Origin of the sequence: Pseudomonas sp. SWRI68, from assembly GCF_014269165.1 — a bacterium.
Lineage (GTDB): Bacteria > Pseudomonadota > Gammaproteobacteria > Pseudomonadales > Pseudomonadaceae > Aquipseudomonas > Aquipseudomonas capeferrum.
The window spans coordinates 114,553-170,132 of sequence record NZ_JABWRU010000004.1; the positions used below are offsets into that span (position 1 = coordinate 114,553).

Annotated in this window: 55 protein-coding genes and 1 riboswitch (2 of these 56 only partly in view); of the genes, 19 read left to right on the plus strand and 36 right to left on the minus strand. The window is 64.1% G+C overall.

What is annotated here, in order from left to right; all coding sequences use genetic code 11:
* Both HU770_RS08625 and HU770_RS08630 read left to right on the plus strand, forming a co-directional pair.
* Positions 1–620: the 3' portion of an amino acid ABC transporter permease gene (locus tag HU770_RS08625; RefSeq protein WP_186652883.1), read on the plus strand. It extends 343 nt beyond the left edge of the window; only the last 620 of its 963 coding nucleotides appear in the window; its start codon lies off the left edge, out of view; the stop codon is at positions 618–620.
* A complete protein-coding gene (locus HU770_RS08630) occupies positions 613–1,347 on the plus strand; it encodes an amino acid ABC transporter ATP-binding protein (RefSeq protein ID WP_033702582.1) in 735 nt (244 codons plus the stop codon). The genes HU770_RS08625 and HU770_RS08630 overlap by 8 nt, the downstream gene beginning before the upstream one ends.
* Positions 1,348–1,379: 32 nt before the next feature.
* Here the strand turns inward: HU770_RS08630 and HU770_RS08635 are convergent, their stop codons facing one another.
* From HU770_RS08635 to ubiE, 11 genes are all read right to left on the minus strand, one after another.
* On the minus strand, positions 1,380–3,323 hold the full coding sequence (locus HU770_RS08635) for a methyl-accepting chemotaxis protein (protein WP_186663488.1): 1,944 nt from the start codon (positions 3,321–3,323) through the stop codon (positions 1,380–1,382).
* A gap of 292 nt (positions 3,324–3,615) precedes the next feature.
* A complete protein-coding gene (locus HU770_RS08640; RefSeq protein ID WP_186663489.1) occupies positions 3,616–5,532 on the minus strand; it encodes a methyl-accepting chemotaxis protein in 1,917 nt (638 codons plus the stop codon).
* Between the two features lie 101 nt (positions 5,533–5,633).
* Positions 5,634–6,341 (minus strand): 16S rRNA (uracil(1498)-N(3))-methyltransferase, encoded by a 708-nt coding sequence (locus HU770_RS08645; protein ID WP_033701939.1) that lies wholly within the window; start codon positions 6,339–6,341, stop codon positions 5,634–5,636.
* Positions 6,338–7,126, minus strand: coding sequence for a twin-arginine translocase subunit TatC (tatC, locus tag HU770_RS08650; protein WP_186663490.1), 789 nt, complete (start codon positions 7,124–7,126; stop codon positions 6,338–6,340). Before tatC ends, HU770_RS08645 begins: the two co-directional genes overlap by 4 nt.
* Complete coding sequence (gene tatB / locus HU770_RS08655) at positions 7,123–7,500, minus strand: Sec-independent protein translocase protein TatB (protein WP_186663491.1); 378 nt, start codon at positions 7,498–7,500, stop codon at positions 7,123–7,125. The genes tatC and tatB overlap by 4 nt, the downstream gene beginning before the upstream one ends.
* 3 nt (positions 7,501–7,503) lie before the next feature.
* Positions 7,504–7,776, minus strand: a complete 273-nt coding sequence (locus HU770_RS08660; protein ID WP_033701936.1) for a twin-arginine translocase TatA/TatE family subunit — start codon at positions 7,774–7,776, stop codon at positions 7,504–7,506.
* Between the two features lie 25 nt (positions 7,777–7,801).
* Entirely contained in the window at positions 7,802–8,137 is a 336-nt protein-coding gene (locus HU770_RS08665) for a phosphoribosyl-ATP diphosphatase (protein ID WP_033701935.1), read from the minus strand.
* A gap of 1 nt (position 8,138) precedes the next feature.
* Positions 8,139–8,531 carry a phosphoribosyl-AMP cyclohydrolase gene (hisI, locus tag HU770_RS08670; RefSeq protein WP_033701934.1) on the minus strand — a complete coding sequence of 131 codons (393 nt, stop codon included), beginning with the start codon at positions 8,529–8,531 and terminating at the stop codon, positions 8,139–8,141.
* A 72-nt stretch (positions 8,532–8,603) separates the two neighbouring features.
* The gene (gene ubiB / locus HU770_RS08675) at positions 8,604–10,223 is read right to left on the minus strand and encodes a ubiquinone biosynthesis regulatory protein kinase UbiB (RefSeq protein WP_033701933.1); all 1,620 of its coding nucleotides are present in this window, start codon (positions 10,221–10,223) and stop codon (positions 8,604–8,606) included.
* Positions 10,220–10,843, minus strand: coding sequence for an SCP2 sterol-binding domain-containing protein (locus HU770_RS08680; protein ID WP_186663492.1), 624 nt, complete (start codon positions 10,841–10,843; stop codon positions 10,220–10,222). Before HU770_RS08680 ends, ubiB begins: the two co-directional genes overlap by 4 nt.
* On the minus strand, positions 10,843–11,613 hold the full coding sequence (gene ubiE, locus HU770_RS08685; protein ID WP_033701931.1) for a bifunctional demethylmenaquinone methyltransferase/2-methoxy-6-polyprenyl-1,4-benzoquinol methylase UbiE: 771 nt from the start codon (positions 11,611–11,613) through the stop codon (positions 10,843–10,845). The genes HU770_RS08680 and ubiE overlap by 1 nt, the downstream gene beginning before the upstream one ends.
* A gap of 124 nt (positions 11,614–11,737) precedes the next feature.
* Here ubiE and HU770_RS08690 point away from each other — a divergent pair, with 124 nt between their 5' ends.
* The 3 genes from HU770_RS08690 to HU770_RS08700 all read left to right on the plus strand — a co-directional run bounded on the left by HU770_RS08690 (position 11,738) and on the right by HU770_RS08700 (position 13,331).
* The gene (locus HU770_RS08690; RefSeq protein WP_033701930.1) at positions 11,738–12,013 is read left to right on the plus strand and encodes a polyhydroxyalkanoic acid system family protein; all 276 of its coding nucleotides are present in this window, start codon (positions 11,738–11,740) and stop codon (positions 12,011–12,013) included.
* Positions 12,014–12,118: 105 nt separating this feature from the next.
* Positions 12,119–12,538, plus strand: a complete 420-nt coding sequence (locus HU770_RS08695; protein WP_033701928.1) for a phasin family protein — start codon at positions 12,119–12,121, stop codon at positions 12,536–12,538.
* Between the two features lie 10 nt (positions 12,539–12,548).
* Positions 12,549–13,331 carry a phasin family protein gene (locus HU770_RS08700; protein ID WP_186663493.1) on the plus strand — a complete coding sequence of 261 codons (783 nt, stop codon included), beginning with the start codon at positions 12,549–12,551 and terminating at the stop codon, positions 13,329–13,331.
* A 59-nt stretch (positions 13,332–13,390) separates the two neighbouring features.
* On the opposite strand, the gene HU770_RS08705 is transcribed toward HU770_RS08700, so the two are convergent.
* The 14 genes from HU770_RS08705 to gshB form a co-directional block, all read right to left on the minus strand.
* Complete coding sequence (locus tag HU770_RS08705; RefSeq protein WP_033701926.1) at positions 13,391–14,005, minus strand: TetR/AcrR family transcriptional regulator; 615 nt, start codon at positions 14,003–14,005, stop codon at positions 13,391–13,393.
* 13 nt (positions 14,006–14,018) lie between these two features.
* Complete coding sequence (gene phaC, locus HU770_RS08710; RefSeq protein ID WP_186652865.1) at positions 14,019–15,701, minus strand: class II poly(R)-hydroxyalkanoic acid synthase; 1,683 nt, start codon at positions 15,699–15,701, stop codon at positions 14,019–14,021.
* Positions 15,702–15,759: 58 nt separating this feature from the next.
* On the minus strand, positions 15,760–16,611 hold the full coding sequence (gene phaZ, locus HU770_RS08715) for a poly(3-hydroxyalkanoate) depolymerase (protein ID WP_033701923.1): 852 nt from the start codon (positions 16,609–16,611) through the stop codon (positions 15,760–15,762).
* A 62-nt stretch (positions 16,612–16,673) separates the two neighbouring features.
* Positions 16,674–18,353, minus strand: coding sequence for a class II poly(R)-hydroxyalkanoic acid synthase (gene phaC, locus HU770_RS08720; RefSeq protein WP_186652862.1), 1,680 nt, complete (start codon positions 18,351–18,353; stop codon positions 16,674–16,676).
* 353 nt (positions 18,354–18,706) lie between these two features.
* Positions 18,707–19,084, minus strand: a complete 378-nt coding sequence (locus HU770_RS08725; protein WP_033701921.1) for a DUF971 domain-containing protein — start codon at positions 19,082–19,084, stop codon at positions 18,707–18,709.
* Positions 19,085–19,223: 139 nt separating this feature from the next.
* Entirely contained in the window at positions 19,224–20,567 is a 1,344-nt protein-coding gene (gene hslU / locus HU770_RS08730) for an ATP-dependent protease ATPase subunit HslU (RefSeq protein WP_033701920.1), read from the minus strand.
* Positions 20,568–20,640: 73 nt separating this feature from the next.
* Positions 20,641–21,171 (minus strand): ATP-dependent protease subunit HslV, encoded by a 531-nt coding sequence (gene hslV / locus HU770_RS08735; RefSeq protein WP_003249309.1) that lies wholly within the window; start codon positions 21,169–21,171, stop codon positions 20,641–20,643.
* A 174-nt stretch (positions 21,172–21,345) separates the two neighbouring features.
* Positions 21,346–22,617 carry a dihydroorotase gene (locus tag HU770_RS08740; protein WP_162525079.1) on the minus strand — a complete coding sequence of 424 codons (1,272 nt, stop codon included), beginning with the start codon at positions 22,615–22,617 and terminating at the stop codon, positions 21,346–21,348.
* Positions 22,614–23,618, minus strand: coding sequence for an aspartate carbamoyltransferase catalytic subunit (locus HU770_RS08745; RefSeq protein ID WP_033701918.1), 1,005 nt, complete (start codon positions 23,616–23,618; stop codon positions 22,614–22,616). Before HU770_RS08745 ends, HU770_RS08740 begins: the two co-directional genes overlap by 4 nt.
* 12 nt (positions 23,619–23,630) lie before the next feature.
* Complete coding sequence (pyrR, locus tag HU770_RS08750; RefSeq protein ID WP_033701917.1) at positions 23,631–24,149, minus strand: bifunctional pyr operon transcriptional regulator/uracil phosphoribosyltransferase PyrR; 519 nt, start codon at positions 24,147–24,149, stop codon at positions 23,631–23,633.
* Positions 24,150–24,195: 46 nt separating this feature from the next.
* A complete protein-coding gene (gene ruvX / locus HU770_RS08755) occupies positions 24,196–24,621 on the minus strand; it encodes a Holliday junction resolvase RuvX (RefSeq protein ID WP_033701916.1) in 426 nt (141 codons plus the stop codon).
* Positions 24,621–25,190, minus strand: a complete 570-nt coding sequence (locus HU770_RS08760) for a YqgE/AlgH family protein (protein ID WP_033701915.1) — start codon at positions 25,188–25,190, stop codon at positions 24,621–24,623. Before HU770_RS08760 ends, ruvX begins: the two co-directional genes overlap by 1 nt.
* Positions 25,191–25,279: 89 nt before the next feature.
* Positions 25,280–26,185 (minus strand): energy transducer TonB, encoded by a 906-nt coding sequence (locus HU770_RS08765; RefSeq protein WP_033701914.1) that lies wholly within the window; start codon positions 26,183–26,185, stop codon positions 25,280–25,282.
* A 91-nt stretch (positions 26,186–26,276) separates the two neighbouring features.
* Positions 26,277–27,230: a glutathione synthase gene (gshB, locus tag HU770_RS08770; protein ID WP_033701913.1), complete on the minus strand. Its 954-nt coding sequence runs from the start codon at positions 27,228–27,230 to the stop codon at positions 26,277–26,279.
* Positions 27,231–27,471: 241 nt separating this feature from the next.
* Here gshB and HU770_RS08775 point away from each other — a divergent pair, with 241 nt between their 5' ends.
* The 7 genes from HU770_RS08775 to HU770_RS08805 all read left to right on the plus strand — a co-directional run bounded on the left by HU770_RS08775 (position 27,472) and on the right by HU770_RS08805 (position 37,093).
* Complete coding sequence (locus HU770_RS08775) at positions 27,472–27,873, plus strand: response regulator (RefSeq protein ID WP_033701912.1); 402 nt, start codon at positions 27,472–27,474, stop codon at positions 27,871–27,873.
* A 46-nt stretch (positions 27,874–27,919) separates the two neighbouring features.
* On the plus strand, positions 27,920–28,285 hold the full coding sequence (gene pilH, locus HU770_RS08780) for a twitching motility response regulator PilH (RefSeq protein ID WP_186652859.1): 366 nt from the start codon (positions 27,920–27,922) through the stop codon (positions 28,283–28,285).
* Entirely contained in the window at positions 28,282–28,836 is a 555-nt protein-coding gene (locus HU770_RS08785) for a chemotaxis protein CheW (RefSeq protein WP_033701910.1), read from the plus strand. The genes pilH and HU770_RS08785 overlap by 4 nt, the downstream gene beginning before the upstream one ends.
* Positions 28,837–28,883: 47 nt before the next feature.
* The gene (locus tag HU770_RS08790; protein ID WP_189673100.1) at positions 28,884–30,908 is read left to right on the plus strand and encodes a methyl-accepting chemotaxis protein; all 2,025 of its coding nucleotides are present in this window, start codon (positions 28,884–28,886) and stop codon (positions 30,906–30,908) included.
* A gap of 9 nt (positions 30,909–30,917) precedes the next feature.
* Positions 30,918–35,861 (plus strand): Hpt domain-containing protein, encoded by a 4,944-nt coding sequence (locus HU770_RS08795; protein ID WP_186663494.1) that lies wholly within the window; start codon positions 30,918–30,920, stop codon positions 35,859–35,861.
* The gene (locus tag HU770_RS08800) at positions 35,854–36,327 is read left to right on the plus strand and encodes a chemotaxis protein CheW (RefSeq protein WP_033701907.1); all 474 of its coding nucleotides are present in this window, start codon (positions 35,854–35,856) and stop codon (positions 36,325–36,327) included. The genes HU770_RS08795 and HU770_RS08800 overlap by 8 nt, the downstream gene beginning before the upstream one ends.
* Positions 36,328–36,475: 148 nt before the next feature.
* Entirely contained in the window at positions 36,476–37,093 is a 618-nt protein-coding gene (locus HU770_RS08805; protein ID WP_033701906.1) for a hemolysin III family protein, read from the plus strand.
* Positions 37,094–37,101: 8 nt separating this feature from the next.
* Here HU770_RS08805 and HU770_RS08810 read toward each other — a convergent pair whose 3' ends face one another.
* The 3 genes from HU770_RS08810 to HU770_RS08820 all read right to left on the minus strand — a co-directional run bounded on the left by HU770_RS08810 (position 37,102) and on the right by HU770_RS08820 (position 39,969).
* Positions 37,102–37,821: a 16S rRNA (uracil(1498)-N(3))-methyltransferase gene (locus HU770_RS08810; RefSeq protein ID WP_033701905.1), complete on the minus strand. Its 720-nt coding sequence runs from the start codon at positions 37,819–37,821 to the stop codon at positions 37,102–37,104.
* Positions 37,822–37,991: 170 nt separating this feature from the next.
* Positions 37,992–39,398, minus strand: a complete 1,407-nt coding sequence (locus HU770_RS08815) for an adenosylmethionine--8-amino-7-oxononanoate transaminase (protein ID WP_033701904.1) — start codon at positions 39,396–39,398, stop codon at positions 37,992–37,994.
* A gap of 79 nt (positions 39,399–39,477) precedes the next feature.
* Positions 39,478–39,969 (minus strand): hypothetical protein, encoded by a 492-nt coding sequence (locus HU770_RS08820; RefSeq protein WP_186663495.1) that lies wholly within the window; start codon positions 39,967–39,969, stop codon positions 39,478–39,480.
* Between the two features lie 210 nt (positions 39,970–40,179).
* Here HU770_RS08820 and HU770_RS08825 point away from each other — a divergent pair, with 210 nt between their 5' ends.
* From HU770_RS08825 to HU770_RS08835, 3 genes are all read left to right on the plus strand, one after another.
* Positions 40,180–42,051: a flavin monoamine oxidase family protein gene (locus HU770_RS08825; protein WP_186663496.1), complete on the plus strand. Its 1,872-nt coding sequence runs from the start codon at positions 40,180–40,182 to the stop codon at positions 42,049–42,051.
* Positions 42,052–42,242: 191 nt separating this feature from the next.
* Entirely contained in the window at positions 42,243–42,794 is a 552-nt protein-coding gene (locus HU770_RS08830; protein ID WP_186652845.1) for a cytochrome b, read from the plus strand.
* A 31-nt stretch (positions 42,795–42,825) separates the two neighbouring features.
* A complete protein-coding gene (locus HU770_RS08835) occupies positions 42,826–43,401 on the plus strand; it encodes a YceI family protein (protein WP_033701900.1) in 576 nt (191 codons plus the stop codon).
* 118 nt (positions 43,402–43,519) lie between these two features.
* Here HU770_RS08835 and HU770_RS08840 read toward each other — a convergent pair whose 3' ends face one another.
* The 5 genes from HU770_RS08840 to ahcY form a co-directional block, all read right to left on the minus strand.
* Entirely contained in the window at positions 43,520–45,412 is a 1,893-nt protein-coding gene (locus HU770_RS08840) for a DEAD/DEAH box helicase (protein WP_047582245.1), read from the minus strand.
* A gap of 218 nt (positions 45,413–45,630) precedes the next feature.
* The gene (locus tag HU770_RS08845; protein WP_186652841.1) at positions 45,631–46,419 is read right to left on the minus strand and encodes a transporter substrate-binding domain-containing protein; all 789 of its coding nucleotides are present in this window, start codon (positions 46,417–46,419) and stop codon (positions 45,631–45,633) included.
* Between the two features lie 51 nt (positions 46,420–46,470).
* The gene (locus HU770_RS08850) at positions 46,471–47,547 is read right to left on the minus strand and encodes a hypothetical protein (protein WP_186663497.1); all 1,077 of its coding nucleotides are present in this window, start codon (positions 47,545–47,547) and stop codon (positions 46,471–46,473) included.
* A 92-nt stretch (positions 47,548–47,639) separates the two neighbouring features.
* Positions 47,640–48,485 (minus strand): methylenetetrahydrofolate reductase [NAD(P)H], encoded by an 846-nt coding sequence (gene metF, locus HU770_RS08855; RefSeq protein ID WP_186652837.1) that lies wholly within the window; start codon positions 48,483–48,485, stop codon positions 47,640–47,642.
* Positions 48,486–48,653: 168 nt separating this feature from the next.
* A complete protein-coding gene (ahcY, locus tag HU770_RS08860) occupies positions 48,654–50,063 on the minus strand; it encodes an adenosylhomocysteinase (RefSeq protein ID WP_033701894.1) in 1,410 nt (469 codons plus the stop codon).
* A 20-nt stretch (positions 50,064–50,083) separates the two neighbouring features.
* Positions 50,084–50,180: riboswitch (S-adenosyl-L-homocysteine riboswitch) on the minus strand.
* Between the two features lie 179 nt (positions 50,181–50,359).
* Here ahcY and HU770_RS08865 point away from each other — a divergent pair.
* Complete coding sequence (locus tag HU770_RS08865) at positions 50,360–50,761, plus strand: hotdog domain-containing protein (RefSeq protein ID WP_012312432.1); 402 nt, start codon at positions 50,360–50,362, stop codon at positions 50,759–50,761.
* A 34-nt stretch (positions 50,762–50,795) separates the two neighbouring features.
* Here the strand turns inward: HU770_RS08865 and HU770_RS08870 are convergent, their stop codons facing one another.
* Positions 50,796–52,031, minus strand: a complete 1,236-nt coding sequence (locus HU770_RS08870) for a sodium:proton antiporter (RefSeq protein ID WP_033701893.1) — start codon at positions 52,029–52,031, stop codon at positions 50,796–50,798.
* 310 nt (positions 52,032–52,341) lie between these two features.
* Between HU770_RS08870 and HU770_RS08875 the strand changes: the two genes are divergently transcribed.
* Together HU770_RS08875 and HU770_RS08880 are read left to right on the plus strand one after the other, a co-directional pair.
* The gene (locus tag HU770_RS08875; RefSeq protein ID WP_033701892.1) at positions 52,342–53,175 is read left to right on the plus strand and encodes an EamA family transporter; all 834 of its coding nucleotides are present in this window, start codon (positions 52,342–52,344) and stop codon (positions 53,173–53,175) included.
* A gap of 28 nt (positions 53,176–53,203) precedes the next feature.
* The gene (locus HU770_RS08880; protein WP_033701891.1) at positions 53,204–53,590 is read left to right on the plus strand and encodes an MAPEG family protein; all 387 of its coding nucleotides are present in this window, start codon (positions 53,204–53,206) and stop codon (positions 53,588–53,590) included.
* Positions 53,591–53,682: 92 nt separating this feature from the next.
* Here HU770_RS08880 and HU770_RS08885 read toward each other — a convergent pair whose 3' ends face one another.
* On the minus strand, positions 53,683–54,834 hold the full coding sequence (locus tag HU770_RS08885; protein ID WP_033701889.1) for a murein transglycosylase A: 1,152 nt from the start codon (positions 54,832–54,834) through the stop codon (positions 53,683–53,685).
* A gap of 119 nt (positions 54,835–54,953) precedes the next feature.
* Between HU770_RS08885 and HU770_RS08890 the strand changes: the two genes are divergently transcribed.
* Entirely contained in the window at positions 54,954–55,400 is a 447-nt protein-coding gene (locus HU770_RS08890) for a cytochrome c (protein WP_186652833.1), read from the plus strand.
* A 71-nt stretch (positions 55,401–55,471) separates the two neighbouring features.
* On the opposite strand, the gene HU770_RS08895 is transcribed toward HU770_RS08890, so the two are convergent.
* Positions 55,472–55,580, minus strand: partial view of a DUF1090 domain-containing protein gene (locus HU770_RS08895; protein ID WP_186652831.1) — the 3' end only. Its footprint extends 284 nt past the window's final position; only the last 109 of its 393 coding nucleotides appear in the window; the start codon falls outside the window, past its right edge; it ends in the stop codon at positions 55,472–55,474.

The window sequence follows — 55,580 nt, forward strand, 5'->3', positions numbered from 1 at the left end:
CTGGCCCGTTGGCGTGGGGCCTGTGGACCACGCTGTGGTTGTCGGTGGTGTCGGGCGCCCTGGGCCTGGTGATCGGCCTGTTCGCGGGCCTGTGCCGGTTATCGAACAACCCGACCCTGCGTGACTTGTCGACGGTGTACGTCGAACTGGTGCGGGGCACACCGCTGCTGGTACAGATCTTCATCTTCTACTTCTTCATTGGCACCGTGCTCAACCTGTCCCGCGAATTCGCCGGGGTTGCGGCGCTGGCGCTGTTCACCGGGGCCTATGTGGCCGAGATCGTCCGCGCCGGTGTGCAGTCGATCGCCCGCGGCCAGAACGAGGCGGCCCGCTCGCTGGGCTTGAACGCCAGCCAGTCGATGCGCCATGTGATCCTGCCTCAGGCCTTCAAACGCGTGCTGCCGCCGTTGGCCGGCCAGTTCATCAGCCTGGTCAAGGACACCTCGCTGGTCTCGGTGATCGCCATTACCGAACTGACCAAGAGCGGCCGCGAGGCCATCACCACCTCGTTCTCGACCTTCGAGATCTGGTTCTGCGTGGCAGGCCTGTACCTGCTGATCAACCTGCCGCTGTCGCACCTGGCCAGCCGGCTCGAGCGGAGGCTTGCGCAAAGTGATTGAAGTCCGTGACCTGGTAAAAGTCTTCGACACCCGCGGCCAAGTGGTTCGCGCGGTAGACAATGTCACCACGCGTGTGGCCAAGGCCGAAGTGGTGGTGGTGCTTGGCCCGTCGGGTTCGGGCAAGTCGACCTTCCTGCGCTGCCTCAACGGCCTGGAGCATTTCGACGAAGGCCATGTGGCCATCGACGGCCTGCAACTGGCCGACCCGAAGACCGACATCAACGCCTACCGCCGCGAAGTCGGCATGGTGTTCCAGCATTTCAACCTGTTCCCGCACATGACCGTGCTGGAGAACCTGTGCCTGGCGCAGAAGGTGGTGCGCAAGCGCGGCAAGGCCGAGCGTGAGGCCAAGGCCCGGGCGCTGCTGGAGAAGGTCGGTATCGCGCAGAAGGCCAACGAGTACCCGTCGCGGTTGTCCGGCGGCCAGCAGCAGCGCGTGGCGATTGCCCGTGCCTTGGCCATGGAGCCGAAGGTGATGCTGTTCGATGAGCCGACCTCGGCGCTCGACCCGGAAATGGTCGGCGAAGTGCTGGATGTGATGAAGACCCTGGCTCAGGAAGGCATGACCATGGTCTGCGTTACCCACGAGATGGGCTTTGCCCGGGAAGTGGCTGACCGGGTGCTGTTCTTCGACCATGGCAAGTTGCTGGAAGATGCCTCGCCGGCGCAGTTCTTCGATACGCCGAAGGACCCGCGGGCGCAGGCGTTCTTGCGCCAGGTGCTGTAACCGCTTGGGGGCGCATTGCGCCCCCGGCAATCTCAAAGGCTGAATCGCCCGACCATCCCCCGCAACTGCCGCCCCAGTTGCTCCAGCTCGCCACTCGAAGCCGCCGTCTGTTCACTGGCCGCACTGGTCTGGTCAGACACATCGCGCACATTCAGCACACTGCGGTTGATCTGCTCGGCCACCACGCTCTGTTCTTCGCTGGCCGTGGCAATCTGCTGGTTCATGCCCTGGATACTCGACACCGTATCGGTGATCTGCCCCAGCGCATGCCCTGCCTTGCGGCTCAGCTCGACACTCTGCTCGGTCAGGCGCTTGCTGTTGTCGAGCAGGTGCGTGACCTCGTCTGTGCCGCTGTGCAGGCTTTCGATCAGTTGTTCGATCTCCTCGGTCGACTGCTGGGTCCGTTGCGCCAGCCCGCGTACCTCATCGGCGACCACCGCAAAACCACGCCCGGCTTCACCGGCCCGGGCTGCTTCGATCGCTGCGTTCAAGGCCAGCAGGTTGGTTTGTTCGGACACCGACTTGATCACATCGAGGATGCTGCCGATGCGCTGGCTTTCGCCCGCCAGATGCTGCATGGCTGCCAGGCAATCGTCCATCTGCCCGGCCAGTTGCTCGATGCGGCTGATGGCTTCGGCCACCACCTGATCGCCCACCTGCGCCTGCTGGTCGGCATTGGTTGCGGCCAGCGATGCTTGTTCGGCGTTCTGCGCCACCTCTTGCACGGTCGCGCTCATCTGGTTCATGGCGGTGGCCACCTGGTCGGTTTCCTCGCGTTGCTGGTTGATGCGCAGCTTGGTGTCCTCACTGCTGGCGGCCAGTTGCGTGGCCGCCTGTGACAGGTGGCCGACACCTTGGTCGATGCCGCCGATCAGCTCGCGCAGGCTCAAGGTCATGTCGCGCATGCTGGACTGCAACTGGCCCATCTCGTCACGGCGCAGCACCGGCTCGACCTGGCTCAGGTCGCCCTTGCTGATACGCGCGGCCACGGCCAGTGTCTGGCGCAGCGGCTGGGTAATCTGCAGGGTGATCAGCCAGCCGGCGATGACCCCCACCACCAGCGCCAGCACGGCCACGCTGGTCAGCAACGAGCGGGCTGCCAGGGCCTCGCTGTCGCGTTGCTCGACCTTGCGCTCGCCCAACTCCACGCTGACGGCGCTTAACTCATCACCCATGTTTTCCATGTTGCCTTGCAACTGCTCGACCCGCACGGCGGCGCTACGGTACTGGTCCAGGCGGGTGCGGTACTTGGCCAACTCGACACCGGGCTGTTCCGTCAGCGTGCGTGGCAGGCCCAGGGGCGCTAGACCCTTGAGCAACTGGCCAAGGCTGCTGTCGGCGGCGTCAAGTGCGCCATCGCCGACCTTGGCGAAACCCTCGACGGGCGAGAAGGTATAGGCGGGTACCAGGCTCTGCTGGTTGGCGCCGTCGACGTGACGGCTGAGGGTATCCATCAGGCCCAGCACGCCGCTTTGCTGGCTGTCGGCAGGCATCTTCAGCAAGGCCTGGGTCTGCAGTTCGTCGATGACGTCGTTGAGTTTCTGCTCCTGCGCCTGCATGGCCTCGCGCAGCGCGTGCCGCTGTGCGACCGTGCGCTGCAGTTCGGCGAAGTCGTCGCGCAGGCGCTGCAACAATTGCAGCTTCTGGGTGAGCATCTGGCGTGAATCATCGACATGGCTGCGTTGCTGCAGGGTGGTCAGCATGCCTTCGAGCTGGTCGAGGATACGCATGATGCGCGACTTGCTGGCGTCGTCGCCGAGCACGCGATAGGTGATGCGCTCTGCGCGCAGGTCCTTGACCAGGTCGTTGATCAGGCCGATTTCACTGAGTTGTTCCGAGCGGGTGATAGCGCCATCCAGCGCGCGCCAGCCGCTGAGGGTGGTGGCCAGGGTAAGCAGCAAGACCACGGCGAAGCCGAGGGCAAGCTTGGCGCCGACACCGACGTTGCCGAGCCTGCGGTTGAGGTAGCCGAGCATGATGAGTCTCCGTCCGTTTGAGAGAGGGCATGCCGGCGCAATGCCGGCATGACACCCCTGCCCATCGGCCGCGGAGGCGTAGGACTTGACCTGATAATCCCGTAGGAAAATTCAGCAAAGACTGTATGAATTTCTGCAGGCCCGCCGCGACGCTTGTGTAGGAGCGGCCTTGCGTCGCGAACGGGGCGCGTAGCGCCCCTGGTTTTTCAGCTTCGCCGCAGAGAGTGCTGGGGCCGCTACGCGCCCCGATCGCGACGCAAGGCAGTCCACCACGCCCGCAGGCCTTGCACGATCAGAGCCTGAACCGCCCTACCAGCCCTTGCAGGTGCGTGCCCAACCGCGCCAGTTCCACACTGGAGCTGGCCGTCTCTTCACTGGCCGCCGAGGTCTGATCGGAGATATCCCGCACATTCATCACGCTGCGGTTGATCTCCTCGGCCACCGCGCTCTGTTCTTCCGCCGCCGTGGCAATCTGCTGGTTCATCGCCTGGATCGACGACACGGTACGGGTGATGGTCTCCAGAGAGCCTCCGGCGCGGCGGGTCAGTTCGACACTGCTGTCGGTCAGCTGGCGGCTGTTGTCCATCACGCTGGCCACACGTTGCGTGCCGCTTTGCAAGCCGGCAATCAGCTCTTCGATTTCTTCGGTCGACTGCTGCGTACGCTGGGCCAGGCTGCGCACTTCGTCGGCGACTACGGCAAAGCCACGCCCGGCCTCGCCGGCCCGTGCTGCCTCGATCGCCGCGTTGAGGGCCAGCAGGTTGGTCTGCTGGGCCACCGACTTGATCACATCGAGCACGCTGCCGATCTTGTCGCTCTCGGCCTTGAGCAGGTTCATCGCTTCGCTGGAGTTGGCCACCTCAGAGGCCAGGCGCTCGATCTGGGCCACCGCCTCACCCACCACCCGATCACCCTCGCGGGCTTGTTGGTCGGCCATCAACGCGGCTTCCGAGGCCTGTTCGGCATTGCGTGCCACCTCGTGCACGGTGGCGGTCATCTGGTTCATGGCCGTCGCCACCTGGTCGGTTTCTACCTTCTGGTTGTTGACCCCGGCGCTGGTCTGCTCGGTCACCGCCGACAGTTCCTCGGCGGCGCTGGCGATTTGCGTGACACCGTCGCCGATGCCGCCGATCAACTCACGCAGGCCCTGGGTCATGCGCTGCATGCTGGCCTGCAACTGGCCCAGTTCGTCGCGGCGTTGTACCGGCAAGTCCTGGCTCAGGTCGCCACTGGCCACGCGCTCGGCAGCGTTCAGGGTCTGGCGCAGCGGGATGATGATCTGCCGGGTGATGGCCCAGGCCGCCAGCAGCCCCAACGCCAGGGCCAGGGCGGTGGCGGCGGCGAGTAGGGTCTTGGCCTGGCTGGCACCGGCGTTGCGCACTGCCGTCTGTGAAGTGGTCATCGTCTGGCTGGTCTGCAGCAGCACCGAGCCCTGGTCGGCCATGTGTTGCAGCGCCTGCTCGCTGGCAGCCTGCGCACTGCCGAACTGGTTGACCGCGTCACGGTAGCCGGCCAGGGCGGTGGCGGCATCGTCGAGGCTGGCGGCATGTTCGGCGGGCACCTTGGCCGGCAGCGCCTTGAGTTGGGCCAGGGCCTGGTCGATGGCCTTCAGTGCGGTCTGCTGGTACTGCGCATCGCCGCTGTAGGTATAGCCACGGACCTGGAAGCGCGCTTGTTGCAGCAGTGCGCTGACGTCCACCGCATACTGGTATTGGCTGATATCGCCGCCCTGCAGCAGGCCCCGCTGGACCCGGCCGACCAGCTCGACGGCCTTGTCGGCGCTGTCGCCAAGCACGGCACGGCTGGCCTCGCGGCGCTGGCCGGCCTGTTTCAGGTCGTTGAACGCTTGTTGATAGATGCGCACGGCCTCGCGCTGTTGTTCGAGGCGCTGGCGGTCGGCGGGGAGTTCGATCTGGCCCAGCATCAGTTGCACCTGGCGATCAAGATTGGCCAGGGCCTTTTCCAGCTCGGCCACAGCGGCGTCATTGCGGTCGCGCTGGTAGTGCTGGCGGGCGATGCGCAGTTCCTGGGTGTATTGCTGGATCACCGAGATATTACCCAGCTTGTCGCCGCGGTCGATGACGCTGTCCAGGCCGTGCCAGCCGGTCAGGGTAATGGCCAGGGTCAGTAGCAGTACCAGGCCGAAGCCCAGCCCCAGCTTGCGATTGACGCTTACATTTCCCAGCACGTGGGCTAACCATCGGTACATGTTCGACTCCCCGGTAACTTGGCAGCACGGTTAATTATTGTGTTGCCAAGGCATCGGCCCGGGAGAGAGAAACTTGATGGGTGAAAAGCCTGACGATTGCGTCAGAAAATACGCGATAACAGCGCGATTACGGCAGTCTCCACGCGCAGGATGCGCTCACCCAGTTGCACAGGCGCAAGGCCAGCCTTGCCCAGCAGCTCGACTTCATAGGGGATCCAGCCACCCTCCGGGCCGATGGCCAGGGTCACCGCTTGCTCGACGGCCCGCGGGCAGGCAGGGTAGGGGCCGGGGTGGCCCACCAGGCCCAAGGTACCTTCGGCGATGGCCGGCAGGCGGTCTTCGACGAACGGCTTGAAGCGCTTCTCGATGATCACCTCGGGCAACACCGTGTCGCGGGCCTGCTCCAGGCCCAGGATGAGGTTTTCGCGAATGCTTTCGGGGTTAAGGAAAGGCGTTTGCCAGAAACTCTTTTCGACCTTGTAGCTGTTCACCAGGATCAGGCGCTCGACACCCAGGGTGGCGACGGTCTGGAACAGCCGGCGCAACATTTTCGGCCGCGGCACCGCCAGCACCAGGGTCAGCGGCAGCTTGGCCGGTGGCGGCTGGTCGAAGCCCACTTGCAGTTCCGCTTCATGGCCTTCCAGGCGCACCACGGTGGCGCGGCCCATCAACCCGTTGACCTGCCCGACGCGCAGGCTATCGCCCACCGCCACCCGGTGAATCTCCTGCATGTGGGTGAAACGCCGGTCGGCCAGGACCACGCGGTCGGCCGCGATGAAATCGGCTTGTTCGAGTAACAGCAGGTTCACGGTTGCGTCGCAGGGGGTTGGTCGTTGTGATCGTTCGCGGCTTCATCGTGCTCGCTGCGCTTGCGGATCAGGCTGCCACACAGCACACCGACCTCGAACAACAGCCACATGGGCACTGCCAGCAAGGTCTGGGAGAAGATGTCCGGTGGGGTCAGGACCATGCCGACCACGAAGCAGCCGATGATCACGTAAGGGCGAACCTTCTTCAGGTACTTCACGTCGACCACGCCGATCCACACCAGCAACACCACGGCCACCGGGATCTCGAAGGCAACGCCAAAGGCGAAGAACAGGGTCATGACGAAGTCGAGGTAGCTGGCGATGTCGGTCATCATCGACACGCCCTCCGGGGTGGCGCTGGCGAAGAAGCCGAAAATCAGCGGGAACACCAGGAAATAGGCGAAGGCCATGCCGGCGTAGAACAGGAAGATGCTCGACACCAGCAGCGGAATGGCAATGCGTTTTTCATGGCGATACAGCCCGGGTGCAATGAAGCCCCAGATCTGTTGAAGAATGAACGGGATCGCCAGGAACAACGACACGATCATGGTCAACTTGAACGGCGTGAGGAACGGCGAGGCCACGTCGGTGGCGATCATCGTCGCATCGGCCGGCAGGTGGTCGCGCAACGGCGCCGAGACCAGGGTGTAGATCTGCTGGGCGAAGGAGAACAACCCGGCAAAGATCAGGAAGATGACGGCGACACAACGCAGCAGGCGGGTGCGCAGTTCGGTCAGGTGCGAGACCAGCGGCATGGGCTGGTCGTGTTCCGGATTTTCGCTCATGGGGCTCGCGGCGGTTGTGGCGGTTCAGAGGGTGCGGCCGGGGCGGCAGGCGTGGCGTCTGGCGTAGCTTCGAGCCCTGCGGGAGGTTGCACCGTGGCCGTGGTGACCGGTGGCTGCACCGCTGGCGTCTGCGGGTTGAGGATGCGCCGGGCTTCCTCTTCCATGTGCAGGATGTGCTCGTTGTGCAGCTGCCGACGGATATCGTCGGCGCCGATCTCGCGCTCGACTTCCATCTTGATGCTGTTGAAGCTGCGCTTGAGGCGCCCGATCCACAGCCCGGCCGTACGCGCGGCGCCGGGCAGGCGCTCGGGGCCGAGCACCAGCAGGGCGACGAGGCCGACGAGCAGCAGCTCAGTGAAACTGATGCCGAACATGGGTCAGTCTTTCCGCTGTGGCTCTTGGACCGGCTGGGCCTGGCCCTCAATGGTGTGGCCCTGGGCTTGCTGGGCAGTGTTCTGCACTGGCGGAACGGGCTGTGCAGGCGGCGGCGTCTGCTCGGCCGGCTTGTTCTCTTCGTCGCTCATGGCCTTGCGAAAGCCCTTGATCGACTCGCCGAGGTCGCTGCCGAAGTTTTTCAGCTTCTTGGTGCCGAACACCAGCACCACCACCACCAGCAGTACAATCCAGTGTTTCCAGTCAAAGATACCCATGTTGCTCTCCTAGAATTCTATTCAGTCAGGCGGAAGGTTGACGCGCAGCCTTCTCGTCATGCCCGGAAAGCCCGAAACGGCGCTCCAGTTCATCGAGCACGGCCTGTGGATGCTGCCCCAACGCGCTGAGCATCACCATGCTATGAAACCACAGGTCGGCGGTTTCATAGATGACATCGCTGTAATCCTTGCTGATCGCAGCATCCTTGGCGGCAATGATCGTCTCGATGGACTCTTCGCCGAGCTTCTCGAGGATCTTGTTCAGGCCCTTGTGATGCAGGCTTGCCACGTAGGAGCTGTCGGGCGCCGCGTGCTTGCGTTGTTCAAGCACTTCGGCCAGGCGGTTGAGGGTGTCGCTCATGTCAGTGTCCTGCGCTATAGATGGCGTCCGGGTCCTTCAGGACCGGGTCGACGGTTTGCCATTGGCCGTCTTCGTAGACGCGGTAGAAGCAGCTTTCGCGGCCGGTATGGCAGGCGATATGGCCCAGTTGCTCGACCATCAGGATGATCACGTCGGCATCACAGTCCAGGCGCATTTCGTGCAATTTCTGTACGTGGCCGGACTCCTCGCCCTTGCGCCACAGTTTGCCACGCGAGCGCGACCAGTAGATGGCGCGTTGCTCGGCGGCAGTCAGGGCCAGGGATTCGCGGTTCATCCAGGCCATCATCAGCACGCGTCCGGTCTTGTGGTCCTGGGCAATGGCCGGTACCAGGCCATCGCTGTTCCACTTGATCTCGTCCAGCCAGTCTTTCATCGTCGACTCCAAAACGGGCCCGCTCCTGTGCCGGGCCCTTTGCGCTAGTGTGCCAGCCAGAGGCGCGGCTGGCTATTGGCGCACGATCAGGTAAAGGCCAGCGGCCAGCATCAGCCATGCCGGCCAGGCGGCCGGGGCGGCCAGGCTGGCGGCCTCGGCGGCACCTGCGGCCAGTACCGCGCCACCGCCGAGCAGGCCGGCGCCGAGCAGGCGCAGTGCCCAGCGGTCGCCCTGGCGGCGCCGCTGGGGCAGTTGCGGGTCGTGCAGGTGCGGTTGCGACAGGCGTTCGAGCAGGTCGCGGGTCATACCGGCCAGGTGCGGCAGTTGCTCGGCTTGGCTGTACAGGTTGCCGACCATGGCCTTTGGGCTGTAGCGCTCGCGCATCCAGCGTTCCAGAAACGGCTTGGCGGTGCTCCACAGGTCCAGGTCGGGGTACAACTGGCGGCCCAGGCCCTCGATGTTGAGCAGGGTCTTCTGCAGCAACACCAGTTGCGGCTGGACCTCCATGTTGAAGCGCCGGGCGGTCTGGAACAGGCGCATCAGCACCTGGCCGAAGGAAATGTCTTTCAACGGTTTTTCGAAGATCGGCTCGCACACGGTACGGATCGCGGCTTCGAACTCATTGACCTTGGTGTGCGCCGGCACCCAGCCCGAATCGATGTGCAGTTGCGCGACGCGGCGGTAATCACGCTTGAAGAAGGCGATCAGGTTGCGCGCCAGGTAATCCTGGTCCTCTGCGGTGAGGCTGCCGACGATGCCGCAGTCGATGGCGATGTACTGCGGGCTCCACGGCTTTACCGTGCTGACGAAAATGTTGCCGGGGTGCATGTCGGCATGGAAGAAGCTGTCACGGAACACCTGGGTGAAGAACACCTCCACACCGCGCTCGGCCAGCAGCTTCATGTCGGTACGCTGGTCGGCCAGGGTTGCCATGTCGGTGACCGGCACGCCGTAGATGCGCTCCATCACCAGCACCTTGGGCCGGCACAGGTCCCAGTAGACCTGGGGCACGTACATCAGCTCGGAGCCCTCGAAGTTGCGCCGCAACTGGCTGGCGTTGGCCGCCTCGCGGAGCAGGTCGAGTTCGTCGTAGATGGTCTTTTCGTAATCGTTGACCACTTCGACCGGGTGCAGGCGGCGAGCGTCGGCAGACACCCGCTCGGCGCCCTTGGCGATCAGGAACAGCCAGGCCAGGTCCTGGGCAATGATCGGTTTGAGGCCCGGGCGTACCACCTTGACCACGACTTCTTCGCCGCTCTTCAGGCGCGCGGCGTGTACCTGGGCCACCGAGGCCGAGGCCAGCGGCTCGACGTCGAAACGGCTGAACACCTCGCCGACCTTGGCGCCGAGCTGCTCCTCGATCAAGGCCACGGCCTTTTTCGGGTCGAACGGCGGCACGCGGTCTTGCAGCAGCATCAGTTCGTCGGCGATGTCGGTGGGCAGCAGGTCGCGGCGGGTGGACAGCAGCTGGCCGAACTTGATGAAGATCGGCCCCAGGTCCTGCAGCGCCAGGCGCAGGCGCGCGCCACGGCTGAGCGCGGAGGGCGTGCGCGGCAGCCAGCGCCAGGGCATCAGCAGGCGCAGGCTCATCAGCCACCAGGGCAGGGGCAGGTCGAACAGCAGGTCATCGAGGCGGTAGCGGATCACCACACGCTGGATGCGAAAGAGACGGCGGACGGCGAGCAGCTTCATGCGTTATCGCTGGTATCAAGGGATCGGGAGAGGCGCAGCAGGCGCGCCTCTAAGCGTTCTGTATCGACCTTCAAGGCATCGAGCTCGCTGAAGGCGGCTTCGGCTTCGCGTTTGCCGACCAGGGTGCGGGACTCTTCGGCCAGGTACTCGGAGAGGTTCTGGCTGAAGCGCGTCAGGCCTTGGCGGGTCCAGCGCGCACGCAGGCGGATGTGGCCTGCCAGCAGCGCGGTGGCGACCGGGCCGAGCCAACGCTGCAGCTCGTGCTCCCAGTCCAGCTCCAGGTCCTGCAACACGCCGAACAGGTCGAGCAGCACGGCGCTGTCGCCATGCAGTTCGACCTGCGGGCTGTGCAACACGGCGGTCTTGTCCCTGGCCAAGGCCAGTTGCGCCAGGCTGCCAGCGGGGGCGCGCAGGCTGCAGTCGACCTCGCCTTCCCAGTGCGCGGCCAGCATCAGGCCGTCTTCATCGGGCAGGATGAACCCCTGCAGGGCCGGCTGACGGCAATCGATCTCGATGACCTTGCCTTCGAGCGCAGCCAGCCGCGGCAATGCCGTGCTGTCCATGCGCAGGACGCGGTTCAGGCCATGTTCGACGCTGGCGAGCAGCCCGGCCAGCAGCATCAGGGCTTGATTCCCCGGTGTACGGCGACGATGCCGCTGGTCATGTTGTGGTAGGTGACGCGGTCGAAGCCGGCGTCGACCATCATGGCCTTGAGGGTTTCCTGGTCGGGGTGCATGCGGATCGATTCGGCCAGGTAGCGGTAGCTTTCCGAGTCGTTGGTGATCAGCTTGCCGGCCAGTGGCATGAAGGCGAACGAGTACGCGTCATAGGCCTTGGACATCAGCTTGCTGGTCGGCTTGGAGAATTCGAGGATCAACAGGCGCCCGCCCGGCTTGAGCACGCGCAGCATCGAGCGGATGGCTTCGTCCTTGTGGGTGACGTTGCGCAGGCCGAAGGCGATGGTCACGCAGTCGAAGTGGTTGTCCGGGAACGGCAGCTTCTCGGCGTCGGCCTGGACGAACTCGATGTTGCCCGCCACGCCACGGTCGAGCAGGCGGTCACGGCCAACCTTGAGCATCGACTCGTTGATGTCGGCCAGCACTACCTGCCCGGTCGGGCCGACCAGCCGCGAGAACTTGGCGGCCAGGTCACCGGTACCGCCGGCAATGTCCAGCACGCGGTTGCCGCTGCGCACGCCCGACAGCTCGATGGTGAAGCGCTTCCACAGGCGGTGCATGCCGCCGGAAAGCACGTCGTTCATCAGGTCGTACTTGGCCGCCACCGAGTGAAACACCTCGGCGACTTTCTTGGCTTTCTGGCTCTCGGGGACGTCCTGGTAGCCAAAATGGGTGGTGGGTTCGGCGTGTTCGCCTTTGCGCTGGTCGTTCATATCGCTTCACCGGAAAAAATTACCGCCATTCTAGGGCGAACGGGCGGATTTGTCTTGGCGGGGTGTGCCGGGGGGCAGGGGCGGGCATAATGCCGATTATGTCTTCATATCCAGGAACACCCGCATGACCCAGATCAGCGTCGAACGCAAACACTCCCTCGGCCGCGAGGCCGCTCGCGCCAAGGCCGAAGCGCTGGTGGACAAGCTGAGCCGCGAATATGACCTCAAGGCCACCTGGAACGGCGACCGCGTCGACGTGGCGCGCAGTGGCGCCAACGGCAGCGTGCACATCGGTGACGACAGCATCCGCGTCGAGCTGAAACTGGGCATGATGCTGTCGATGATGAGCGGCACCATCAAGGGCGAGATCGAGCGGGCGCTGGATAAAGCCCTGGCCTGAGGCCTGCCACCTTAGGGTGAGAATTCTAATTTCGCGCTCTACCTTATGCTCAAGCCCAACCTCCATGGGCGGTTCCTCTCCACTCATGAGCATGAGGTACAGAGCATGGCCAAAGTGAATGTGAAGAAAAAGGACGACGCCCTGGGCACCCTGGGCGAGGTGCGCGGCTACGCGCGCAAGATCTGGCTGGCAGGTATCGGCGCTTACGCCCGCGTCGGCCAGGAAGGTTCCGAGTACTTCAGCGAGCTGGTCAAGGCCGGCGAAGGCGTTGAAAAACGTGGCAAGAAACGCATCGACAAAGAGCTCGATGCCGCCAATACCCAGATCGACGAAGCGACCCAGGAAGTCAGCCGCGTACGCGGCAAGGTCGAAGTTCAACTGGACAAGATCGAAAAAGCTTTCGACGCACGGGTTGGTCGCGCCTTGAATCGCCTCGGCATTCCGTCTAAACATGACGTTGAGGCGTTGTCCATCAAGCTTGAACAGCTGCACGAGCTGCTTGAGCGCGTCGCGCACAAACCATAAGGAGAGCAGGATGGCTGGCAAGAAGAATTCCGATAAAGAAAGCAGCTCCTGGGTCGGCGGGATCGAGAAGTACTCCCGCAAGATCTGGCTGGCCGGGCTGGGTATCTATTCGAAGATCGACCAGGACGGCCCGAAGCTGTTCGACACGTTGGTGAAAGACGGCGAGAAGGCCGAGAAGCAGGCCAGGAAGACCGCTGAAGATGTCGCCGAAACCGCCAAGTCTTCGACCACCTCGCGGGTGTCTGGCGTGAAGGACCGTGCGCTGGGCAAGTGGAGCGAGCTCGAAGAAGCCTTCGACAAGCGCCTGAACAGCGCCATCTCGCGCCTGGGCGTACCTAGCCGCAACGAGATCAAGGCCCTGCACCAGCAGGTAGACAGCCTGACCAAGCAGATCGAGAAGCTGACCGGTGCTTCGGTCACGCCGGTTTCCAAGGCTGCTGCGAGCAAAGCTGCTGCGAGCAAGACTGCGGCCAAGCCGTTGGCCAAGGCGCCTGCCAAACCGGCTGCTAAAACCGCTGCTGCCAAGCCTGCGGCCAAGGTTGCTGCGGCCAAACCCGCAGCCAAGGTTGCTGCTGCCAAGCCGGCGGCAAAACCGGCTGCCAAGTCTGTTGCGGCCAAGCCTGCTGCAGCGAAGAAACCTGCGGTGAAGAAGGCCCCGGCCAAACCGGCTGCGGCCAAACCGGCAACACCGGCCACCAGCGCCGCACCCGCTGCCACCGCAGCGCCAGCGCCAAGCGTGGCACCGGCCAGCAATACACCGTCGGCGCCGGTGAGCGCAGTTACCGAAGCCTGATACTGCGTGGCTTCTTCGCGGGGCAAGCCCGCGAAGAAGCCACTGCCGATTGAACAGCTCTACCCCTCCAGGTACCTCACCGCCAACTGCTCCGCCGCCGCCCGTGCCGGGGGCTGCAGGTGCGGTGCCACCAGCATCATCACCTGATACACGACAATCCCCACATCCCCCTCGCGCCCCAGCACGCGCTGGTAATCCAGCGAGAACATCAGCGTCAGGGTGATCTGCTCCACCAGTTGCCCCAGTGCCTGGGTCTCGCTTACCACCTGCCCCTGGCCCTTGAGGCTGGCGAGCAACGCGGCAAGGGTGCGCTTGAGCGCGTTGATCAGGCTGCGCATGCCACGGGCCAGCTTGGGCAGGCGCCCGGTCAGGTTCGACAAGTCCTGGAACAGGAAACGGTACTGGGCCATGCGTTCGACGATCAGGTGCAGGAACAGCCAGTAGTCCTCGGCATCCAGGCGCACCTCCAGGGGCGGGTCGAGCAGGGGCATCAGCGCCTCTTCGAAGCGCTCGAACAGGCCCAGCACCACAGGCTCCTTGCCATGGAAGTGGTAGTACAGGTTGCCAGGGCTGATGCCCAGCTCGTTGGCGATCTCCAGGGTCGAGACGTTCGGTTCGCCCTGCTGGTTGAACAACTGCAGGGCGCATTCAAGGATACGGTCGCGGGTTTTCATCCAGGCGGTGTGCTCATCGGGTCAGGACATAGGTGCCTGGCGCAGGGCCCAGCGGCGGATAGGTTGCATTACCAAGCTCGGTACGCTGCGCCTTCAGTGGGCCGGAACGGGGTGTGACCCACTCCAGCCACAAGGGCCACCAACTGCCCTCGCTGCGTTGGGCGTCGTGGAACCACGCACGCGGGTCGCTCGACAGCTTGGGGTTGGCCAGGTAATAGGCCTTGGGGTTGCCGGGTGGGTTGATGATGCTCTGGATATGCCCGCTGTTGGCCAGTACAAAGCGCCGTTCGCCGCCCAGCAACAGGGCCGAGCGATACACGGCGTCCCAGGGGGTGATGTGGTCGTTGCTGCCGGCCACGGTGAAGCTGTCGAGGTCGACCTGTTTAAGGTCGATGGGCGTGCCGCAGACTTCCAGGCCCGCCGGGTGGGTCAGTGGGTTGAGCTTGAAGAAGTCGAGCAGGTCGCCATGCAGTGCGGCGGGCAGGCGCGTGCTGTCGGCGTTCCAGTAGAGAATGTCGAAGGCTGGCGGGGTCTTGCCGAGCAGGTAGTTGTTGACCCAGTAGTTCCAGATCAGATCGTTGGGCCGCATCCAGGCGAAGATGCGCGCCACCTCGGCGCCGTCCAGCACGCCGCGCTGGTAGGAGCGGCGCTTGGCGGCTTCGAGGGTCTGCTCGTCGGCGAACAGGCTGGCAGGGCTTTCGAACTTGCTGTCGAGCAGGCTGACCAGGTACGTGGCGCTGCGTACCCGGCGCAGCTGGTGCTTGGCTTGCAGGTGGCCTTGCAGCGCCGCCATGGTCAGGCCGCCGGCGCAGGCGCCCATCAGGTTGGGGTCGCGGTTGCCGCTGATGCTGCGGCAGGCATTGAGCGCTTCTTCCAGGGCCTGAACGTAGCTGGACAGGCCCCACTCGCGGTGCCGTGGGTCGGGGTTGCGCCAGCTGACCATGAACACCTGCAGGCCATTCTTGAGCATGTACTGGACGAAACTGTTGGTCGCGCTCAGGTCGAAGATGTAGAACTTGTTGATTTGCGGCGGCACCACCAGCAGGGGGCGGGTGTGCTGCTTTTCACTCATCGGCTGGTACTGGATCAGCTCCAGCAACTCGTTGCGAAACACCACGGCGCCTGGGGTTGCCGCCACATTGCCGCCCACCTCGAAGGCACGCTCGTCGACCTGGCGAGGCAGGCCGTCGTTGTGGCGCAGATCGTCGAGCAGGTGCGCCGCGCCACGCAGCAGGCTCTGGCCGCCGGTATTGAGCAGCTCCTTCACCGCCAGCGGGTTGAGCAGCGAGTTGCTGGGCGCCAGGGCGTCGTTGATCAGGGTGAACAGGAACTGCGCACGGGCCCGGTCATCGGCGTCCAGGTGGCTTTCCTCGATCCACAGGCGGGTCTGCTTCTGCCAGGCCAGGTAGGCTTGCAGGCCACGCCGGTACAGCGGGTTCTGGCTCCATGTCGGGTCGCTGAAGCGCGTGTCGCGCGGGTTTGGCTGGTAGGGCGTGTCGCCGAGCATCACCCGGCCGAGTTGGCCGCTCAGGGCCAGCAGGTGGCGGGCGGTGTGCAGCGGGTTACGCAGCCCGTGGCGGCCGACGCTGCGCAGGGTGGATATCAAATCGCGGCCGCGCAGGCCGAGCATGGCGTTCTGCACGTTCATGCTGGTGGCGGGAAGCGTTGGCGTTCCTTTGGCCGGTTTGTCTTTCATGGCAACACTCCCTGGTCTTGACCCTTGCGCCTGATGCCCATCGCAGGCAAACCCGCGCCTACACGCCCGAAGCCGGGCGAGGGTGCATGACTGCGCGCTGACGCTCTTGCTGAAGGAACTTCATGATGATCGGGGCGACGGCCTCGGCCCGGGTGATCAGAAACAGATGGCCGTCGTCGATAATGTGTAGCTGGGCATTGGGAATCCGCCAGGCCAGCAGGCGCATGTTGATCAGCGGGATCAACGGGTCGTCATCGCCTGCCAGCACCAGCGTGGGCTGTTGGATCTTGTGCAGCCAGTGAATGCTGGTCCAGCCTAGCCCTGCGAACAGTTGCCAGTAGTAGCCCAGCTTGCCGCCGGAACGCACCTTGGATGCGTGGTGCATGGCCAGGTCCGGGTCGCGGCGAAAGCCGCCGCCGTAGATCAGCGGGGCGATGCGGATCACATGGGAGGGCTGGATGTAGCGCCGGGGGCTGGCCATCATCCACAGCACCTTGGGCTTGCCCGGCACCATTACCGCGCCCGCAGCCGTGGCTGCCAGCACCAGCTTCTTGCAGCGCTCGGGGTAGTCGTGGGCGAACTGCTGGGCCAGCGCGCCGCCCCAGGACACGCCAATCACATTGACCTGGCCATAATCGAGGTAGTCGAGCATGCGTGCCGTCAGCTTGGCCAACCCCGGAAAGCGGTAGGGCTGGCGCGGCGTGGACGAGCCGCCCACGCCCGGTACGTCGAAGGCGATGACTTCCAGGTCCGGGTCCAGTGCTTCGATGAACGGGAACACCAGCTCCAGGTTGGCGCCGATGCCGTTGAAGATCAGCAGCGGCGTCAAATGCGGCTTGCCAGGGCGCACGGCAGTGCGGATGGACTGCTGGTCCAGTTCGACGGTCCTGAAGATATAGGGTTGCGGCATGCGCGTGGCTCTGTGGTGAAGTAAACACCGTGGTCACCCGCAGGTGGCCACGGCGCTGCAACTCAACGTTCGTGAACGTAGGTGCCCGGTGATGCCTCGCCTGCGGCATAGGCGCGGTTGCCGAGGCGGGTCGGCGCTTTTTTCAACTCGCCGGCACGCTCGCCCAGCCAGCTCTGCCAGTGCAGCCACCACGAGTCGGCATGCTTGGTGGCGTTCTCCTGCCAGGCCGCTGCGTCGCCCGGGCAATCGGCGCCGGTCATGAAGCGTGCCTTGGGGTTGCCCGGCGGGTTGAGGATGCTCTGGATATGGCCGCTGTTGGACAACACGAACTCGATCTTGCCGCCAAACAGGTGCGCCGAGCGGTAGCAGGATGGCCACGGGGTGATGTGGTCGTTGGTGCCGGCAAGGCTGTAGATGTCGCACGTGACCTGCTTCAGGTCGATCGGGGTGCCGCACACTTCCAGTGCACCGGGGCGGGTCAGCGGGTTACTTTTGAACATCTCGATCAGGTCGCCATGGAAGGCGGCCGGCAGGCGCGTGGTGTCGTTGTTCCAGAACAGGATGTCGAACACCGGTGGCTCGTTGCCCAGCAGGTAGTTGTTGACCCAGTAGTTCCAAATCAGGTCATTGGGGCGCATCCAGGCGAACACCTTGGCCATCTCGCTGCCTTCCAGCACGCCGGCCTGGTAGGAGTGGCGCTTGGCGGCTTCGAGGGTCTGCTCGTCGACAAACAGCGCGACCTGGGTGTCCATCGTAGTGTCCAGCACGCTCACCAGCAGGGTCAGGGCATTGACCTTCTTCTCGCCAAGGGCGGCGTAATGGCCCACCAGCGCGGTGCAGGTGATGCCGCCGGAGCAGGCGCCGAGCATGTTCAGGTCTTTGCTGCCGGTAATCGCCAGCACCGCGTCGACCGCTTCCTTGAGCGCATCGATGTAGGTCGAAAGGCCCCATTCACGCTGGGCCTTGGTCGGGTTGCGCCAGCTGATGATGAAGGTCTGCTGCTGGGCGCGCAGGCAGAAGCGCGCCAGGCTCTTTTCCGGGCTCAGGTCGAATACATAGAACTTGTTGATCTGTGGCGGCACCACCAGCAGCGGCCGCGCATGCACCTGTTCGGTGATGGGGCTGTACTGGATCAGTTCGAGCACGTCGTTGCGGTACACCACGGCGCCGTCGCTGGTGCCCAGGTTCTTGCCCACCTCGAAGGCGTCCATGTTGACCTGACTGGGCATGCCACCGTTGTTGACCATGTCCTTGGCCATGTTGGACAGGCCATCGAGCAGGCTCTTGCCACCGGTTTCGAAGAAGCGTTTGACCGCCGCCGGGTTGGACAAGGTGTTGGTCGGCGCCATGGCTTCGGTCATCAGGTTGATGACGAACTGGCCACGGCTGATGTCCTGGGGCGACAGGTCGCTGCTGCCGATCCATTCGTGCAGTTCTTTGCGCCAGGCCAGGTAGGTTTGCAGGTAGCGGCGGTAAAGGGGGTTGTTGCTCCAGGCGGGGTCGTTGAAGCGACGGTCGTCGCTTTCGGGCGTCAGGCTGGACTTGCCCAGCAGCACGTTCTTCAGCTCCAGGCCGAAGTGCGCCACGTGCTTGGCGCTGTGCAGCGGTTGGCGCACGGCCTGGCGCAGTACGGTGCGTGCCGAACTCAGCAGGTCCTTGCGGCGGATGCCGATGACCGGGTTCAGCCCCAGGGTGTTCTCCGAGGCCTGCCGCTGCAACTCATCGTTGTTCTTGTTACTCATCTACGACGCTCCGTTGTCCAGAGACGAGTACCGGTTGCCTGTGGCGGGGTGCACAGTCCAGAGCCCGGTACTGCTACTCGGGTGACCAGTGATAAGGAACAGCGGTGCTGCGGGCCGGTTGCATGGGGTGATGAGCTGCGGGGAGTTCTGCGTGTGAAGACAGCCTGCTTTCGCTCGCGACCTCTACATACCGGCCTGGTCCTGGTTGCCTTGAAGACAATGCAGGGACCTTGCCAGCTCCATTGGTTACCCGACTTTCATGTAATGCGCAAGACAGCTCGTCACTGAGCTGTCTGTAGGGCATTCAAGCAGATGAGATTAGAAAATGCGCTCTAAACCGTAGGCGGCTTGAGCTAGAGCATGAGTTTCACAACGGATTCGGCCGGATCGCGGGACTTTCCGGCCTGATGCAACGCGTCGAGGTACTCGGCCCACAGTTGCGCCTGGCGCAGGCACAGCTGTTCCAGGTACTCCCAGGTGAACAGGCCGCTGTCATGGCCGTCGTCGAAGGTCAGTTTCAGTGCATATTGGCCGGCGGGTTCGAGGCCGGCGAGGCCGACGTTGATCTTGCCGACTTGCAGGATGGGGTTGCCGTGGCCCTGGACCTCGGCGGAAGGCGAGTGCACGCGCAGGAATTCGGCGGGCAGGTGGTAGACCTCGTCTGGGCCGTAGGTCAGGCTCAAGGTCTTGGAGGCTTTGTGCAGGTTGATGGCGGTGGGCAGGCGGGCCATGGGCTGAATCTCTTCTGAGCGACAAGCTACAAGCTTCCAGCTACAAGAAGTGATATTCAAGCCATCGCGGAAAAATCATGTCTCGCGGTGCTGCAAGCGACACTGAACAGCTTGTCGCTTGCAGCTCAAGGCTTGCCGCTTACAGGATGTAGCGCGACAGGTCTTCGTTCTGCGCCAGCTCACCCAGGTGGCTGTTCACATACCCGGCATCGATCTGGATCGGCGCTTCGTCGTGCGTGCTGGCCAGGTCACCGGCACTGAACGACACCTCTTCGAGCAGGCGCTCGAGCAGGGTGTGTAGGCGGCGGGCACCGATGTTCTCGGTCTTCTCGTTGACCTGGTAGGCAATTTCGGCCAAGCGCTTGATACCGTCGGTGAGGAACTCGATGTTCAGCCCTTCGGTCTTGAGCAACGCCTGGTACTGCTCGGTCAGCGAAGCGTGCGGTTCTTGCAGGATGCGCTCGAAATCTTCCGGGGTCAGTGCCTTGAGTTCGACACGGATCGGCAGACGGCCCTGCAGCTCAGGCACCAGGTCGCTCGGTTTGCTCAGGTGGAACGCACCCGAGGCGATGAACAGGATATGGTCGGTCTTGACCATGCCCAGCTTGGTGTTGACGGTGCAGCCTTCGATCAGCGGCAGCAGGTCACGCTGAACGCCCTCGCGGGACACATCGGCGCCGCCGACATTGCCGCGCTTGGCCACTTTGTCGATTTCGTCGATGAACACGATACCGTGCTGTTCAACCGCTTCCAGGGCCTTGGCCTTGAGCTCTTCTTCGTTGACCAGGCGGCCCGCTTCTTCCTCGCGGACCATCTTCAGCGCTTCCTTGACCTTGAGCTTGCGCGCCTTGCGCTTGCCCTTGCCCATGTTGGCGAACAGGTTCTGCAACTGGTTGGTCATCTCTTCCATGCCAGGCGGCGCGGCAATCTCGACGCCCACGGCATCCGCCACTTCGATCTCGATTTCCTTGTCGTCCAGCTGGCCTTCGCGCAGGCGCTTGCGGAACAGTTGGCGAGTGTTGGAATCGCTGCTGGTCTGCGCGGCTTCCTCGCTGAAATTGGTGACCCGCGCCTGCGGCAGCAGGGCGTCGAGGATGCGGTCTTCGGCGGCGTCTTCGGCGCGGTGGCGCACGCGGATGATCTCCTGCTCGCGGAGCATCTTCAGCGCGGCATCGGCCAGGTCGCGGATGATCGATTCGACGTCACGGCCCACATAGCCGACTTCGGTGAACTTGGTCGCTTCGACCTTGATGAACGGCGCGTTGGCCAGCTTGGCCAGGCGGCGGGCGATTTCGGTCTTGCCGACACCGGTCGGGCCGATCATCAGGATGTTCTTCGGGGTCACCTCGGCACGCAGCTCGGCCGGCAGCTGCATGCGCCGCCAGCGGTTGCGCAGGGCGATGGCCACGGCGCGCTTGGCGTCGTCCTGGCCGATGATGTGGCGGTTCAGTTCGTGAACGATTTCGCGGGGGGTCATGGACATGATGAAAATGGTCCTTGAGCAGAGCAATCAGTGTGGAAAAGTCCCGCCGCGGGCGGGACGCCAAAACAACTGATCAGTCGGCCAGGTCCTGCTCCTCGATGGTCAGGTTATGGTTGGTGAACACGCAGATGTCACCGGCGATGTTCAGGGCGGTCTCGGCGATTTCGCGGGCCGAGAGGTCGGTCTTGTTCAGCAGGGCACGAGCTGCGGCCTGGGCGTAGGCGCCACCGGAACCCATGGCGATCAGGCCGTCTTCGGGTTCGACCACATCGCCGTTGCCGGTGATGATCAGCGAGGCGTCCTTGTTGGCCACGGCCAGCATGGCCTCCAGGCGGCTCAGGGAGCGGTCGGTACGCCATTCCTTGGCCAGCTCGACGGCGGCACGGACCAGGTGGCCCTGGTGTTTTTCCAGTTGCCCTTCAAAGCGCTCGAACAGGGTGAACGCATCGGCGGTGGCGCCGGCGAACCCGGCAATGACCTGGCCGTGGTACAGGCGACGGACCTTTTTGGCGTTGCCTTTCATCACGGTGTTGCCGAGGGAAACCTGGCCGTCGCCGCCCATGACGACTTTGCCGTTACGGCGGACAGAAACGATGGTGGTCAAGGGGAGAGTCTCCACGCAGCGGGGCGAAAGTGCCTGATGCAGACTCATATGGGGGTGGGGGGAAGGATTTCAACCATTAGCGACCAGCTGCAAGCTGCAAGCTGCAAGAAAAAGCGCGTCGGCGCCATGCCTGCTTTTTCTTGTGGCTTGCAGCTTGAGGCTTACAGCTGGTGGTCAGGCTTCGTGGCAGACGTGCCCATCGACCAAGGTATAACGCACCGCCCCTGGCAGGCAGTGGCCGATGAACGGGCAGTTCTCGCCACGCGAGAGCCATTGCTCGCCGGCGACCGTAGAGGCTTTCGGGTCGAACAGCACCAAATCCGCTGCGCCACCGACCTTCAGCTCACCTGCCGGCAGGCGCATGGCGGCAGCCGGGCCGCTGCTCAGGCGCGCGAGCAAGGTCGGCAGGTCGAGCAGGCCGTCCTCGACCAGGGTCATGGCCAGTGGCAGCAGCACTTCGACGCTGCTGATACCCGGCTCCGTGGCGCCGAACGGGGCCAGCTTGGCATCGCGCTCATGGGGCTGGTGATGGCTGGAAATCGCCTGGATCACGCCCGACTTGACCGCCGCGCGCAGGCCGTCACGGTCGGCGGCGGTGCGCAGCGGTGGCTGCACGTGGTACAGGCTGGAGAACTCGCGCAGCGACTGGTCGGTGAGAATCAGCTGATACAGCGCCACGTCGGCGGTAACCGGCAGGCCCAGCTCCTGCGCCTGGGCGATCAGCCGCGCGCCGCGGGCACTGGTGATCTGGGTGAAGTGCGCGCGCACGCCGGACTGTTCGACCAGCAGCAGGTTGCGTGCCAGGGCCACGGTCTCGGCAGTCTCGGGGATGCCGGGCAGGCCGAGGAAGCTGGCCATTGCGCCCTCATGGGCCAGGCCGCCCTGGGACAGGTCACGGTCCTGGGAGTGGAACACCACGGTCAGGTCGAACGTGGCGGCGTACTCCAGGGCACGGGCCAGGGTGCGGTTGTTGGGGATTTCCTTGAGGCCATTGCCGAAGGCCACGCAACCGGTGTCGCGCAGGGCCACCAGCTCGGCCAGCTGTTCGCCTTCCAGGCCCTTGGTCAGGGCGCCGATCGGGTAGACCTTGCTGTTGCCGGCTTCGCGGGCGCGGTCGAGGATCAGCTCGGCCACGGCCGAGGTGTCCAGTACCGGTTTGGTCTGCGGTGGGCAGCACAGGCTGGTCACGCCACCGGCCACGGCGGCGCGGGTTTCGCTGGCGATGCTGCCCTTGCGGCTGTAGCCCGGCTCGCGCAGGGCCACGTCGAGGTCGACCAGGCCAGGTGCTGCGATCAGGCCCTCGGCCTGGATCGTGCGGCTGGCGCTGAAACCGGCCGGTGCCGCGCCGATCGCGGCAATGCGGCCGCCATCCAGGTGCAGGTCGGTGACCTGGTCCAGGCCGCTGTTGGGGTCGATGACCCGGGCGCCAAGAATGCTGATGCTCACAGGGCGTTCTCCTGGTCGAGTTGGCGTTGCGTGTTTTGCCCGCTCATGGCCATGGACAGCACGGCCATGCGCACGGCGATGCCGTACGTCACTTGGTTGAGGATCACCGAGTGCTTGCCGTCGGCCACCGCCGATTCGATCTCCACGCCGCGGTTGATCGGGCCAGGGTGCATGACGATGGCATCCGGCTTGGCGCCGGCCAGGCGCGCGGTGGTCAGGCCGAACAGGCGGTAGAACTCGCCCTCGCTGGGCAGCAGGCCGCCGGCCATGCGCTCACGCTGCAGGCGCAGCATGATCACCACATCGACGTCTTTGAGGCCTTCGGCGAGGTCGGTGTACACCTTCACGCCGTATTGCTCGATGCCGATCGGGATCAGGGTTTTCGGGCCGATCACGCGGATGTCCGGGCAGCCTAGCGCCTTGAGCGCGAGCATGTCGGAGCGGGCCACGCGCGAATGCAGGATGTCGCCGACGATGGCCACGGAGAGGTTCTCGAAGCTGCCCTTGTGCCGACGGATGGCCAGCATGTCGAGCATGCCCTGGGTCGGGTGCGCATGGCGGCCGTCGCCGCCGTTGATCACGGCAACGTCGGGGCACACGTGCTCGGCGATGAAGTGCGCGGCGCCCGAGTCGGAATGGCGCACGACGAACATGTCGGCGGCCATCGCTTCCAGGTTGCGCAGGGTGTCGAACAGGGTTTCGCCCTTGCTGGTCGAGGAGGTCGACACGTTGAGGCTGATCACGTCGGCCGACAGGCGCTGCGCGGCCAGTTCGAAGGTGGTACGGGTGCGGGTCGAGTTTTCGAAGAACACGTTGCACACGGTCTTGCCGCGCAGCAACGGGACTTTTTTCACGGCCCGGGCACCGACTTCCAGGAAGGAGTCGGCGGTGTCGAGGATCTCGGTCAGCAGTTCGCGGGGCAAACCGTCGAGCGAGAGAAAGTGGCGCAGCTGGCCCTGATCATTGAGCTGCAGCGGGCGCTTGGCGTCGATTGGCGTCATCGCGGGGGACTCTTAAAGGGCGGAAGCGGAGGCGAGGTCCTGTCGCTCGAGGGCGAGCGGTGCGGGTCCGGTCAATTTTACCCGTTCATGGGCCGCCAGCGACAGGGTGGCACCGAGCACATTGGGACGAATCGGCAGTTCACCGGCGTCAAGGTCGAGCAGGCAGACCAGGGTGACGCTGGCCGGACGGCCGTAATCGAACAGTTCGTTGAGCGCGGCGCGAATGGTGCGGCCGCTCATCAGCACGTCGTCGATCAGCACCAGGTGCTGGCCTTCGATTTCGAATGGCAGGTCGGACGGGCGCACCTGCGGGTGCAGGCCGTTCTGGCTGAAGTCATCACGGTAGAACGACACATCCAGGGTGCCCATGGGGCTGGTATCGCCCATTTCTTCCTGCAGCGCCTGGGCGACCCAGACGCCGCCCGTGCGGATGCCGATGAAGCGCGGCTCGGTGATAGCACGGCGGGCCAGGTGGGCGCGAAGGTCGACAGCCATCTGCCGGATCAGATCGGCGGGATTGGGTAGGCTCATTGCGTGCTCCTCGGGGGCCGCCGGCTTGGCCCGGCGGCAAAGATGATCAGGTGTTGGCCTCCAGCCAGCCTTGCAGCAGCAGGGCGGCGGCAATGGCGTCGACCGGGTTGTCGCGGTAGCTGCCGCGCTGGCCGCCTCGGCTCAGGCGTTCGCCCTTGGCCTCGAAGGTGGTCAGGCGTTCGTCGTGGGTGTGCACGGGCAGGTTGAAGCGGCCGTTCAGGCGCCGGGCGAACTTCTCGGCGCGCGCGCTCATTTCACTCGGCGTGCCGTCCATGTTCAACGGCAGGCCGACGACGATGGCGTCGGGTTTCCATTCGGCGACCAGTTTTTCCACCTGGGCCCAGTCCGGTACACCGTTTTGCGCCTTCAGGGTGCACAGCTCGCGGGCTTGGCCCGTGATGACCTGGCCAACGGCCACGCCGATCTGTTTGGTGCCGTAGTCGAAGCCCAGCAGCAGGCGTAGTTCGGCCATCAGGCGTGGCCCGCCTGGCTGGTCAGCAGGCTGAGGTTGATGCCAAGGCTGGCGGCCGCGGCGTTCAGCCGCTGGTCACTGGCAAGGCCGAAGATGATGTCGGCGTCGAACGGGCAGTTGAGCCAGGCATTGTCGGCCAGCTCCGCTTCCAGTTGGCCTGCTTCCCAGCCAGCGTAACCCAGGGTGATCAGGCTGTTTTGCGGCCCGACGCCTTCGGCGATGGCAAACAGCACATCCTGCGAGGTGGACAACGACAGGCCCTGCAGTTCGACGGTGGCCTGGTAGGTGCACTCGCTGGAGTGCAGCACGAAACCGCGATCGGTCTGCACCGGGCCACCTTGGTAGATCGGCACGTGCAAGGTGCTGGCCGGCGGTTCGTCGTCCGGGCGCAACTGCTCGAGGATGTCGCCCAGGTTGAGCTCCTGCGGTCGGTTGACCACCAGGCCCATGGCGCCATTGGCGTTGTGCTCGACGATGTACGTGAGGGTCTGGGCAAAGTTCGGATCGGCCATGTGTGGCATGGCGATCAGGAACTGATGCTTGAGGTAGCTCGGGGCGAGGGTTTTCATGGGGGATAGTGTGGCGCCAGGTGGCGAGGCTGACAAGGTGGTTTGTGTCGCCTGTGCTTGCTCCGCGCAAGGGCCGGCACAGGCGTAAATCAATTACTGGACAACCGGTCCCCACGGGCAAACCGCCAGGTACGAATGATCTCCAGCCGGTCATATTCGGCCAGGTCGCCGGTAAAGGGCGCAAACGGCGCCGCCAGCCTGACGATGCGTTGCGCGGCCTGGTCCAGCACCGCTTGCCCGGACGACTCCAGCACCAGCACCTCGTAGAGCGAGCCATCGCGGTTGATCGACACCATCATGCGCAGGTTGCCGTAGATCTGCTGGCGCCGCGCTTCGTCGGGGTAATTCAGGTTGCCCACCCGCTCGACCTTCTTGCGCCACTCTTCCTTGTACCAGGCGCCCTTGTCGCGCATGGTCGAGGCCGCATTCAGGCGATGGATGCGCGGGCGCTTGGCGTACAGCTGCTGTTCGTTGGACAGCTCCGCTTCAAGGCTGGCGATCTGGCTGGACAGCTGCGAGCTGTCAAAATCGGGCGTCGGCGTTGCCGGCTTGGGCTGCGCCTTGCTTTCCTTGGGCTTGGGCTCGACTTTATGAGGTTTGGCGGCCTGGGTCACCACCGCCGACTTCTCGGGCGTGGGCGGCGGCACCACTTCGGGCCTGGCTGCAGGCGGCGGCGTGACTTTGTTGATCTTGCTGTCCTGGAAGGGGGCGACCTCGGTGGTCTTGGGCACCGCCTTCTTCTCCAGGGTACCGCTGCCTTGCTGGTTGTCCTGGGCCTGGTAGTCAGCCTTCTCGGGCGCTTTCTCGCTTTTGAAGGTGGCCAGGGTGATGTCCATGGTGTGACGGATTTCGGCAGGCTTGACCACGCTGAAGCCGACGCCAAGGATCAGCGCCAGGTGCACCAGGGCAGCCAGAAACAAGGTAAAGCCAAGCCGGTCCACCGGGCGAACGCGGGGTGGCAGCAGGTCGGAGGGGATGTCAGCGGGCAGCGTCATCAGGTATCCAGCAACCGCAGGGCGGGGCAGCGGGTCAGGTAAAAGGGACCCGCATCATACCCCACTCTGGGTTTATGCCGCGCGTTGCCGGTCAGCGCGCCTTCAGCTGGCGATCAATGGCGTCCATCAATTGCCCGCCGATATCGGTGCCGAAGGCGTTGTCGATCTCGCGGATGCAGGTCGGGCTGGTGACGTTGATTTCGGTGAGGTAGTCGCCAATCACGTCCAGGCCGACGAACAGCAGGCCTTTCTCGCGCAAGGTCGGGCCGACCTGGGCTGCGATCCAGCGGTCACGCTCGCTCAGCGGGCGCGCTTCGCCACGGCCACCGGCGGCCAGGTTGCCACGGGTTTCGCCGCTGGCCGGGATGCGCGCCAGGCAGTAGGGCACCGGCTCGCCGTCGATCATCAGGATGCGCTTGTCGCCGTCCTTGATCGCCGGCAGGTAGGCCTGCGCCATGATCTGCTGCGCGCCCAGCGCGGTCAGGGTTTCGAGGATCACCGACAGGTTGGGGTCGCCGACCCGGTGGCGGAAGATCGAGGTACCGCCCATGCCGTCCAGCGGCTTGAGGATTACATCGCCATGCTGGGCGGCGAACTCACGAATGATGTCCGGGCGGCGGCTGACCAAAGTCGGTGGCGTGCACTGCGGGAACAGCGTAGCGAACAGCTTTTCGTTGCAGTCGCGCAGGCTTTGCGGGCGGTTGACCACCAGCACGCCGTCGGCCTCGGCCTGCTCCAGCAGGTAGGTGCTGTAGACGAACTCCATGTCGAACGGTGGGTCCTTGCGCATCAGGATCACGTCCAGCTCGGCCAGGGTGCTGTCCTGCTCCTCGCCCAGTTCGTACCAGCGAGCCGGGTCGGCGAATACCTTCAGTGGGCGCATCCGCGCACGCGCCTTGCCTTCGCCCTGGTACAGGTCGCGCTGTTCCATGTAGAACAGGCTCCAGCCGCGTGCCTGGGCGGCCAGCAGCATGGCCAGCGAACTGTCCTTCTTGTAGGAGATGGACGCGATGGGGTCCATGACAATGCCGAGGCGAACGCTCATGGGGGGTTCCTCTTTGGCGGCGTGCAGCCGCGATGGATCGAAAGAAAAGTGGCTCAGGGTGGCGCCGGGAGCGCCGATGGTCAAGGGGCGCAGCAGATGGAATGGCCACCCGGAGTATGCTAAAAATGCAGCTGCAAGCCTTAAGCTACAAGCCTCAAGAAAACAGCATCCATGCGCCGAGCCGCTGTTCTTGTAGCTTGCCGCTTGCAACTTGCAGCTTCATTCCTATTGGTAGGCGTCTATGGAACAACCCCTGAAGGTGATGGTGATCGACGACTCACGCACGATCCGCCGTACCGCGCAGATGTTGCTCGGCGAAGCGGGTTGCGAGGTGATTACCGCCAGCGATGGCTTCGATGCCCTGTCCAAGATCGTCGACCACCAGCCACAGATCATCTTCGTCGATGTGCTGATGCCGCGCCTGGACGGTTACCAGACCTGCGCCGTGATCAAGCACAACAGTGCCTTCAAGGACATACCGGTGATCCTCCTGTCGTCGCGCGACGGCCTGTTCGACAAGGCCCGCGGGCGGGTGGTGGGGTCCGACCAGTTCCTCACCAAGCCGTTCAGCAAGGAAGAACTGCTCGATGCGATCAGGGCCCATGTGCCCGGTTTTGCCGAACACCAACAACACGCACCCTGACCGCGTCCGCCATGGCGCGGTCTTTCTTTCCTGATGGGGAAACAGCATGGCCCGAGTTCTGATTGTCGACGACTCGCCGACAGAGATGTACAGATTGACCGAATGGCTGGAAAAGCACGGTTACGAGGTGCTCAAGGCCAACAACGGTGCCGACGGCGTGGCCCTGGCGCGTCAGGAAAAGCCCGACGCGGTGCTGATGGACATCGTCATGCCCGGCATGAACGGCTTCCAGGCCACCCGCCAGTTGAGCAAAGACTTGGAAACCAGTGCCATCCCGGTGATCGTGGTCACCACCAAGGACCAGGAAACCGACCGCATCTGGGCCACCCGCCAGGGCGCTCGCGACTTTTTGACCAAACCGGTCGAAGAGGACGCGCTGATCGCCAAGCTCAAAGCAGTGCTGGGGGCTTGACCACCCGCCCGCAGGGCGCGTCGCTGACCGCCTTCGAGTTGTTGCTGGACATCGACCGGCGCTGCCGCCTGCTGGTGGCGGACCAACCCCCGCAGGACACCCGCCTGCAGCAGTGGAGCGGGATCGGCTTTCGCATCGCCGGGCAATGGTTCGTCGCGCCCATGGGCGAAGTCGCCGAAGTGCTGCGCGAGCCGCGCAGCAGCCGTGTGCCGGGGGTGCAACCCTGGGTCTGCGGGGTGGCCAACCTGCGCGGGCGGTTGTTGCCGGTCATGGACCTGAGCAGTTTCTTCGGGCTCGGCCCGGCGGCGCCCGGCAAGCAGCGGCGGGTGCTGGTGCTCGACCACGAAGACTTGTTCGTCGGCCTGCTGGTGGACGAGGTGCTGGGCCTGCAGCACTTTGCCCTGAGCAGCCTGGAACTGTCACCGCCGCAGCCGTTGATCCGCGCGGCTGCCCGCTTCGTGCAGGGGCACTTCCCGCGTGAACGCAACTGGGCGATCTTCAGCCCCTTCGCCCTGGCCCAGGCGCCGGGCTTTCTCGATGTGGCGTTATAGGACCTGCGAACGTGAACAACCCCGCCACCCGTGCTACCGCAACGCCCATGGCTCCGCGCACGCGCAGCATCGCGCAGATCACCGTGCTGTTTCTGATCCTGATCCTGTCGATCATCCTGCTGTTCGCCAATTTTGCCTACCTGAGCACCCAGTCCAACTACGACAAGCAGTACATCGGCCATGCCGGCGAGCTTCGCGTGTTGTCCCAGCGCATTGCCAAGAACGCCACCGAGGCGGCGGCCGGCAAGGCCTTGGCGTTCAAGCTGCTGTCGGATGCACGCAACGATTTCGAACGGCGCTGGAGCTACCTGCGTGAAGGCGACAAGTCCACCGGCCTACCGGCGGCGCCAATCACGGTGCGCGATGAGATGGAGGCGGTGCGCCAGGACTGGGAGAACCTGCGCAAGAACACCGATACCATTCTGGCCAGTGAGCAGACGGTGTTGTCCCTGCACCAGGTGGCCGCGACCCTTGCCGAGACCGTGCCGCAATTGCAGGTCGAATACGAAAAAGTGGTCGAGATCCTGCTGCAGAGCGGCGCCCCGGCCAACCAGGTGGTGGTGGCCCAGCGTCAGTTGCTGCTGGCCGAACGCATCCTCGGCTCGGTCAATACCGTGCTGGCCGGTGATGACACCGCGGCCCAGGCCGCCGACGCCTTCGGCCGCGATGCCGGGCGCTTTGGCCAGGTGCTCGAGGGCATGCTCGGCGGCAACCCGGCCATCCAGGTGACCCGCGTCGAGGACGCCGATGCGCGGGCGCGGCTGGCCGAAATCGCCGAGCTGTTCCAGTTCGTCGCAGGCTCGGTTGACGAAATCCTCGAAACATCGCCTGAGCTGTTCCGCGTGCGCGAAGCGGCGGGCAACATCTTCAGCCTGTCGCAGACCCTGCTCGATGAGGCCTCGCACCTGGCCAACAGCTTCGAGAACCTGGCCGGCGGGCGCACCCTCGATACCGTCGGTGGCTACGCCCTGGGCCTGTTGGCGCTGGCCTCGATCATCCTGATCGGCCTGGTCATGGTGCGCACCACCAACCGGCAGTTGCGCGAGACGGCGGAAAAGAACGAACGCAACCAGCAGGCGATCATGCGCCTGCTCGACGAAATCGAAGAGCTGGCCGATGGCGACCTGACCGTGACCGTGTCGGTTACCGAGGACTTCACTGGCGCCATCGCCGACTCGATCAACTATTCGGTCGACCAGCTACGCGACCTGGTCGCCACCATCAACCACAGCGCCGTACAGGTGGCCGCTGCCGTGCAGGACACGCAGAACACCGCCCGCCAGCTGGCCAAGGCGTCCGAACACCAGGCCGAGCAGATCAGCGAGGCGTCCGAGGCGGTGGGCGACATGGTCGAGTCGATCGACCGGGTTTCGGCGCATGCGTACGAGTCGGCCAAGGTGGCCGAGCGCTCGGTGGCGATTGCCAACAAGGGCAACGAGGTGGTGCACAACACCATCAACGGTATGGACAACATTCGCGAGCAGATCCAGGACACCGCCAAACGGATCAAGCGCCTGGGTGAATCGTCCCAGGAGATCGGCGACATCGTCAGCCTGATCGACGACATTGCCGATCAGACCAATATCCTCGCCCTCAACGCGGCGATCCAGGCGTCGCTGGCCGGTGAAGCCGGGCGCGGGTTTGCGGTGGTTGCCGACGAGGTGCAGCGGCTGGCCGAACGGTCGTCGTCGGCCACGCGACAGATCGAAGCGCTGGTACGGACCATTCAGGCCGATACCAACGAGGCGGTGATCTCCATGGAGCAGACCACCGCCGAAGTGGTACGCGGCGCGCGCCTGGCCCAGGATGCCGGGGTGGCGCTGGCGGAAATCGAAGGGGTGTCACAGACCCTGGCCGAACTGATCCACAGTATTTCCGACGCGGCCCAGTTGCAGACGTCTTCTGCCGGGCAGATTTCCCACACCATGGCGGTCATCCAGCAGATCACCGCACAGACATCGGCAGGGTCCGGCGCCACGGCCGACAGCATCCGCCACCTGGCACGCATGGCCAGCGAAATGCGCCGGTCGGTCTCTGGTTTTACCCTGCCGGCACCCGCCGAGCCGCGCTGAGGAATGCCCATGGCTTCTGCTGCTGTAAGCCCCGAGCGCCACGAAACGGTAGCGCTGGCCTGGACCAAGGCCGCCATCCTCGACTGCCTGGGCCAGGCGCGACAGGCCCTGGAGCGCTTTGCCGGCGAGCCGGGCGACTTGTCCATGCTGGCGTTCGTGGTCGACAACCTGCACCAGGTGCACGGTTGCCTGCGCATGCTCGAACTGCGCGGCGCGACGCGCCTGGCCGAAGAGCTGGAGCTGTTCGCCCGGGCCTTGGCCGAGGGCCAAGTCAGCCCTCGGGGTGACTGCCTGGGGGCATTGTTCCGAGGCCTGGAGCAACTGCCGTCGTACCTGGAGCGGCTGCGCGGCGCCCGCCACGACCTGCCGTTGGTGATGCTGCCGTTGCTCAACCAACTGCGCGCCTGCCGTGGCGTGGAGCCCCTGGCCCAGGCCAGCCTGATCAGCGGCACGGCGCAGCGCTTTGCCGGTTCCGACGATTTGGCCAACCTCGACCTGTCGCTGGGCAACTGGCGGGAGCAGATGCAGGCCGGGCCCGGTCGCGATGCCTTGCGCTCGGTGGTGAGCGCGCTGTGCGACGACCTGATGCGTATCAAGGAGCGCCTGGACCAGTTCGTGCGTGGCGGCCTGCCGCACAGTGAACAATCGCAAGCCTTGCTCGCCCCCTTGCGCCATGTCGCCGACACCCTGGCGGTACTGGGCTTCCAGCAGCCGCGGCGGGTGATCATCGACCAGGTGCTGGCGCTGCAGGCCCTGGCACCGGGCGAGGGCTCGGTGGATGACGCGGTATTGATGGATGTGGCGGGTGCCCTGTTGTATGTGGAGGCGACGCTCAATGGCATGGTCGGCCCGCTGGAAGAAAGCGGCCAGGGCGGCATGCCGGGCTCGGACCTGGCCGAGATCCGCCAGTTGGTGCTGAGCGAGTCGCTGGCGGTCTTGCAGCAGGCCAAGGACTTGATCGGTGATTGCCTGGAGTCCGATTGGCCGCGGCAACGCCTGCAGCCGCTGCCGGGGTTGCTGCAGCAAGTGCGCGGGGCGTTGGCGATGCTGATGCTGCCCGGGCCAGCCGAGGTCTTTGCCGGGTGCGCGAGCTACGTGCAGCGCTGGTTGCAGCACCTGGACGTCGAGCCACCGGCCGATGAGCTGGCACACCTGGCCGACGCCCTGAGCGCTGCCGAGTGCTATCTGCAATGGCGGGTGGCCGACCCGCTGGCCGATGGCCAGCCCTTCATCGACATGGCGCGTGTCAGCCTGGCGGCGCTGGGCGTGACGTGCCTGGTCAGCGAAACGGGCCTCGGCCTGGACGACAACGGCGACGGCATCGATGACGAGCTGCGCGAAGTGTTCCTGGAAGAAGCGGGTGAGCTGCTGCCGGAAATCGAACGCCAGTGGTTGCGCTGGCGGGCCGACAGCCAGCAGCGCGATGCCTTGCTGGAGGTGCGCCGCGCGCTGCATACGCTCAAGGGCAGCGGCCGAATGGTGCATGCCGAGGCGGTGGCGGAACTGGCCTGGGGCGCGGAGCACTTGCTCAACCGCATGCTCGAAGGCCGTATCGTGCTTACCCCGGAAGGGGTGGTGGCCTTGCAGCAGGCGTTCGTGCACCTGCCGGACCTGTTGTCCGACTTTGCTGCCGGGCAGTTGCCGCAACTGACCGAAATCGAGCAACTGGCCGGGCATCTGCACGCGCTGGCCGAAAACGATGCGCCACCCGCCGCCGACATCGATGGCCTCGACCCACAATTGCTGGATATCTTCCGCAACGAGGCGCACGGCCACCTGGACAGCCTTGAGGCATTTTTGCAGGGCGCCGAGGGCCAGGACACGCCGGTCAGCGACAGCCTGCAGCGTGCCCTGCATACGCTCAAGGGCAGCGCTGCGATGGCCGGGGTGATGCCGGTCGCCGAGCTGGCCACCGCGTTCGACCGCCTGGCGCGCGAGTACAAGGGCCACCAGTTGCCCCTGCAAGTGGCCGAGCTCGAATGGCTGGAAGCGGGGCGTTCACTGCTCCACTTGGGGCTGGCACAACTGGACAGCACGCCGCTGGCGGCCATCCCCGGCGCTGGCGATTTGATCGAGCAGGTCGGCCAGGCGGTGGATGTGCGCCTGGCCAGCCTGCATGAAGATGCCCAGCCTGGGCGACGCAGCAAGCGCGACCCGCAGCAGACCGCCAGCTTCCTGGCCCAGGCCATGGACATTCTGCTCGACGCCGAGTCGTTGCTATCGCGTTGGCAGGAGCAGCCGGGCCAACGCGGGCCCCTGGATACCCTGCTCGATGAGCTGACCAGCCTTGGCCATGCGGCGCACCTGGCCGACCTGTGGCAGATGGACGACGTCTGCGAGGCCCTGCTCGATGTCTATGGCGCCGTGGAGGAGGGCAGCCTGGCCGCCGACCCGCGCTTTTTCGCCCACGCGCAATCGGGCCACGAAGCCCTGCTCGACATGCTCGACGAAGTGGCCGCAGGGCAAGAAATTTCGTCCCGGCCAGCACTCGTCGACAGCTTGCGCAGCCTGTTGGCGCAGGCCCTGGCCCCGGACGCCACCGGCCTGGTAGGTATCGATTCGGTCACGCCGCTGCACCCCGACATGGAGCTTGGCTTGGGGCTGTCGCGCCCTGCGTTGCTGCCGGCTGCAGGCGACGTGTCGGCCGAGGAGCCCGACAGCCCAGGCGACAAGGAGCTGCTGGACGTCTTCCTCGAAGAAAGCTCGGACATCGTCGAGAGCGCTGCGGCGGCCTTGGCGCGCTGGCAGGCTGACCCGCGCAACAGCGTCGAGGTGGAAAACCTGCTGCGCGACCTGCACACCCTCAAAGGGGGCGCGCGCATGGTCGAGATCGCCGCCATTGGCGACCTGGCCCACGAACTGGAATTTCTGTACGAACTGCTTGCCGCCGGCCGCCTGCCGCCGAGCCCGCCCCTGTTTGCCCTGTTGCAGAATTGCCATGACCGCCTGGCGCACATGCTCGATGCCGTGCGCCTGGGGCAGCCGCTGCACGCGGCCACGGCGCTGATCGACTACATCCGCAACTTCAGCAGTGCGGCCCTGACCGACAGCGCCGCAGGCCAGGGGCCGCAGGAAGCTACGGCCCTCGAGGCGCCCGTGGCGGCACCGGAGCGGGTGGCGGGTGACATGGTCAAGGTCGATGCCGAACTGCTCGACGACCTGGGCAACCTGGCCGGTGAGCATTCGGTCATCCGTGGCCGCATCGAGCAGCAGGTCAACGATGCCCAATTCACCCTCAACGAAATGGAAACCACCCTGGAGCGCATGCGCGACCAGCTGCTGCGCCTGGACGTCGAGACCCAGGGGCGAATCTCCAGCCGGCAGGCGTTCGAGGGCGACGCCTACGACGACTTCGACCCGCTGGAAATGGACCGCCACTCGCAGTTGCAGCAGCTGTCACGGGCCTTGTTCGAGTCGGCGTCCGACCTGCTCGACCTGAAGGAAACCCTGGCCCAGCGGGCACAGGAGGCCTATAGCCTGTTGCAGCAGCAGGCGCGGGTGAACAGCCAGTTGCAAGAAGGCCTGACCGCCACCCTGATGGTGCCGTTCGAACGCTTGGTGCCGCGCTTGCAGCGCGTAGTGCGCCAGGTTGCCAGTGAGCTGGGCAAGCAGGTCGAGCTGGTGGTCGGCAATGCCGAGGGCGAGCTGGACCGCAGCGTGCTCGAACGCATGGTGGCGCCCCTGGAGCACATGCTGCGCAACGCTGTAGACCATGGCCTGGAAAGCCGCGAAGCGCGCCTGGCGGCGGGTAAGCCCGAGCACGGCACGATTCACCTGAACCTGTTGCACGAAGGCGCCGACATTGTCATCGAGATGACCGACGACGGCGCCGGCGTGCCGTTGGAGGCGGTGCGGCGCAAGGCGATCAAGCGTGGCCTGCTGGACCCGCAGGCGCACTTGAGCGACCACGAGGTGTTGCAGTTCATTCTGCGCCCCGGTTTCTCCACCGCCGAGAAGATCACCCAGATCTCCGGGCGTGGCCTGGGCATGGACGTGGTGCACGAAGAGGTCAAACAGTTGGGCGGCTCGATGACCATCGAGTCGGCCCAGGGCAAGGGCGCGCGCTTTTTGATCCGGCTGCCGTTCACCGTGTCGATCAACCGTGCGCTGATGGTGCACCTGGGCGAGGACCAATACGCGATCCCGCTCAATACCATCGAGGGCATCGTCCGCGTGCCGCCGGCGGAGCTGGCGGCCTGTTACCAGCTGGATACCCCGCAGTACGTCTACGCGGGCCACACCTACGCGTTGCGCTACCTGGGTGAGCTGCTGCAAGGGTTGCCACGGCCCAGCCTGCTTGGCCAGAGCGTGCCGCTGCCAGTGCTGCTGGTGCATTCCCAGGAACAGTCGTTCGCGATCCAGGCCGACAGCCTGTCGCCTAGCCGCGAGATCGTGGTGAAGAGCCTCGGCCCACAATTCGCCGCGGTTGCCGGGTTGTCTGGGGCGACCTTGCTGGGTGACGGCCGGGTGGTGCTGATTCTCGACCTGCTTGGCCAGTTGCGTGGTCAGCAAAGGCGCCTGGCGCGCCTGCCGGGTGGAGGCGATGCGCAGCGCCAGCTGTTCGGCCCGGCGCCGCGACGGGCACTGCTGGTGATGGTGGTGGACGATTCGGTGACGGTACGCAAGGTCACCAGCCGGCTGCTGGAGCGTCATGGCATGAACGTACTGACGGCCAAGGACGGGGTCGATGCCATGGCGCAGCTGGACGAGCATCGCCCCGATGTGTTGCTGCTGGATATCGAGATGCCGCGCATGGACGGTTTCGAGGTGGCCACGCGCATCCGCCGTGACGAGCGCCTGAAGGGCTTGCCGATCATCATGATTACCTCACGCACAGGGCAGAAGCACCGCGACCGTGCCATGGCCATCGGTGTCAACGAGTACCTGGGCAAGCCTTATCAAGAGTCTGTGTTGTTGCAGAGCATCGCCCATTGGAGCCAGGCCCATGCTTGAACTTATCTCCAGCCAGCGCAGCAGCCTGACCGGCCTGTTGCTGCCCTTGGGCGACCGGACTTTGGTCCTGCCCAATGTTGCCGTGGCCGAACTGATCGCCCAGCGCAACCTGCTGTGTCAGCGTGGCGAGCCTGCCTGGCACCTGGGCTGGATCGACTGGCGCCAGCAACGGTTGCCGCTGATCGGTTTCGAGGCGGCGTGCGGGGGGGATACCCCGTGTGGTGAGCGGGCACGTATCGTGGTGCTCAATGCGCTGGGCGATACCGGCCTGCGTTACCTGGCGGTATTGCTGCAGGACATCCCGCGTTCGTGCAAGCTCGACAGCCAGCTCAACTACGTGGACGTGGCGCTGGGCAGCCTGGAGTTGGCAGCGGTGCAGGTGGGCGAGCAGGTGGCGCGGGTGCCGGATCTGGTGGCGCTGGAGCGCTTGGTGCGTGACGCGCAATTGCAACCTGAGCCTGGATAATAGGGCGTTTGATCGGGCCTCTTCGCGGGGCAAGCCCGCGCCCACAGGCACAGCGTTTTGTCCAACCTGAGGGAGCGGGCTTGCCCCGCGAAGAGGGACGAACGGAACACCTCAGGAACCCAGCCCGCCAAAGGAGGTCTGTGTTTGCATGTATTACGGTGAACGCTTCAACGCCTGGACCCACCTGGTCGGTGCCGTCCTGGCCTGCATAGGTGCCATCTGGCTGATCGTCGTCGCGGGCCTGCAGGGCGACCCCTGGAAGATCGTCAGTTTCTCCATCTACGGCGGCACGCTGCTGCTGCTGTACAGCATCTCCACCCTCTACCACAGCACGCGCGGGCGGGCGAAGGTGATCATGCGCAAGCTCGATCACCTGTCGATCTACCTGCTGATCGCCGGCAGCTATACGCCATTCTGCCTGGTCAGCTTGCGTGGGCCTTGGGGCTGGAGCCTGTTCGGGGTGGTGTGGGGGCTGGCGGTAATCGGCATGCTGCAGGAGATCAAGCCCCGCTCCGAGGCGCGGGTGCTGTCCATCATCATCTATGCGGTGATGGGCTGGATCGTCCTGGTGGCGGTCGACCCGCTACTGCGCAGCCTCGGCACCGCCGGCTTCGCCTGGCTGGCGGCCGGCGGCGTGTTCTACACGGTGGGCATCATCTTCTTTGCCTTCGACAGCCGTTTTCGACACTGGCACGGCATCTGGCACCTGTTCGTGATCGCCGGCAGTGTGATGCACTTCATTGCCGTGTCGTTCTACGTGCGCTAGGCGCTGGGTTAAAAGTCGCCCCACAACTGCTGTGCCACCGACAACGCCACCACTGGCGCGGTTTCGGTGCGCAGCACGCGTGGGCCGAGGCGGGCGGCGTGGAAGCCGGCGGCCTTGGCCTGGTCGACTTCGGCGTCGTTCAGGCCACCTTCGGGGCCAATCAAGAAGGCCAGGCGTGACGGCGTGGCGTGGCTGGTCAGCGGTTCGGCCACCGGGTGCAGCACCAGTTTCAGGTCGGCCTCGGTGTGCTTGACCCATTCGGCCAGTGTCACCGGCGAGTGAATCACCGGCACGCTCGACCGGCCGCACTGTTCGCACGCACTGATGGCCACCTGGCGCCAGTGGGCCAGGCGTTTGTCGGCGCGTTCGTCTTTCAGGCGGACTTCACAGCGTTCGCTGACGATCGGGGTAATTTCATTGGCGCCCAGTTCGGTGGCTTTCTGGATCGCCCAATCCATCCGTTCGCCACGGGACAAGCCCTGGCCGAGGTGGATGTGCAGCGGCGATTCGGCCTGGCCGGCAAGGGTCTGGTCCAGTGCTACGCGCACGGTTTTCTTGCCGACTTCGAGCAATTGGCCGCGAAACTCCTGGCCGCTGCCGTCGAACAGTTGCACGGCATCGCCCGGGGCCATGCGCAGCACGCGGCCGATGTAATGGGCCTGGGCCTCGGGCAAGTCATGCTCGCCAAGGCTCAGGGGGGCGTCGATGAAGAAGCGGGACAGTCTCATGGTTAAGCTCAGAAAGTGAAGAAGTCATCGACCCTTGTAGGAGCGGCCTTGCGTCGCGAAAGGGGCGCGCAGCGGCCCCAGGTTCTGTGGCGCAACACATATCGCCGGGGCCGCTGCGCGCCCCTTTCGCGACGCAAGGCCGCTCCTACCAGGGAATGCGTGGTGTTGGGTTAGCCCGGGTCGCGGAAATCGGGGTGGAAGTTGGCCGGCACCGCCACGCTGACGCTGTCTCGCGTGGCGATGTCGATGCCTTCACTGGCCACCTCGGCAAGGAAGTCGATCTGCTCGGGCGTGATCACGTACGGCGGCAGGAAGTACACCACGCTGCCCAGCGGGCGCAGCAAGGCGCCACGGGTCAGGGCGTGCTCGAAGACCTTCAAGCCACGGCGTTCCTGCCAGGGGTAGGCGACCTTGCCAGCCTTGTCCTGGACCATCTCGATGGCCAGGGCCATGCCGGTCTGGCGGATCTCGGCCACATGCGGGTGATCGGCCAGGTGCGCGGTGGCCGTAGCCATGCGTGCGGCCAGGGGCTTGTTGGCCTCGATCACGTTGTCCTGCGCGAAAATATCCAGCGTCGCCAGCGCGGCGGCGCACGCCAGCGGGTTGCCGGTGTAGCTGTGCGAGTGGAGGAACGCGCGCAGCGTCGGGTAGTCGTCGTAGAAGGCCTGGTACACGGTGTCGGTGGTCAGGCACGCCGCCAGCGGCAGGTAACCCCCGGTCAGTGCCTTGGACAGGCACAGGAAATCTGGACGGATACCCGCCTGTTCGCAGGCGAACATCGTCCCGGTGCGGCCGAAGCCCACGGCGATTTCGTCGTGGATCAAGTGCACGCCGTAGCGGTCACAGGCTTCGCGCAGCAGCTTGAGGTAGATCGGGTGGTACATGCGCATGCCGCCCGCGCCTTGGATCAGCGGCTCGATGATGACCGCGCTGATGCTGGCGTGGTGTTCGGCCAGGGTCTGCTCCATGGCCTGGAACAGGTTGCGCGAGTGTTCTTCCCAGCTCATGCCGTCGGGGCGCAGGTAGCAATCCGGGCTGGGCACCTTGATGGTATCGAGCAGCAGCGCCTTGTAGGTTTCGGTAAACAGCGGCACGTCGCCCACCGACATCGCGGCAATGGTTTCGCCGTGGTAGCTGTTGGTGAGGGTGACAAAGCGCTTCTTCTCGGGTTTGCCGATGTTCTGCCAGTAATGGAAGCTCATCTTCAGCGCGACTTCGATGCAGGACGAGCCGTTGTCGGCGTAGAACACCCGGTCCAGCCCCGCCGGGGTCATGGCGACCAGGCGTTCGGACAGCTCGATTACCGGCTGGTGGCTGAAGCCGGCCAGGATCACGTGTTCCAGCTGGTCGACCTGGTCCTTGATGCGCTGGTTGATGCGCGGGTTGGCATGGCCAAACACGTTGACCCACCAACTGCTCACGGCGTCCAGGTAGCGTTTGCCTTCGAAGTCTTCCAGCCACACGCCTTCACCGCGCTTGATCGGGATCAGCGGCAACTGCTCGTGGTCTTTCATCTGGGTGCAGGGGTGCCACAGGACCTTAAGGTCACGTTGCATCCACTGATCGTTGAGGCCCATGGGTACTTCTCCTGGCTGCACTGCTGGCTTGGACCGCGTAAGCCTAAGCAAAGCTGCCGGGTAGGACAACCGCTGCTCATCAATGACGCTGGGTGCCGGTCCATTCGAGCTTGCGAATATGTACGGTGCCGGCCTGCGAGGTGGAAATGGTCAGGCGCCGGAAAGGCCCGTCGATGACCTGGTGATAGGGTTGTGTGGAGATGGGGCCGGGCATCAGGTCCGTAAAACCGCTGCCTTCGATCGTGATCCAGTAGAAGTTGCGTGGCGCGGGAGCAGCCAGGTCGTAATCGTGGCCTTCGGTATCGAACAGCATGTGCAGGTCGTCACAAAGGAAGTCGCTGACCACGTAGTACTCCAGTCGCAAGCATTCGACCTCTTGGGCGAAGGTGATATCCACATCGCTGTTTTCGCCAATTACCAGTTCCGTGCCATCGTCGCCCCTGAACGCTTCGTGAAAGCCCGTCCAGGATGTGCTGTTGGCGCGAATACTCAGGCCAGATGCCGTGCACAAGGTTTGTTTGTGCCAGAGAAATTGCCGTGCGACGTGAGTGAAACACTCCTCGAAGATCATCTGCAGGCCCTCCTGGCGGGCGTTTGGCCATTCGCGTCAGCATCGCCTGCCGTGGGGCGAGCTGGCTACTGACAAAAATGTCAGTTGCCAAAAGGACTTGATGTCGCTGTGGTGGCAGGGTTGGCAGACCTGACGTATTCTTAACGCATCTGTCTCGGGGCATTTCTGCCTCCCTTTTTTTCTGAAACGTCTGACTCGGAGTTCGCCAACATGGCTGCTGCTTGGGTGCGCCTGTGCGCGTTGGTATTGATCGGTGTGTCCAGCGGCGCCGCGCTGGCGAAGGACAAAACGCCCACGGCCATCGTGGTGGGTGGCGGCCTGGCGGGCCTTACCGCAGCCTACGAGCTGCAGAACAAGGGCTGGCAGGTGACGCTGCTGGAAGCCAAATCGGGCATGGGCGGCCGCTCGGGGCTGGCGACCAGCGAGTGGATCGGCAATGCCAAGGCGCAGCCGGTGCTCAACCAGTACCTCGACCGTTTCAAGCTTGAAACACTGCCTGCGCCGGAGTTCGTGCGCACGCCGGGTTACCTGATCGACGGTGAGTATTTCAGTGCCACCGACCTGGCCACCAAGCAGCCCGCCACCGCCGAGGCGCTCAAGCGCTATGAGAAAACCCTCGATGACCTGGCCCGGTCGATCGACGACCCGCTGAACCCCCAGGCGACCAGCACACTGTTCGCCCTCGACCAGATCAACGTTTCCACCTGGCTCGACAAGTTGCAACTGCCGGCCACTGCGCGTCAGCTGGTCAACCAGCAGATCCGTAGCCGCTACGATGAGCCGTCACGCCTGTCGCTGCTGTATTTCGCCCAGCAGAATCGCGTGTATCGGGGTGTCAGTGACCGTGACCTGCGCGCCGCGCGCCTGCCCGGTGGCAGCCCGGTACTGGCTCAGGCTTTTGTCAAACAGCTGAAGACCATCAAGACCAGCTCGCCGGTCACCGCCATCGTCCAGGACAAGGACGGCGTCACGGTCAAGGTGGGCAGCGTCGGCTACCAGGCCGATTACCTGGTCATGGCTGTGCCCCTGCGCGCCCTGGCCAAGATCCAGATGACCCCGGGCCTGGACAACCAGCACCTGGCGGCGATCAAGGGCACCAACTATGGCTGGCGCGACCAGCTGATGCTCAAGTTCAAGAAGCCGGTGTGGGAAAGCCGGGCGCGCATGTCTGGCGAAATCTTCAGCAACGCCGGCCTGGGCATGCTGTGGATCGAACCGGCACTCAAAGGCGGCGCCAACGTGGTGATCAACCTGTCCGGCGACAACGCCCGCCTGCTGCAGGCGTTCGGTGACAAGCAGATGGTCGACCAGGTGTTGATCCGCCTGCACGCGTTTTATCCACAGGCCCGTGGCTCGTTCACCGGCTACGAGGTCAAGCGCTACAGCACCGACGCCGGTATGGGCGGCGCCTACCTGGCCTATGGCCCGGGGCAGATCAGCAAGTACTGGCGCCTGTGGGAGCGCCCGGTGCAGCGCATCACCTTTGCCGGCGAGCATACCGACGCCCTCTACCCAGGCACCCTGGAAGGCGCTCTGCGCAGCGGCCAACGTGCGGCCAGCCAGGCACAGGACCTGTTGGCCGGCAAGTCATTCGACCCCGCCAAGGCTGTGCCGGTTGCGGCCGCAGCCGCAGCAGGTGCTGCTGCGGCCAAGGACAAGGGCGGGTTCTTCTCGAACATGTTCGGTGGCGGGTCCGGCAAGACCGACAAGTCTGAAAAAGCCCCCGCCAAGGCCGAGCCGCTGAAAGATGAGGCCAAGCAGGACAAGCCAGGGTTCTTCTCGCGCCTGTTTGGCGGGGCTGACAAGCCCGAGGTGAAAGCCGAGCCGCTTGCCAAGGCCGACGAAGTGGCACCGGCGCCTGCTGCGCCAACCCCCGTTGCACCGGCAGTTGAGGCCAAGCAAGAGGCGGCCAAGCCTGCTGCCGCCGAGCCCGCCGCAACCAAGGTAACCCCTGCCAAGCATGCGCCAGCACACAAGCCGGCGGCAAAACAGGCGCACAAGCCTGTCGAGGCTAAAAAGGCCACGGCAAAATCGGCGCCGGCCAAGAAGCCCGTGGCCGATACACAGGCCAAGGCAGGCTGACCTCCGCCCAGTGCCGGCTTAAGGGCCGGCACTGGCGGCCCGCGTTAATCCAACTATCGTTAATGTTTCCTTAATGGGAAGCTTACACAATACATATCGGATTTCTCGATAATCCGAAGCAATTTTTTCCGCTTTTATTCGATACGTTACGCGTTAGTCTGTGCACAGCTTTCACGGGGAAACACGCCAACATGCAACTGCGCAATTCACCTTCTCGCTACGGCGTGGTCAGCATCATCCTGCACTGGGGTGTAGCGCTGGCAGTCTTCGGCCTATTCGGCCTGGGGCTGTGGATGGTCGGTCTGGACTACTACGACCCTTGGCGCAAAGCCGGCCCGGACTTGCACAAAAGCATCGGCCTGATGCTGCTGGGGGTGATGCTGCTGCGTCTGATCTGGCGTTTCATCAGCCCGCCACCGCCGGCGCCGGCCAACCACGGGGCACTTACCCGCGTGGCCGCCAAACTGGGCCATCTGGCACTGTACGTGGGGCTGTTCGCGGTGATGATCGCCGGTTACCTGATCTCCACCGCCGACGGCGTCGGTATTCCGGTATTCGGCCTGTTCGCAGTACCGGCACTGGTCAGCGACCTGCCCGATCAGGCGGACCTGGCTGGTGTGATTCATCTTTGGCTGGCCTGGGGCCTGGTGATTTTTGCCGTGCTTCATGGCCTGGCAGCATTGAAACACCATTTCATCGACCGTGACGCGACCCTGACCCGTATGCTGGGCCGCAAAGCTTGACTCTCAACCTCAATTGCAAGGAATAGAAAGGATGTTGAAAAAGACTTTTGCCGCTCTGGCGCTCGGTACTGCACTGTTCTCCGCTGGCGCCATGGCCGCCGAGTACAAGATCGACAAGGAAGGCCAGCACGCGTTCGTCGACTGGAAGATCAGCCACCTGGGCTACAGCTTCATCCACGGTACTTTCAAGGACTTCGACGGCAACTTCACTTGGGACAGCGCCAAGCCTGAAGCGAGCAAGATCAGCGTCGACGTGAAGACTGCCAGCCTGTGGTCCAACCACGCCGAGCGTGACAAGCACATCGCCAGCAAAGACTTCCTCGATGTGGGCAAGTTTGCAGACGCCAAGTTTGTTTCCACTGCCGTCAAATCGACCGGTGACAAGACCGCTGACGTGACCGGTGACCTGACCCTGCACGGCGTGACCAAGCCGGTCACCTTCAAAGCCACCTTCAACGGTGAAGGCAAGGACCCATGGGGTGGCGAGCGTGCTGGCTTCAACGCCACCACCACGCTGAACCTGAATGACTTTGGCATCAAGGGGCCAGGCGCGACTTCGCAGACCGTGGACCTGGATATCAGCCTTGAAGGCGTGAAGCAGAAGTAATGTGTTGTAGCTGAAAAAGCTGGGGCCGCTGTGCGGCCCTTTCACGGCAAAAGGCCGCTCTGTGTAGGAGCGGCCTTGTGTCGCGAAAGGGCCGCACAGCGGCCCCAGCTTTTTACGATCAGCGGTTGCGAGTCAGCAGCGCCGGGCGCTCGCCACGTGGGCGGCTTGGCAGATCGTCCAGTTGCTCAGGCGTCGGGTAACGGTCGAGCTTGGATTCCTTGCGGATGATCACCGGCTGGTTCTGCGGCTCACGCGAGCTGCGCACTGCAGGTTCCTGACGGGCAGCATCATCGCGAGCCGGGCGACCACGGCCACCGCCACCGCCATCACGGCGTGCACCGCCACCGTTGTTGTTGCGCGGTGGGCGCTTCTCGCCGCTGGTGCTGCGTGGCTGGGCGCCATTGCGAGCTTGGCCACCGCCACCACCGTTGCTGCGCTGGGCAGCACCTTGGCTTTGGCCTGCGCCAGTACCAGCGCCACCACCACCAGGACGACGGTTACGCCCCTGGTTCTTGCCCTGGTACGGGCTGACGTAGTCGGCACGGTTGCCGAAGTTGTCGACTTCGTCATCCAGGAACTCATCCGGCGCACGGTCAGATGGCGCTTTGGGTGTGCTGTTCTGGCTGGCTTGCTGCTGGCGTGGCTTGTTGTCACGCGGCTTGCGCTGCTGCGGCTTGTCGCCGGACCTTTCCTTCTCGGCAGGCTTGTCGGCAGCGGGCTGCTTGGCCTTGCCTTTATCCTTGCCTTTGTCCTTGCGGCCACCGTTGGCGTCTTTGCCGCCTTCGCCGCGTGGCTGGTTGCGACCGCCACGGCCGGTGTTCTGCGGGCGTTCGCGTACTTCAGGCTTCTCGGCTTCCACCTGGCTTGCATCAAAGCCCATCAGGTCGCCATCGGCAATCTTCTGCTTGGTGACCCGCTCGATGCTCTTGAGCAGCTTCTCTTCGTCTGGCGAGACCAGGGAAATAGCCTCACCCGAACGGCCTGCACGGCCAGTACGGCCGATACGGTGCACGTAATCTTCTTCGACATTGGGCAGCTCGAAGTTGACCACGTGGGGCAACTGATCAATGTCCAGGCCGCGGGCGGCGATGTCGGTGGCAACCAGCACCCGTACGGCATTGGCCTTGAAGTCGGCCAGGGCTTTGGTGCGGGCGTTCTGGCTCTTGTTGCCGTGGATGGCGGCGGCGGTCAGGCCGTGCTTTTCCAGGTACTCGGCCAGGCGGTTGGCGCCGTGCTTGGTACGGGTGAACACCAATACCTGTTCCCAGGCACCCAGGGTGATCAGGTGTGCCAGCAGTGCACGCTTGTGGCTGGCGGGCAGGCGGTAGATGCGCTGCTCGATGCGTTCGACCGTGGTGTTGGGCGGCGTGACTTCGATGCGCTCCGGGTTGTGCAGGAGCTTGTCGGCCAGGTCGGTGATGTCTTTGGAGAAGGTGGCCGAGAACAGCAGGTTCTGGCGCTTGGTCGGCAGTCGGGCGAGGACCTTCTTGACGTCGTGGATGAAGCCCATGTCGAGCATGCGGTCGGCTTCATCGAGGACCAGAATTTCTACATGGGACAGGTCAACCTTGCCTTGACCGGCCAGGTCGAGCAGGCGACCAGGGCACGCCACCAGGACGTCGACACCTTTGGCGATGGCCTGGATCTGCGGGTTCATGCCGACGCCGCCGAAGATGCAGGCGCTGACCAGTGGCAGGTCACGGGCATAGACCTTGAAGCTGTCATGCACCTGGGCCGCCAGTTCGCGGGTCGGGGTCAGGACCAGTACGCGGGGCTGGCGTGGGCCATGGCGCTGCGACTTGTCGGGGTGGCCACCGGGGAACAGGCGCTCGAGGATCGGCAAGGCAAAACCGCCGGTTTTACCAGTACCTGTCTGTGCGGCGACCATCAGATCGCGGCCTTGCAACACGGCGGGAACAGCCCGCTGTTGCACCGGAGTCGGCTGGGTATAGCCCGCAGCCTCGATAGCGCGGACAAGAGCCTCGGAGAGACCGAGGGAAGCAAAGGACATGGGCGATCCTGTTCTCGTGTGGGCTGGGCCCGTTGGGATGTTCTGCCTGGCGCGACGGGCATCGGTGAGATGCGATCGCGTCCGGTCCAGCTTGGCTTTCACTGCACATCCAGGAAGCGGAGGGCTGACGCGGTAGGGCGTCGATGCCGATCGGGATGCCTGTTGCTAGGCCGAGCGTCCGGGCGTAAGCCTGGCGGGAAGGCCCGAGTATAACAGAGCTATCGCGGCGTGCTGCTTTCCTGCTGCTCAACGGCGTTGAGAATGTTTCCGATGTCGCCTGTGTAGCGGTTGTTGATGGCGGCATAGGCGGGTTCTTGCTTGAAGCGCTGCAATTCTTCAGCGAACGCCTGGGCCAACGCTTCGCGCCCAGGTTTGCGGGTCAGCCCCAGGTACTGCGTCTGTCGGCTGATCACCAGCGGCAGTTCTTCGACCTGCTGTTCCAGGCCCAGTTGACGCATCAGGTAGCGGCCAACCCTGCGGTCGGTAATCAGCAGATCGATACGGCCAAGCATCAACTTGCCGAAGTTGGCTTCATGGGTGGGGGCTGCTTCGCGTCGGAAACGGGGCGAGTCGTTGAAGGCCGCGCCGTAGGTATAGCCGGGCGATGTGCCTACGCTGAGGCCAGCGAGGTCATTCAGGCCGGTCACTGCGTGCCGACGGCTGCGGGCCTGAAACAGCACGAACTCGACATCCGACATGGGCTCCGACGGGTAGATCAGAAAAGGCCTGCGCGCGTCGATCTGAAAGATATCGACAATACCGTCCGCCAGCCCTTGCTCGATCATCGCCAGGCAGCGCTTCCAGGGTAGAAACTGCCATTCCACCTCTACACCCAAGCGCTTGAAGACCTGGGTGGTGACCTCGTAATCGATACCTCGGGGCTGGCCTTTCTGCTGGTAGATATACGGCGCCCAGTCGTCGGACACCAGGCGCAAGCGTTCGGCCAGGGCCAACGGGCTCAGGCAGGCGAGCAGCAGGATCCAGAACAGGCGGATGATGGCGGACATGGCCCGCAGATTACGCGCTCGGCCTGCTCAAGGCCAGTAAGAGGAGGCTGTTCAGGCCTGCGCCGAGCTTAACAGGTGCGCTTCGATATCCTTGCGCCGCGCCCCCAGCGACAGGCGCAAGCCCGGGTGGCGCAGACACTGGCGCAACTGTTCGGGCTCGATGCGGCCGTGGCGCGCATTGAAGTTTTCCAAGGCTTTGTCCCACCAGGCCGATGCACAGGCGCGGTCGAATTCATTGGGGTAGGGGTAGCTGCCGTAAAGCAATTCGCGGGCAAACTGCCGCTCGTTTCGGGGCAGGGTCAGGCTCAGTGCCTTGTAGCCCAAACGGTGCAGGGTTGGCGGCCGTGGCAGTTGATCGTTGACCCGTGCGACATCGGCCAGCGCCGCCTCGCCAAGCGGCGCATCGCCGTGCTTGCGTAGCCAGGCCTGGATCTTGGCGCGAAACTGGGCTTTGCGGCTCCAGTAGTGGTGAATGACGTCGGTGCATTCGGCCACCTTCAGCCTGCGGTAGGCCGCCACCGCCAGGCAGAACTCCTCCAGGGTGTAAGCCTCGCGGGCCAGTGGGTAGAACTCGTCCATCATGGCGATGGAGTGGTCCAGGGTCGGCGCGTCTTCGGCGCTGAGCCCGATCACGCCAGAGTTGATCAGCGGCATCTGGCAATCGGCCAGGCCTCGGCTCTGGAGAACGGCCATCAGGTTCTTGTACAACGGGCACTTCTGGTTGGCGCCGTAGCGGCCACCGATGGCGTTGCACAGCAGTTGGCCGGGCTTGACGCGCTCGAACAGGCGCATCGGCGATTGCCGGAAGAAGGTGTCGGTATCGATCAGTATGGCCAGTGGGTGCTGCTCGAGCACCTGGCGGAGCAGCGCGTGCTTGCTGCGAAAGTGATAACCGTGGGGCGCATTCCACGCTGTGCGCGTGGCTTCGTCGAGCAGATGCACCGTGACCGGCAGCTTGGCATACGGCGCTGGGTTGTCGGTGTAGACCTGGATGTCCAGGGCCTCGTCTGCCGACCGGCCCAAGTGGGCAAGGGCACTGACGATGCTGAAGCAGGCTTCCTGATGGTAGGTGGCCGGGCCGAAAGCCAGGTAGACGAGCTGAGGGCGCGATGGCTGGGGATGCTGCATGTCAGGCAAGACCTGTTTAACCCGAAATAAATAAGGCCTTAGTCTATGACCAAAGCCTTAATCATTTCTTAAGCAGATATTGCCAAGAAGTTTCAGCGAGGCAGCTTCAGGTTGTTCCAGATCGCAAGGCTCGCTTCGGCCTGGTTCAACGTATAGAAGTGCAGGCCCGGTGCGCCGCCTTGCAGCAGCTGTTCGCACATGCGGGTGATCACTTCTTCGCCGAATGCCTGGATACTGGCGGTGTCGTCGGCATAGGCTTCCAGTTGCTTGCGGATCCAGCGCGGGATCTCGGCGCCACAGGCGTCGGAGAAGCGTGCCAGCTTGCTGTAGTTGGTGATCGGCATGATGCCGGGCACCACCGGGATCTCGACGCCCAGTTTCTGCGCACGCTCGACAAAGTAGAAATAGCTGTCGGCGTTGAAGAAGTACTGGGTGATGGCGCTGTCGGCACCGGCTTTGACCTTGTGCACGAAGTTGGCAAGGTCGATCTCGAAGTTGCGCGCCTGCGGGTGCATCTCGGGGTAGGCGGCCACTTCCAGGTGGAAGTGATCACCGGTTTCCTGGCGGATGAACTCGACCAGGTCGCTGGCATAGCGCAGCTCGCCGCTGGCCATGCCCATGCCCGAGGGCAGGTCGCCGCGCAGGGCGACGATACGCTTGATGCCCGCTGCCTGATATTCGGCCAGCAGGCTGCGCAGCTCTTCTTTGCTATCGCCAACGCACGACAGGTGCGGCGCGGCAGGTACCTTCACTTCACTTTCCAGCTGCAGCACGGTGTTCAGCGTGCGGTCGCGAGTAGAGCCGCCGGCACCGTAGGTGCAGGAGAAGAAGTCCGGGTTGTAGGTGGCCAGCTGGCGGGCAACGCCCATCAGCTTTTCGTGACCGGCATCGGTCTTGGTCGGGAAGAATTCGAAGCTGTAGCGGCGTTCTTGTGACATCACTCTTTCCTCAAGCAGCAAGCTGCTAGCGGCAAGCTGCAAGTAAAAGCCAGATCGGTGATGGCCGATCTGGCTTGGCATCGTTCAAGATCGTTAGTGCATGAACCACAAGCGACAGCGGCACGGGGCGCCTTTTCTTGCCGCTTGCAGCTTCAAGCTTGCCGCTTATCAGTAGCGGTAGGCGTGCGGCTTGAACGGGCCTTCGACAGTCACACCGATGTACTCGGCTTGCTGCGCGGTCAGTTTGGTGACGACGCCGCCGAAGCCGCGGACCATTTCCAGGGCCACTTCTTCGTCGAGTTTCTTGGGCAGCACTTCAACGGTCAGGCGCTCGGCTTTCTTCTCGGCCGACAGGTCGGCGTACTTCTGCTCGAACAGGAAGATCTGGGCCAGCACCTGGTTGGCGAACGAACCGTCCATGATGCGGCTTGGGTGACCGGTGGCGTTACCCAGGTTCACCAGGCGGCCTTCGGCCAGCAGGATCAGGTAGTCGTCGTTTTGCGGGTCGAAATCGCCAGCGCCGGTACGGTGGATCTTGTGTACCTGCGGCTTGACCTCTTCCCAGGCCCAGTGCTTGCGCATGAAGGCGGTGTCGATCTCGTTGTCGAAGTGGCCGATGTTGCACACCACGGCGCGCTTTTTCAGGGCCTTGAGCATGTTGGCGTCGCAGACGTTGACGTTACCGGTGGTGGTGACGATCAGGTCGATCTTGCCCAGCAGGGCCTTGTCGATGCTGGCTTCGCTGCCATCGTTGATGCCGTCGATGAACGGCGAGACCAGCTCGAAGCCGTCCATGCACGCCTGCATGGCGCAGATCGGGTCGACTTCGGTGACCTTGACGATCATGCCTTCCTGACGCAGGGACTGGGCCGAGCCCTTGCCCACGTCACCGTAGCCGATCACCAGGGCTTGCTTGCCCGACAGCAGGTGGTCGGTGCCGCGCTTGATGGCGTCGTTCAAGCTGTGACGGCAGCCGTACTTGTTGTCGTTCTTGCTCTTGGTGACCGAGTCGTTGACGTTGATCGCCGGGACTTTCAGCTCGCCCTTGGCCAGCATGTCCAGCAGGCGGTGCACGCCGGTGGTGGTTTCTTCTGTCACACCGTGGACGCGGTCCAGCACGGCCGGGTATTTCTTGTGCAGCAGCTCGGTCAGGTCGCCGCCGTCGTCGAGGATCATGTTGGCGTCCCATGGCTGGCCATCCTTGAGGATGGTCTGCTCCAGGCACCACTCGTACTCTTCCTCGGTTTCACCTTTCCAGGCGAACACAGGGATACCGGCGGCGGCGATGGAGGCAGCGGCCTGGTCCTGGGTGGAGAAGATGTTGCAGGACGACCAGCGCACCTCGGCACCCAGGGCAACCAGGGTTTCGATCAGCACGGCGGTCTGAATGGTCATGTGGATGCAGCCCAGGATCTTCGCGCCTTTGAGCGGTTGCTCGGCGAGATACTTACGGCGCAGGCCCATCAGTGCAGGCATTTCCGATTCGGCGATGATGGTTTCGCGACGGCCCCAGGCGGCCAGGGAGATGTCAGCGACTTTGAAATCGGTAAAACCAGCAGGCGTGTTTACAGCGCTCATGAGAGCCTCCATTCGTAGTGTGCGAATGGGCGCCGTTGTGCGTTGAGCGTCCGCAGGAGCGGACAACGCCCCATCCGAGCCTGACAGGTCTAGCCTGCTGCAGCGCCCCTCGGACAGGTGGCGGGCATGGCCCCGCGGCGGGTGGCCATGTAAAACGGCACAGATTATAGCCGTGACCGGGACCTTCGCCCAAGGTTTTCTGTCGATTAATCGAGACGATAGTCGATGTTCAATGGAGCGGTGACGGCGGCTCTGCCATCATGAGTACACGTTAGCCAAGCAGGTCAGGAGTACAGATGAACTTTCACACCCGCAAATGGGTAAAACCCGAAGACCTCAACCCCAATGGCACCCTGTTCGGTGGCAGCCTGTTGCGCTGGATCGACGAGGAGGCGGCCATCTACGCCATCGTCCAGCTGGGCAACCAGCGTGTGGTGACCAAGTACATGTCGGAGATCAACTTCGTCAGTGCATCGCGCCAGGGCGACATCATCGAGCTGGGTATTACCGCAACCGAGTTTGGCCGTACCTCGATCACCCTCAAGTGTGAGGTGCGTAACAAGATCACCCGCAAGAGCATCCTGACGGTCGACAAGATGGTCTTCGTCAACTTGGGTGAAGATGGCCAGCCAGCGGCGCATGGGCGGACCGAGATCAAGTACGTGCAGGACCAGTTCCCGGATTCTGCGGTGGAGTGAAAACCCGGGGGCCGCAAAGCGGCCCCGTGGTTTTTCAGGGTTGGGCGCTGACCTTGCGCACCACGCGGCCAATGCTCAGCCCCTGCACCAGGATCGACGACAGCACCACGATATAGGTGATCGACAGCAGCAGGTCACGCTCTTCGCCCAGCGGCAGCGACAGCGCCAGGGCCACCGAAACCCCACCGCGCAAACCACCCCAGGTCAGCACCCGCACAGTGCCTTTGGGGACCGGGCGCCAGCGCCGCAGCAGCACGATTGCCGGGGCCACGGTCAACAGCCGCGACAGCAGTACCGCCAACGCCAGCACGCTACCGGCCGCCAGGTGCATCCAGTTGAACGGCAGCAGCAGAAGCTCCAGGCCGATCAGCGCGAACAGCAAGGCGTTGAGCATGTCATCGATCAACTCCCAGAAACCGTCCATGTAGCGACGGGTCATATCGTTCATCGCCAGGTTGCGCCCCATGTTGCCGATGATCAGGCCGGCCACCACCATGGCGATCGGCGCCGAGACGTGCAGCTCGTAGCACATCGCCGAGCCACCGATGACCAGTGCCAGGGTCAGCATGACCTCGACTTGGTACTGCTCGATGCTCTTGATCATGCGGTAGGTGGCGTAGCCGATCAGGCCGCCGAATACCACGCCGCCAATGGCCTCGCGGGCGAACAGCACCGCCGTGTCGTAGGCACTGGGGGTTTCGCCCAGCTGGATGATGCCCAGCAGCACGGTGAACACCACGACTGCGGTGCCATCGTTGAACAGCGATTCGCCGACGATGGTGGTTTTCAGGGGCTTGGATGCATTGGCGGTACGCAATGCGCCGAGCACGGCAATCGGGTCGGTGGGCGAAATCAGCGCGCCGAACAGCAGGCAATAGATCAGCGGCACCTGCCAGCCGAACATCGCGAACACCCAATGCGACAGGTAGCCGATGACCACGGTTGCGATCAGCACGCCGATAGTGGCCAGCAGGCCGATCGGCCAGCGATAGCTGCGCAGGTCCGAGAGGTTGACGTGCAAGGCGCCGGCGAACAGCAGGAACGCCAGCATCCAGTGCATCAGCAAATCGTTGAAGTCGATCTGGTTCATCAGGCCTTCGACGCGTTCTTCCAGGCCAGGGAAGCCGATCAGGCTCAGGCCCTGCAGCATCAGGGAGAACAATAACGCGGTGACCATCACGCCAATGGCGGGTGGCAGGCCGATGAAGCGGTAGTTGACGTAGGTGAGGAGGGTGGTGAGGCAGATAAACGCGGCAACTAATTCAAGCATCCCGAATCCTGTAACAGTGGCTTCCAAGTCGTACCCGAATGGCTCGGGCAGTTCTTTGATGACCTGGCGAGGGGTTCGGGACACACGATTTGACCGGAATTGTTGGAATCGTTCCGGATGTGTTGGGTTTAGGGCGTGTTGGGGCTGTCAGGTGCATGCCTTTAGGGCTTTTGCGCCTATGAGATCGAGCGCCGCGCGGGCGGTGCTCGATCTCATAGGCGCTGAAGAACTTTCGTCTTGCACATGCCAGACTGCGCCCATCTGAAGGCGATATATTCAGGCCTCAATTACGTCACAAGGACCTCACGGCGTGTTGGCAACTTCCCTGGTACTGGTCGCCGCCTTGCTGCATGCGACCTGGAACACCCTGATCAAATTCAGCGGCGAGCGCCTGTTGGTGATCGCCAGCATGGACACCGTCGCACTGGCCTTCGCCGTGCTCGCCGTCGCCTTCGTCGAGGTGCCCCCCGCTGAAATCTGGCCCTGGCTGATCGCCTCGGCGCTGGCTGAGCAGCTGTACCGTTTCCTGCTGATCCAGGCCTATCGGGTCGGTGACCTGGGGCTGGTCTATCCTCTGATGCGTGGCTTGTCGCCGTTGGTGGTGCTGGGGCTGACCCTGGCGTTTGCCGGGGAGTCACTGAGCCAGCAGCAGATCATCGGCATCCTGCTCATCCCTTGCGGCATGGCGTGCCTGCTCTGGCAGGGGGGAGGGGGTGATCGCCTGCCGTGGTCGATGTTGCCGGTAGTGGCGCTGATTGGCCTATGCATCGGTTGCTACACCTGGTTCGATGGGCAGGCGGTGCGGCTGTGGGGCAAGCCGTGGGACTACCTGGTATGGCTGACCTTGCTCAGCGCCTGGCCCTTCCCGCTGCTGGCCAGTGTGGCGCGGCGGGCACCCTTCGTGCTGTTCTGGCGAACCCAATGGCGGCTGGGGTTGGCCGTTGGGTTTTGCGTGTTGTTCAGTTATGCCCTGGTGCTGTGGGCCATGCACCTGGGGTCGGTGGCCGAAGCGGCAGCGTTGCGAGAGTTGAGCGTAATTCTGGTGGTGCTGTTTGGCATGCGCTACCTCAAAGAACCTTTTGGCGGGCCAAGACTCCTAGCTTGCGGGCTGGTACTGGCAGGCATGCTGGTAATGAAGCTCTAACCCGATTATTGAACAAGGAGTCCTGTCCATGACCGTTGCCCTGTGGTGCATCCTGATCGCGCTGGCACTGCCGCCGCTTTGTGCGTTGATCGCCAAGGTGAGCAGTGGCCGTTTCGGCCTCAAGGACAATCACGACCCGCGCGCCTTCCTCGATACGCTATCGGGCCTGCCGCGCCGTGCCCACGCCGCGCAGCAGAACAGCTACGAGGCGTTTCCGGCATTTGCGGCGGCCGTGCTGGTGGCCGATATCGTCGGCAATGCCGAACAAGTGACGCAGGACGTGCTGGGCGTGATGTACATCACCAGTCGGCTGCTCTACATCATCTGCTACCTGGCGGACTGGGCGGCGTTGCGCTCGCTGGTGTGGTTTGCCGGGTTGGCGCTGATCGTGTCGTTCTTCGTCGTTTCGGCCTGAATCGTCGCCCTTTTCGCGGGTAAACCCGCTCCCACAGGGGCCATTGCGATCCCTGTGGGGGCGGGTTTACCCGCGAAGCATTCAGCACCGTATCAAAGGACTTTCGGCACTTCAGGCAGCGGTTTGCCTTTCGGCCACAACATCCAGATCTGCCCCTGCTGCTTCATGTTACCGGCCAGCTCGCCTGCCTCAGGCCCGGTGCCCCAGAACAGGTCCGCACGCACTTCGCCAGCAATGGCTCCGCCCGTATCCTGAGCGCCTACCGGCCGCACCACCGGCGTACCGTCCGGGCGCGTGGTCGACAACCAGAGCAGGCTGCCCAGCGGAATCACCTTGCGGTCGATTGCCACACTGTACCCTGCCGTCAATGGCACATTGAGCGAGCCGCGCGGGCCTTCGTTGCTGTCGGGGCGGGTGCTGAAAAACACGTAGCTGGGGTTGCTGGCGAGCAATTCCGGTACTCGCTGTGGGTTGGCCTGGGCCCAGGCGTGAATGGCGCCCATGCTCACCTCTTCCTTCTTCAATTGGCCCTGCTCCACCAGCCAGCGGCCTATCGGCCGATAGGGGTGGCCGTTCTGGTCGGCGTAGCCCAGGCGCAGTTGGCGGCCATCTTCCAGTTGTACCCGGCCCGAACCCTGGATCTGCAGGAACTGCAGGTCCATCGGGTCGGTCAGCCAGGCCAGCACCGGTGCCTTGACGCCCTCACGGTTGATCACCTCGGCGGTGTCGTAAGGCTTGAGCACGCGACCGTCCAGGCGCCCACGCAAGCGCTTGCCCTTGAGCTCTGGGTACACGCTGGCCAAGTCGACCACGATCATGTCGTCGGGCACGCCGTAAACTGCGACGTGGTTGGCCTCGGTAGGCTTCAGGCTGCCGGGGTAGACCGGCTCGTAGTAACCGGTGATCAGGCCGTTGGCATTGTTTTCGGCCGAGCGCAGGCCATAGACCTGCAGGTTCTGCTGCAGGAAGGCGCGTATCTGCAGGGCATCGTCGGGCACGCTGGCAGCGGCCTCGCAGGTGGCGGCCCAGACTGTGTCGCGCTTGAGCTTCTCGCAACCATTACGCCACGCGTGGAAGCCGGCAACCAGGTCGGCGTCGCTGACGCTGGGCAGGTCCTGCCAGGTGGCGTTGGCATAGGTGGCAATGGCATGGGGCTCTGGCTTGGCGCTTTCGCCGCCGTTGCAGCCGGCCAGCAGGGCCAGCGCCGGGAGTGTCCAGGCCAGGTGGCGCAGGGCAGATTTCATGTGGGGCTTCCTGTCACGGGCGAAGATGAATATTCGCCCCTGTTTTTTATGTGGCTATTGGTGTTTGGCCCCTGGGCAGCGATACTGGCTGCCCATTTTCGTAGGCCGTAGTGACCGTGATGTTCAAGCGATTGACCGTTGTTCTGCTCGCAGCCCTGGCCCTGAATGCCTGTGACCGTGTTGACCCGAATTCGCCGTTGGGCAAGCGTAAGGTGATCTTCAAGGACATGCTCAAGGCCAGCGAAGACCTGGGCGGCATGTTGCGCGGTCGTTTGCCCTTCGACGGGGTGAAGTTTGCCGAGGGGGCCGTGAAGCTCGACACCCTGTCGCAGCAGCCGTGGCAGCACTTCCCGCAGGCGCGCGATGGCGGCGACAGCAGTGCACGAGCAGCGGTGTGGGAGCGTCAGGCGCGTTTCCATGACCTTGCTCGGCAACTGGAGGGCGTGACTGGCGAGCTGGTCGATGCGACTCGGGGCCAGCCGCTGGACGCTGCGCAATTGAAAGGGCCGATGGACAAGGTCGAGGCAGCATGCAAGGCCTGTCATACCGAGTTTCGCAATCATTGAGGGTAAATGCCCTGGCTCCATCACCGGGAAACCGCTGATGGAGCCAGGGCAGGCAGCATAAGCAGGGCCTGTCAGCGGTCCAGTTCGTCTACTGCTTCCTGCAGTTCCTTCCGGGACTCTGCGAGCTTGTCTTTACGCTTGTTTATCTTTTCGGCGTCGCCTTTTTTCTCGGCTTTCTTC

Coding starts and splice junctions, on each gene's coding strand:
- HU770_RS08800 (WP_033701907.1), top strand. CDS start 35,854: ATGCTTGAACTTATCTCCAGCCAGCGCAGCAGCCTGACCGGCCTGTTG.
- HU770_RS08640 (WP_186663489.1), bottom strand. CDS start 5,532: ATGTACCGATGGTTAGCCCACGTGCTGGGAAATGTAAGCGTCAATCGC.
- HU770_RS08830 (WP_186652845.1), top strand. CDS start 42,243: ATGCAACTGCGCAATTCACCTTCTCGCTACGGCGTGGTCAGCATCATC.
- HU770_RS08825 (WP_186663496.1), top strand. CDS start 40,180: ATGGCTGCTGCTTGGGTGCGCCTGTGCGCGTTGGTATTGATCGGTGTG.
- HU770_RS08890 (WP_186652833.1), top strand. CDS start 54,954: ATGTTCAAGCGATTGACCGTTGTTCTGCTCGCAGCCCTGGCCCTGAAT.
- HU770_RS08795 (WP_186663494.1), top strand. CDS start 30,918: ATGGCTTCTGCTGCTGTAAGCCCCGAGCGCCACGAAACGGTAGCGCTG.
- HU770_RS08810 (WP_033701905.1), bottom strand. CDS start 37,821: ATGAGACTGTCCCGCTTCTTCATCGACGCCCCCCTGAGCCTTGGCGAG.
- HU770_RS08680 (WP_186663492.1), bottom strand. CDS start 10,843: ATGCTGCTGGCCGGGCTGCTCGCCAGCGTCGAACATGGCCTGAACCGC.
- HU770_RS08690 (WP_033701930.1), top strand. CDS start 11,738: ATGACCCAGATCAGCGTCGAACGCAAACACTCCCTCGGCCGCGAGGCC.
- HU770_RS08725 (WP_033701921.1), bottom strand. CDS start 19,084: ATGGCCCGCCTGCCCACCGCCATCAACCTGCACAAAGCCTCCAAGACC.
- HU770_RS08665 (WP_033701935.1), bottom strand. CDS start 8,137: ATGAGCGACACCCTCAACCGCCTGGCCGAAGTGCTTGAACAACGCAAG.
- HU770_RS08840 (WP_047582245.1), bottom strand. CDS start 45,412: ATGTCCTTTGCTTCCCTCGGTCTCTCCGAGGCTCTTGTCCGCGCTATC.
- HU770_RS08790 (WP_189673100.1), top strand. CDS start 28,884: ATGGCTCCGCGCACGCGCAGCATCGCGCAGATCACCGTGCTGTTTCTG.
- HU770_RS08865 (WP_012312432.1), top strand. CDS start 50,360: ATGAACTTTCACACCCGCAAATGGGTAAAACCCGAAGACCTCAACCCC.
- metF (WP_186652837.1), bottom strand. CDS start 48,485: ATGTCACAAGAACGCCGCTACAGCTTCGAATTCTTCCCGACCAAGACC.
- phaC (WP_186652862.1), bottom strand. CDS start 18,353: ATGAGTAACAAGAACAACGATGAGTTGCAGCGGCAGGCCTCGGAGAAC.
- HU770_RS08835 (WP_033701900.1), top strand. CDS start 42,826: ATGTTGAAAAAGACTTTTGCCGCTCTGGCGCTCGGTACTGCACTGTTC.
- HU770_RS08695 (WP_033701928.1), top strand. CDS start 12,119: ATGGCCAAAGTGAATGTGAAGAAAAAGGACGACGCCCTGGGCACCCTG.
- HU770_RS08880 (WP_033701891.1), top strand. CDS start 53,204: ATGACCGTTGCCCTGTGGTGCATCCTGATCGCGCTGGCACTGCCGCCG.
- pilH (WP_186652859.1), top strand. CDS start 27,920: ATGGCCCGAGTTCTGATTGTCGACGACTCGCCGACAGAGATGTACAGA.
- HU770_RS08765 (WP_033701914.1), bottom strand. CDS start 26,185: ATGACGCTGCCCGCTGACATCCCCTCCGACCTGCTGCCACCCCGCGTT.
- gshB (WP_033701913.1), bottom strand. CDS start 27,230: ATGAGCGTTCGCCTCGGCATTGTCATGGACCCCATCGCGTCCATCTCC.
- HU770_RS08660 (WP_033701936.1), bottom strand. CDS start 7,776: ATGGGTATCTTTGACTGGAAACACTGGATTGTACTGCTGGTGGTGGTG.
- HU770_RS08850 (WP_186663497.1), bottom strand. CDS start 47,547: ATGCAGCATCCCCAGCCATCGCGCCCTCAGCTCGTCTACCTGGCTTTC.
- ruvX (WP_033701916.1), bottom strand. CDS start 24,621: ATGGCCGAACTACGCCTGCTGCTGGGCTTCGACTACGGCACCAAACAG.
- phaZ (WP_033701923.1), bottom strand. CDS start 16,611: ATGCCGCAACCCTATATCTTCAGGACCGTCGAACTGGACCAGCAGTCC.
- HU770_RS08845 (WP_186652841.1), bottom strand. CDS start 46,419: ATGTCCGCCATCATCCGCCTGTTCTGGATCCTGCTGCTCGCCTGCCTG.
- HU770_RS08820 (WP_186663495.1), bottom strand. CDS start 39,969: ATGATCTTCGAGGAGTGTTTCACTCACGTCGCACGGCAATTTCTCTGG.
- pyrR (WP_033701917.1), bottom strand. CDS start 24,149: ATGAGCCTACCCAATCCCGCCGATCTGATCCGGCAGATGGCTGTCGAC.
- HU770_RS08700 (WP_186663493.1), top strand. CDS start 12,549: ATGGCTGGCAAGAAGAATTCCGATAAAGAAAGCAGCTCCTGGGTCGGC.
- HU770_RS08775 (WP_033701912.1), top strand. CDS start 27,472: ATGGAACAACCCCTGAAGGTGATGGTGATCGACGACTCACGCACGATC.
- tatB (WP_186663491.1), bottom strand. CDS start 7,500: ATGTTCGGCATCAGTTTCACTGAGCTGCTGCTCGTCGGCCTCGTCGCC.
- HU770_RS08805 (WP_033701906.1), top strand. CDS start 36,476: ATGTATTACGGTGAACGCTTCAACGCCTGGACCCACCTGGTCGGTGCC.
- HU770_RS08635 (WP_186663488.1), bottom strand. CDS start 3,323: ATGCTCGGCTACCTCAACCGCAGGCTCGGCAACGTCGGTGTCGGCGCC.
- ubiE (WP_033701931.1), bottom strand. CDS start 11,613: ATGAACGACCAGCGCAAAGGCGAACACGCCGAACCCACCACCCATTTT.
- ubiB (WP_033701933.1), bottom strand. CDS start 10,223: ATGAAGCTGCTCGCCGTCCGCCGTCTCTTTCGCATCCAGCGTGTGGTG.
- hisI (WP_033701934.1), bottom strand. CDS start 8,531: ATGAAAGACTGGCTGGACGAGATCAAGTGGAACAGCGATGGCCTGGTA.
- HU770_RS08745 (WP_033701918.1), bottom strand. CDS start 23,618: ATGACGCCAATCGACGCCAAGCGCCCGCTGCAGCTCAATGATCAGGGC.
- ahcY (WP_033701894.1), bottom strand. CDS start 50,063: ATGAGCGCTGTAAACACGCCTGCTGGTTTTACCGATTTCAAAGTCGCT.
- HU770_RS08815 (WP_033701904.1), bottom strand. CDS start 39,398: ATGGGCCTCAACGATCAGTGGATGCAACGTGACCTTAAGGTCCTGTGG.
- hslU (WP_033701920.1), bottom strand. CDS start 20,567: ATGTCCATGACCCCCCGCGAAATCGTTCACGAACTGAACCGCCACATC.
- HU770_RS08885 (WP_033701889.1), bottom strand. CDS start 54,834: ATGAAATCTGCCCTGCGCCACCTGGCCTGGACACTCCCGGCGCTGGCC.
- HU770_RS08705 (WP_033701926.1), bottom strand. CDS start 14,005: ATGAAAACCCGCGACCGTATCCTTGAATGCGCCCTGCAGTTGTTCAAC.
- HU770_RS08870 (WP_033701893.1), bottom strand. CDS start 52,031: ATGCTTGAATTAGTTGCCGCGTTTATCTGCCTCACCACCCTCCTCACC.
- phaC (WP_186652865.1), bottom strand. CDS start 15,701: ATGAAAGACAAACCGGCCAAAGGAACGCCAACGCTTCCCGCCACCAGC.
- tatC (WP_186663490.1), bottom strand. CDS start 7,126: ATGAGCGAAAATCCGGAACACGACCAGCCCATGCCGCTGGTCTCGCAC.
- HU770_RS08760 (WP_033701915.1), bottom strand. CDS start 25,190: ATGAAAACCCTCGCCCCGAGCTACCTCAAGCATCAGTTCCTGATCGCC.